The organism is Burkholderia pseudomultivorans (assembly GCF_001718415.1).
Classification (GTDB): Bacteria; Pseudomonadota; Gammaproteobacteria; order Burkholderiales; family Burkholderiaceae; genus Burkholderia; species Burkholderia pseudomultivorans_A.
In genome coordinates this window covers 1,553,227-1,608,916 of record NZ_CP013378.1, presented here as the reverse complement: position 1 = coordinate 1,608,916, position 55,690 = coordinate 1,553,227, and the positions used below count along the sequence as shown (strand labels likewise).

At 66.9% G+C, this 55,690-nt stretch carries 55 protein-coding genes, 1 tRNA gene, 2 pseudogenes and 1 riboswitch (2 of these 59 running past the window's edge); of the genes and pseudogenes, 11 read left to right on the top strand and 47 right to left on the bottom strand.

Going from position 1 to position 55,690, the window contains the following annotated elements:
• On the top strand, positions 1-663 hold the 3' portion of the coding sequence (locus WS57_RS19820; RefSeq protein ID WP_009691907.1) for a transporter substrate-binding domain-containing protein. The gene continues 138 nt to the left of window position 1, outside the view; only the last 663 of its 801 coding nucleotides appear in the window; the start codon falls outside the window, past its left edge; its stop codon occupies positions 661-663.
• A gap of 99 nt (positions 664-762) precedes the next feature.
• Here the strand turns inward: WS57_RS19820 and WS57_RS19815 are convergent, their stop codons facing one another.
• Positions 763-966 (bottom strand): hypothetical protein, encoded by a 204-nt coding sequence (locus WS57_RS19815; RefSeq protein WP_009691906.1) that lies wholly within the window; start codon positions 964-966, stop codon positions 763-765.
• Positions 967-1,290: 324 nt separating this feature from the next.
• Positions 1,291-2,667: an oligosaccharide repeat unit polymerase gene (locus WS57_RS19810; RefSeq protein WP_069245457.1), complete on the bottom strand. Its 1,377-nt coding sequence runs from the start codon at positions 2,665-2,667 to the stop codon at positions 1,291-1,293.
• A gap of 414 nt (positions 2,668-3,081) precedes the next feature.
• On the opposite strand from WS57_RS19810, the gene WS57_RS19805 reads away from it, so the two are divergent.
• A complete protein-coding gene (locus WS57_RS19805) occupies positions 3,082-4,338 on the top strand; it encodes an oligosaccharide flippase family protein (RefSeq protein ID WP_059515381.1) in 1,257 nt (418 codons plus the stop codon).
• 50 nt (positions 4,339-4,388) lie between these two features.
• Positions 4,389-5,459, top strand: coding sequence for a glycosyltransferase family 2 protein (locus tag WS57_RS19800; RefSeq protein ID WP_069244746.1), 1,071 nt, complete (start codon positions 4,389-4,391; stop codon positions 5,457-5,459).
• A 52-nt stretch (positions 5,460-5,511) separates the two neighbouring features.
• On the opposite strand, the gene WS57_RS19795 is transcribed toward WS57_RS19800, so the two are convergent.
• A complete protein-coding gene (locus WS57_RS19795; protein WP_059515316.1) occupies positions 5,512-6,591 on the bottom strand; it encodes a glycosyltransferase family 4 protein in 1,080 nt (359 codons plus the stop codon).
• Between the two features lie 27 nt (positions 6,592-6,618).
• The gene (locus tag WS57_RS19790) at positions 6,619-7,767 is read right to left on the bottom strand and encodes a glycosyltransferase (protein ID WP_040126523.1); all 1,149 of its coding nucleotides are present in this window, start codon (positions 7,765-7,767) and stop codon (positions 6,619-6,621) included.
• 942 nt (positions 7,768-8,709) lie between these two features.
• On the opposite strand from WS57_RS19790, the pseudogene WS57_RS37660 reads away from it, so the two are divergent.
• A pseudogene (locus tag WS57_RS37660) lies at positions 8,710-8,868 on the top strand (STM2901 family protein); the annotation flags it as partial.
• A 3-nt stretch (positions 8,869-8,871) separates the two neighbouring features.
• Positions 8,872-9,243, top strand: a pseudogene (locus WS57_RS19785) (DUF1493 family protein).
• Positions 9,244-9,329: 86 nt separating this feature from the next.
• Here the strand turns inward: WS57_RS19785 and WS57_RS38080 are convergent.
• The 9 genes from WS57_RS38080 to WS57_RS19740 form a co-directional block, all read right to left on the bottom strand.
• Positions 9,330-10,199, bottom strand: coding sequence for a DUF6708 domain-containing protein (locus WS57_RS38080; RefSeq protein WP_069244745.1), 870 nt, complete (start codon positions 10,197-10,199; stop codon positions 9,330-9,332).
• Positions 10,200-10,226: 27 nt separating this feature from the next.
• Complete coding sequence (locus tag WS57_RS19775; protein WP_155741157.1) at positions 10,227-10,874, bottom strand: hypothetical protein; 648 nt, start codon at positions 10,872-10,874, stop codon at positions 10,227-10,229.
• Between the two features lie 389 nt (positions 10,875-11,263).
• Positions 11,264-11,339: transfer RNA gene (locus WS57_RS19770), tRNA-Thr, on the bottom strand.
• Positions 11,340-11,358: 19 nt separating this feature from the next.
• Entirely contained in the window at positions 11,359-11,877 is a 519-nt protein-coding gene (locus WS57_RS19765) for a ClpXP protease specificity-enhancing factor (protein ID WP_009691895.1), read from the bottom strand.
• A 71-nt stretch (positions 11,878-11,948) separates the two neighbouring features.
• A complete protein-coding gene (locus WS57_RS19760) occupies positions 11,949-12,560 on the bottom strand; it encodes a glutathione S-transferase N-terminal domain-containing protein (RefSeq protein ID WP_006400565.1) in 612 nt (203 codons plus the stop codon).
• Positions 12,561-12,653: 93 nt separating this feature from the next.
• Positions 12,654-13,412, bottom strand: coding sequence for a cytochrome c1 (locus tag WS57_RS19755; protein ID WP_009691894.1), 759 nt, complete (start codon positions 13,410-13,412; stop codon positions 12,654-12,656).
• Positions 13,413-13,433: 21 nt separating this feature from the next.
• Positions 13,434-14,816 carry a cytochrome b gene (locus WS57_RS19750; RefSeq protein WP_144397721.1) on the bottom strand — a complete coding sequence of 461 codons (1,383 nt, stop codon included), beginning with the start codon at positions 14,814-14,816 and terminating at the stop codon, positions 13,434-13,436.
• Positions 14,813-15,433, bottom strand: a complete 621-nt coding sequence (gene petA / locus WS57_RS19745; protein WP_009691892.1) for a ubiquinol-cytochrome c reductase iron-sulfur subunit — start codon at positions 15,431-15,433, stop codon at positions 14,813-14,815. Before petA ends, WS57_RS19750 begins: the two co-directional genes overlap by 4 nt.
• A 218-nt stretch (positions 15,434-15,651) precedes the next feature.
• Positions 15,652-16,398 (bottom strand): Nif3-like dinuclear metal center hexameric protein, encoded by a 747-nt coding sequence (locus tag WS57_RS19740; RefSeq protein WP_040126520.1) that lies wholly within the window; start codon positions 16,396-16,398, stop codon positions 15,652-15,654.
• A 21-nt stretch (positions 16,399-16,419) separates the two neighbouring features.
• Between WS57_RS19740 and WS57_RS19735 the strand changes: the two genes are divergently transcribed.
• Complete coding sequence (locus WS57_RS19735) at positions 16,420-17,625, top strand: Do family serine endopeptidase (RefSeq protein WP_009691890.1); 1,206 nt, start codon at positions 16,420-16,422, stop codon at positions 17,623-17,625.
• Positions 17,626-17,784: 159 nt separating this feature from the next.
• On the opposite strand, the gene tatC is transcribed toward WS57_RS19735, so the two are convergent.
• From tatC to WS57_RS19590, 29 genes are all read right to left on the bottom strand, one after another.
• Positions 17,785-18,570: a twin-arginine translocase subunit TatC gene (gene tatC, locus WS57_RS19730; protein ID WP_009691889.1), complete on the bottom strand. Its 786-nt coding sequence runs from the start codon at positions 18,568-18,570 to the stop codon at positions 17,785-17,787.
• A 41-nt stretch (positions 18,571-18,611) separates the two neighbouring features.
• Positions 18,612-19,151, bottom strand: coding sequence for a Sec-independent protein translocase protein TatB (gene tatB / locus WS57_RS19725; protein WP_009691888.1), 540 nt, complete (start codon positions 19,149-19,151; stop codon positions 18,612-18,614).
• Between the two features lie 26 nt (positions 19,152-19,177).
• Positions 19,178-19,408: a Sec-independent protein translocase subunit TatA gene (gene tatA, locus WS57_RS19720; protein ID WP_009691887.1), complete on the bottom strand. Its 231-nt coding sequence runs from the start codon at positions 19,406-19,408 to the stop codon at positions 19,178-19,180.
• Positions 19,409-19,500: 92 nt separating this feature from the next.
• Positions 19,501-19,866, bottom strand: a complete 366-nt coding sequence (locus WS57_RS19715; protein WP_009691886.1) for a histidine triad nucleotide-binding protein — start codon at positions 19,864-19,866, stop codon at positions 19,501-19,503.
• A gap of 28 nt (positions 19,867-19,894) precedes the next feature.
• Complete coding sequence (locus WS57_RS19710) at positions 19,895-20,329, bottom strand: DUF4870 family protein (RefSeq protein ID WP_009691885.1); 435 nt, start codon at positions 20,327-20,329, stop codon at positions 19,895-19,897.
• Positions 20,330-20,397: 68 nt separating this feature from the next.
• Positions 20,398-20,763, bottom strand: coding sequence for a phosphoribosyl-ATP diphosphatase (locus tag WS57_RS19705; protein WP_009691884.1), 366 nt, complete (start codon positions 20,761-20,763; stop codon positions 20,398-20,400).
• Positions 20,760-21,176, bottom strand: coding sequence for a phosphoribosyl-AMP cyclohydrolase (hisI, locus tag WS57_RS19700; RefSeq protein ID WP_009691883.1), 417 nt, complete (start codon positions 21,174-21,176; stop codon positions 20,760-20,762). The genes WS57_RS19705 and hisI overlap by 4 nt, the downstream gene beginning before the upstream one ends.
• Positions 21,176-21,949 (bottom strand): imidazole glycerol phosphate synthase subunit HisF, encoded by a 774-nt coding sequence (gene hisF / locus WS57_RS19695; RefSeq protein WP_009691882.1) that lies wholly within the window; start codon positions 21,947-21,949, stop codon positions 21,176-21,178. Before hisF ends, hisI begins: the two co-directional genes overlap by 1 nt.
• A gap of 129 nt (positions 21,950-22,078) precedes the next feature.
• Positions 22,079-22,834: a 1-(5-phosphoribosyl)-5-[(5-phosphoribosylamino)methylideneamino]imidazole-4-carboxamide isomerase gene (gene hisA, locus WS57_RS19690; RefSeq protein ID WP_069244744.1), complete on the bottom strand. Its 756-nt coding sequence runs from the start codon at positions 22,832-22,834 to the stop codon at positions 22,079-22,081.
• A gap of 163 nt (positions 22,835-22,997) precedes the next feature.
• On the bottom strand, positions 22,998-23,639 hold the full coding sequence (hisH, locus tag WS57_RS19685; RefSeq protein WP_059482970.1) for an imidazole glycerol phosphate synthase subunit HisH: 642 nt from the start codon (positions 23,637-23,639) through the stop codon (positions 22,998-23,000).
• Positions 23,636-24,256: a MarC family protein gene (locus WS57_RS19680; protein ID WP_059515343.1), complete on the bottom strand. Its 621-nt coding sequence runs from the start codon at positions 24,254-24,256 to the stop codon at positions 23,636-23,638. Before WS57_RS19680 ends, hisH begins: the two co-directional genes overlap by 4 nt.
• A gap of 62 nt (positions 24,257-24,318) precedes the next feature.
• Positions 24,319-24,906 (bottom strand): imidazoleglycerol-phosphate dehydratase HisB, encoded by a 588-nt coding sequence (gene hisB, locus WS57_RS19675; RefSeq protein ID WP_006400582.1) that lies wholly within the window; start codon positions 24,904-24,906, stop codon positions 24,319-24,321.
• A gap of 67 nt (positions 24,907-24,973) precedes the next feature.
• The gene (gene hisC / locus WS57_RS19670; RefSeq protein ID WP_040126515.1) at positions 24,974-26,047 is read right to left on the bottom strand and encodes a histidinol-phosphate transaminase; all 1,074 of its coding nucleotides are present in this window, start codon (positions 26,045-26,047) and stop codon (positions 24,974-24,976) included.
• A 117-nt stretch (positions 26,048-26,164) separates the two neighbouring features.
• The gene (gene hisD / locus WS57_RS19665) at positions 26,165-27,481 is read right to left on the bottom strand and encodes a histidinol dehydrogenase (protein ID WP_009691875.1); all 1,317 of its coding nucleotides are present in this window, start codon (positions 27,479-27,481) and stop codon (positions 26,165-26,167) included.
• Positions 27,482-27,504: 23 nt separating this feature from the next.
• Positions 27,505-28,158 carry an ATP phosphoribosyltransferase gene (gene hisG, locus WS57_RS19660; protein WP_009691874.1) on the bottom strand — a complete coding sequence of 218 codons (654 nt, stop codon included), beginning with the start codon at positions 28,156-28,158 and terminating at the stop codon, positions 27,505-27,507.
• Positions 28,155-29,504 (bottom strand): UDP-N-acetylglucosamine 1-carboxyvinyltransferase, encoded by a 1,350-nt coding sequence (murA, locus tag WS57_RS19655; RefSeq protein ID WP_069244743.1) that lies wholly within the window; start codon positions 29,502-29,504, stop codon positions 28,155-28,157. Before murA ends, hisG begins: the two co-directional genes overlap by 4 nt.
• 13 nt (positions 29,505-29,517) lie before the next feature.
• Positions 29,518-29,757: a BolA family protein gene (locus WS57_RS19650; protein WP_009691872.1), complete on the bottom strand. Its 240-nt coding sequence runs from the start codon at positions 29,755-29,757 to the stop codon at positions 29,518-29,520.
• A gap of 51 nt (positions 29,758-29,808) precedes the next feature.
• Positions 29,809-30,582: an ABC transporter permease gene (locus tag WS57_RS19645; protein ID WP_040128692.1), complete on the bottom strand. Its 774-nt coding sequence runs from the start codon at positions 30,580-30,582 to the stop codon at positions 29,809-29,811.
• Positions 30,583-30,629: 47 nt separating this feature from the next.
• Positions 30,630-31,556, bottom strand: coding sequence for an ABC transporter ATP-binding protein (locus WS57_RS19640; RefSeq protein ID WP_040126512.1), 927 nt, complete (start codon positions 31,554-31,556; stop codon positions 30,630-30,632).
• A 194-nt stretch (positions 31,557-31,750) separates the two neighbouring features.
• Positions 31,751-32,026 carry an STAS domain-containing protein gene (locus WS57_RS19635; RefSeq protein ID WP_009691868.1) on the bottom strand — a complete coding sequence of 92 codons (276 nt, stop codon included), beginning with the start codon at positions 32,024-32,026 and terminating at the stop codon, positions 31,751-31,753.
• A complete protein-coding gene (locus WS57_RS19630) occupies positions 32,023-32,652 on the bottom strand; it encodes an MlaC/ttg2D family ABC transporter substrate-binding protein (RefSeq protein WP_009691867.1) in 630 nt (209 codons plus the stop codon). Before WS57_RS19630 ends, WS57_RS19635 begins: the two co-directional genes overlap by 4 nt.
• Positions 32,653-32,763: 111 nt before the next feature.
• Positions 32,764-33,738 (bottom strand): VacJ family lipoprotein, encoded by a 975-nt coding sequence (locus WS57_RS19625; protein ID WP_059482977.1) that lies wholly within the window; start codon positions 33,736-33,738, stop codon positions 32,764-32,766.
• A gap of 30 nt (positions 33,739-33,768) precedes the next feature.
• Positions 33,769-34,338 (bottom strand): outer membrane lipid asymmetry maintenance protein MlaD, encoded by a 570-nt coding sequence (mlaD, locus tag WS57_RS19620; protein ID WP_069244742.1) that lies wholly within the window; start codon positions 34,336-34,338, stop codon positions 33,769-33,771.
• A 24-nt stretch (positions 34,339-34,362) separates the two neighbouring features.
• Positions 34,363-35,130 carry a lipid asymmetry maintenance ABC transporter permease subunit MlaE gene (gene mlaE, locus WS57_RS19615; protein ID WP_009694901.1) on the bottom strand — a complete coding sequence of 256 codons (768 nt, stop codon included), beginning with the start codon at positions 35,128-35,130 and terminating at the stop codon, positions 34,363-34,365.
• Positions 35,127-35,948, bottom strand: coding sequence for an ABC transporter ATP-binding protein (locus WS57_RS19610; RefSeq protein ID WP_009694900.1), 822 nt, complete (start codon positions 35,946-35,948; stop codon positions 35,127-35,129). The genes mlaE and WS57_RS19610 overlap by 4 nt, the downstream gene beginning before the upstream one ends.
• Positions 35,949-36,032: 84 nt before the next feature.
• A complete protein-coding gene (gene thiE / locus WS57_RS19605) occupies positions 36,033-37,157 on the bottom strand; it encodes a thiamine phosphate synthase (RefSeq protein WP_069244741.1) in 1,125 nt (374 codons plus the stop codon).
• Positions 37,154-37,969 (bottom strand): thiazole synthase, encoded by an 816-nt coding sequence (locus WS57_RS19600; RefSeq protein ID WP_009690254.1) that lies wholly within the window; start codon positions 37,967-37,969, stop codon positions 37,154-37,156. Before WS57_RS19600 ends, thiE begins: the two co-directional genes overlap by 4 nt.
• 38 nt (positions 37,970-38,007) lie before the next feature.
• Positions 38,008-38,205 carry a sulfur carrier protein ThiS gene (gene thiS, locus WS57_RS19595; protein ID WP_027783340.1) on the bottom strand — a complete coding sequence of 66 codons (198 nt, stop codon included), beginning with the start codon at positions 38,203-38,205 and terminating at the stop codon, positions 38,008-38,010.
• Positions 38,206-38,237: 32 nt separating this feature from the next.
• Positions 38,238-39,374, bottom strand: coding sequence for an FAD-dependent oxidoreductase (locus tag WS57_RS19590; RefSeq protein ID WP_059515386.1), 1,137 nt, complete (start codon positions 39,372-39,374; stop codon positions 38,238-38,240).
• Between the two features lie 247 nt (positions 39,375-39,621).
• Positions 39,622-39,735: riboswitch (TPP riboswitch) on the bottom strand.
• Positions 39,736-40,004: 269 nt separating this feature from the next.
• Here WS57_RS19590 and WS57_RS19585 point away from each other — a divergent pair.
• From WS57_RS19585 to WS57_RS19570, 4 genes are all read left to right on the top strand, one after another.
• Positions 40,005-41,774 carry an ABC transporter ATP-binding protein/permease gene (locus WS57_RS19585; RefSeq protein ID WP_009695125.1) on the top strand — a complete coding sequence of 590 codons (1,770 nt, stop codon included), beginning with the start codon at positions 40,005-40,007 and terminating at the stop codon, positions 41,772-41,774.
• Positions 41,771-42,538, top strand: coding sequence for an SDR family NAD(P)-dependent oxidoreductase (locus WS57_RS19580; RefSeq protein ID WP_069244740.1), 768 nt, complete (start codon positions 41,771-41,773; stop codon positions 42,536-42,538). The genes WS57_RS19585 and WS57_RS19580 overlap by 4 nt, the downstream gene beginning before the upstream one ends.
• A 102-nt stretch (positions 42,539-42,640) precedes the next feature.
• Entirely contained in the window at positions 42,641-43,903 is a 1,263-nt protein-coding gene (locus tag WS57_RS19575) for an MFS transporter (RefSeq protein WP_009692683.1), read from the top strand.
• Between the two features lie 25 nt (positions 43,904-43,928).
• Complete coding sequence (locus WS57_RS19570; protein ID WP_069244739.1) at positions 43,929-45,221, top strand: D-amino acid dehydrogenase; 1,293 nt, start codon at positions 43,929-43,931, stop codon at positions 45,219-45,221.
• Here WS57_RS19570 and thpR read toward each other — a convergent pair.
• From thpR to WS57_RS19545, 5 genes are all read right to left on the bottom strand, one after another.
• Positions 45,218-45,799 carry an RNA 2',3'-cyclic phosphodiesterase gene (gene thpR, locus WS57_RS19565; protein WP_069244738.1) on the bottom strand — a complete coding sequence of 194 codons (582 nt, stop codon included), beginning with the start codon at positions 45,797-45,799 and terminating at the stop codon, positions 45,218-45,220. The two genes, WS57_RS19570 and thpR, sit on opposite strands and share 4 nt — an antisense overlap.
• Positions 45,796-47,283 carry an alanine/glycine:cation symporter family protein gene (locus WS57_RS19560; RefSeq protein ID WP_009687680.1) on the bottom strand — a complete coding sequence of 496 codons (1,488 nt, stop codon included), beginning with the start codon at positions 47,281-47,283 and terminating at the stop codon, positions 45,796-45,798. Before WS57_RS19560 ends, thpR begins: the two co-directional genes overlap by 4 nt.
• Positions 47,284-47,597: 314 nt before the next feature.
• Positions 47,598-49,064 (bottom strand): glutamate synthase subunit beta, encoded by a 1,467-nt coding sequence (locus tag WS57_RS19555; RefSeq protein ID WP_009687681.1) that lies wholly within the window; start codon positions 49,062-49,064, stop codon positions 47,598-47,600.
• An 85-nt stretch (positions 49,065-49,149) separates the two neighbouring features.
• A complete protein-coding gene (locus tag WS57_RS19550) occupies positions 49,150-53,853 on the bottom strand; it encodes a glutamate synthase-related protein (RefSeq protein ID WP_009687682.1) in 4,704 nt (1,567 codons plus the stop codon).
• A 290-nt stretch (positions 53,854-54,143) separates the two neighbouring features.
• Positions 54,144-54,857: a transposase gene (locus tag WS57_RS19545; protein ID WP_009687683.1), complete on the bottom strand. Its 714-nt coding sequence runs from the start codon at positions 54,855-54,857 to the stop codon at positions 54,144-54,146.
• 193 nt (positions 54,858-55,050) lie between these two features.
• Here WS57_RS19545 and WS57_RS19540 point away from each other — a divergent pair, with 193 nt between their 5' ends.
• Positions 55,051-55,690, top strand: the 5' portion of a protein-coding gene (locus WS57_RS19540; RefSeq protein ID WP_040126501.1) for an OmpW/AlkL family protein. Its footprint extends 92 nt past the window's final position; 640 of the gene's 732 nt are visible here — the first part of the coding sequence; the start codon lies at positions 55,051-55,053; the stop codon falls past the right edge of the window.

The following is a 55,690-nucleotide window of genomic DNA, read 5'->3' as shown; positions in this document are numbered from 1 at the left end:
TATCCGCCGTTCAACTCGCGCGGCACGTCGGGGCAGCTCGAGGGCTTCGACGTCGACGTCGCCAACGCGGTCGCCGGCAAGCTCGGCGTGAAGACGCAGTTCGTGCCGACCGAATGGAGCGGCATCATCGCCGGCCTGCAGGCCGGCAAGTTCGACGTGATCGTCAACCAGGTCACGATCACGCCGCAGCGCAAGGAAGCGCTCGACTTCAGCCAGCCCTACACGTATTCGGCCGCGCAGCTGATCCAGCGCAAGGACGATACGCGCGACTTCAAGTCGCTCGAAGACTTCAAGGGCAAGAAGCTCGGCGTGACGCTCGGCACCAACTATGACCAGATGGCGCGCGCCGTGCCGGGCATCGAGGTGCAGACCTATCCGGGCGCGCCGGAGAAGCTGCGCGATCTCGCCGCCGGCCGGATCGAGGCGACGCTCGACGACCGCCTGATGCTGCCGTACATGATCAAGACCTCGAACCTTCCGCTGCGCCCCGGCGCCGTGCTGAACGGCGGCAAGCAGGAAATGGCGATCCCGTTCCGCAAGGGCAATCCGAAGTTCGAGAAGGCGATCAACGACGCGCTGACTTCGCTGCGCAACGACGGCACGCTGAAGAAGATCTCGATGCACTGGTTCGGCAGCGACGTAACGGTACCGGTCGCGCAGTAATCGCGCTGCACTTCGACGCGTCGCGTCCTTCGCTTGCGCAAAGGGCGTGACGCCCGTCGCTAAACGTCGTGCGGTTCCGGACGGCGTGCGCCTTTCCGGTCAGGCCGCCTCGTCGAACCGCGCGAGCAGCATCTGGCCGGTCGGCGTCAGCGCAGGACGCGCGGCCACCGCGTTCGTGCGGCTCTGCGTGTCGTCGACCAGCTGCTTCTCGACGAGCACCGCGAATGCCGGATTCGACGGATCGACGCTGTCCGGCGCACGCGCGACGCGGAGCAGCATCGAGAATTCATGCGGACTCAACATGGACTTTGTCTCCTGATCGCTCGATCCGAGGCGATCAGCGTCGCGCTCGTTCGGCGAATGTCATTGCGCACACCCGACGGGCATGAAACGTCGCGGGCTGCCCGCGACGCAGGCACGGCGTCGCAGGCGCGCGGCACCGCCCCGAACCGGGGCGATCGCATACCCGCGCGGCGCGCAACGGGCGTGCCGCCGCGACGGGAAGTGCAACGTTAGGGGCGCTTCGTGACGTAGCCGTGACAGCAAAACGGGGGCGCAACGACATCGCGCGCATCGTGCGCGAACGGCCGTGCGACGTCGGCGTGCGCATTGCGCAGCAGCCGACAATCAACCGATATCGGCCGCGCCTCCCGCCGCTTGCGCGGCCACTCCACGCCGTTCCCGTCCGGCCGCCGGCAACACGCGCGCCGGCCGCTTCGCGAACCAGCGGAATATCAGGATCGGCAGCACGATCGGCAGGAAGTTGCGCCCGCTGAACAGGTTCGGCGTGCGCATGACCTCCATCAGCGACACATAGAGGACGGCGTGCGCGCAGCACCAGAACCCGTTGCCGCTGCGCCATCCCGCGTAGCTGCGGCCGAGCGCCCAGCCCAGCACGACCGCATCGAGCAGCCCGAACCAGCCCCATTCGTAGAAGTGGACGAAGATGCCCGACGGGTTGTTGAATTCCGGATCGGCATAGCTGTTCAGGAACACGGTGATGCTGTCGGTCGAGTCGAGCCACGGCTGGAATATCGCGCCAATCACCGGAAAGCGCACCAGCCAGTCGAACGTGAACATCGGATGACCGCTCCCCCAGCCGAGCACGCTCACGATCCCCGCGCCGTTGTTCAGCGCCGTCGAGTAGTACAGGCCGAGCCGCTCGAGCGCGAAATCGAACACGTTGTCGTAGATGTTGACGTAATAGGCTTCCCACGAGCGGTTGTACTCGTTGGCGATGAACAGCGCGAACAGCAGCGGAATAGCCGCGTACGGCCCGAATCTCAGCACCGCGGAATATCGGCCGCCGAGCCGGAACCGCACGACCATCAGCGCGAACGGCAGCATCATCTCGATCAGCGCCAGCCGCTCGGCGAAGATGAAGCTGCGCAGCAGTGTCAGCACGCCGAGCACGACCATGTACACCTTGTAGCGGTTCAGGCCCTTCACCGGCGTGCGGAACACGTAGAAATAGAGCGCGACGAACGGCGCCGTTGCCTGCGTGAACGAACTCAGGCCGGCGATCCGCCCGACCTGCTCGAGCATGACGTAGGTGGTCGCGTCGCCGTGCAGGAACGCGAGCAGCAATGCCGGGTGCGTGATGATGCCGCTCATCATCACGAGATAGCCGAACAGCGCGAGCGCGAACAGGAAATCGAGCACGCGCGGCGGCAGCTCGATCGGCGCCGCCGCCGGCCCCGGCCGCGACTCCGCCTCGGTCGTCGCGAACCATGCCGTCGCCATCACGACCAGCAGGAACAACGCACCGGCGAACGCGTAATAGCCGTCGAAATAGAGCCGTGCAATCGATTTCTGGTCGCCCAGCAGGCTGAGCGACAGCAATCCGTACAACGGCAGGATGAAGATCAGCACGAGGCGTGCGGGATCCTCCCACCAGTAGCCCGCATAGCCGCCCGCCGCGCGTCGCGCGCGCAAGGTCCCGCGCACCGCCGTCCCGGCCTGTCGCAGTCGGGTGCGCGCACCCGCCGCCGCTCGTTCGTTCATGATGTCCGTTCCGTCGCTTGCCGCGCACGGCCCGCGCGCGTGCCGCGGAGCCGGCCCGCACGGCCGCCCGTGCGCCGATACCGGATTGAACACCGCACCGTGTCGCGCGTCTGTGAGCGAGCGCACCGAACGGCAATCTTCATACGCTGGCGGGACCGCACCCCGAAAAACGGGCCCGTGAATTCCCGTGCGCCGCGCAACGAATCGCCGAACGGTTGGCTCGCGAACAAAGCCGCCACGCACGCGCCGTATCATGGCCGCCATAGACGTGACTGCATTCGGCGTCGCCGGGCGAAACCGGCAACGGCGGTGCCGGTCATGAATCGAGGCAGCCCGGTCCGCGTCGACCGGCCGCGCACCCGCCCGACGCCGGCAATCGTCGTCGGGCGAGACTTCACGGCGCCGATCGAGCGAATGTCAAACCTCAAGAAGAATTTCCTGCTGCTGCTGACGCTGCAGATCTCGATGTATGCCGCGCCATTGCTGATCGCGCCGCTGCTCACGCGCGCGCTCGGGCCGGCAGGCTACGGTCAGCTCGCATTCTCGCTCGCGGTCATCGCGTACTTCTTCAACTGCACGAGCTACAGCTTCGACCTGACCGCCACGCCGCGCATCGCGCATGCACGCGACGATCGCGCCGAGCGGTCGCGCATCTTCTGGGCCACGCTGTTCGCGCAGATCGGCATCGCCGCCGTCAGCTTCGTCGTGCTGGTCGTACTGACCTTCGTGGTCGGACGCTTCGCCGAGAATCGCGCGCTGCTGTTGATCGGCTTCGGAATGGTCGTGGGCGCGGCGTTCACGCCGGGCTGGTATTTCCAGGGCGTGGAGAAGCTGCGCGCACTCGCCCTGATCCTGACTTGCGGCCGCGTGCTGACCATTCCGGCAATGTTCCTGTTCGTGCACGGTCCCGCCGATCTCGATACCGCGATGCTCATCAACGCCGCCGTGCCGCTCGGATCGTCGATCGCGCTCGCCGTCTACCTGCGTGTCAATCGCGAAATCGAGTTCGTTCGCGTGCGTATCGCCGACATCGCCGAATCGCTGCGGGGCGGCTGGCAGGTGTTTCTCGCGTCGACGTCGGTCGCGTTCTATGCGTCGACCAACACGGTGCTGCTCGGCTTCGTGTCGGGCAACGTCGCGGCAGGCTACTTCGCGGCCGGCGACAAGCTGATTCGCGCGGCGCTCAGCCTGCTCGGGCCGCTCAAGACCGCCGCCTACCCGCGCATCAACTACCTGATGCGGCACGCGCGCGACGACGCGTTCTCGCTGCTGCGCAAGCTGTTCATCGTGCAGGTCGCGATGGTGCTGTCGATTTCGCTCGTGATCTTCTTCGGCGCGCCGCTGGCCGTGCGTGTTCTGTATGGACCGTCGTACGAGCCGACCGTCAACGTGCTTCGCTGGATGGCGTTCATCCCGTTCATGGCCGGCATGACCGACCTGTTCGGCGTGCAGACGCTGCTGCCGCTCGGCATGAAGACCGCGTTCACGCGAATCCTGATGTCGTCCGGGATCCTCAACATCGTGCTGGTGCCGGTGCTGGCGAAGCACTTTGCCGAACAAGGCGCGGCCGTCGCCGTGCTGCTCGCGGAGACGGCGATCGCCGCCGCGCTCGCGACCGTCGTCTATCGCGCGCGCATTCCGCTGATCGGCAGCGCGGCCGCGCGACGCTAGCGCGCCACCCCGACCGAACGCGTCGAACCCTGCCATTCCGGGAGCCGTCCATGGCAAGCCTGACCATTGCAATCTGCAACTACAACCATGCCGCGTACCTGCGCAGCGCGATCGATTCCGCGCTCGCGCAGCAGGCGGACGGCATTCGCGTACTGGTCGTCGACGACGGTTCCACCGACGATTCGCGCGACATCATCCGCTCGTACGGCGACCGCATCTTCGCGGTCTTCCAGGAGAATCGCGGCCAGGTCGCGGCCTACAACCGCGCGCTCGAACATGTCGCCACGCCGTACGTGATCCTGCTCGACGCGGACGACCTGCTCTACGCCGACGCGGCCACGCGCGTGCTGGCCGCCTTCGCGTCAGGCGATTTCGTGAAGGTGCATTTCCGGCTCGACGTGATCACGCAGGCCGGCGCGCTCACGGGCGTCACCGTTCCGCAATCGGTAATCGACGCGGACTGCGGGCGCCTGCTGCGGGAGGGCTGGCTCTACCCGTCGCCGCCCGCCTCGGGCAACGCCTATCGGACCGATGCGCTCAAGCGCATCTTTCCGGTGCCCGTCACGGCCGACAACCTGCATGGCGCCGACTTCTACGCAATCTACGGCATAGCGCTGCTCGGCGCCGTCCATATGATCGACGCGGCGCTCGGCGGCTACCGGATCCACCATCCGTCCGGCACGCACGCAGCCGGCAACGCGGCCGACCTGGCTTTCGGCAATGCGGAAGATGCGGCCACCGGCGCATTGAAGGCCGGACGCCGCTGGACGACGCTGCGCGCGCTCGCCGGTGCACGGCTGCACGAATCGCTGCCGATCGCGCCGCTCGACTTCGCGATCGAGAAGGCGCTGTTTGCGAGCACGCTGTATCGCGCACCGCTCGCGCGGCGCTGGCACTGGTTCTGCCACGAGTCGGGACGCTACTGGCATACGGTGCTGCGCAATCCGTTCTGGCGGCCGTTCAAGAAACTGGCCGTCGCCGGGCTGTCGCTCGCATGCCTGCTGCCGTCGTCGACGCTCAGCGACCGTGCGATTCGCTATCTCGCCAACCCGTTGTCTCGCGCGCGCAAGCACGGCGACGATACGCGGCCCGCGGGCGCACAGGATCGGCAGGCGGTCTGATGAGATCCGTCGGCCGCGACGCGCCGCGGTTCGCGGCGCGCCGCAGGTTCGACTACAGCTCGTTGAAGATTTTCGTCATCGCCTCGGCGCTTTTGCTCCAGCGGTATTGCTCCGCCTGCACATATCCGCGCCGCGTCAGGTCCTCCCTGAGCGCGTCGGATCCCAGCAGGGTCCGCAACTTGTCGGCGATATCGTTCGACGAATACGGGTCGCAGTAAAGCGCCGCATCGGCGCACACTTCCGGCAACGCGGCGGCGCGCCCGACGATGGTCGGGCAACCGTAGCGCATCGCCTCGAGAGGCGGTATCCCGAAGCCTTCGTAGATCGACGGATACAGGAAGCAGGTCGCGTTCTGATACAACGCCTTCAGCTTTTCATCGCTGATGTAGCCTGCATATTTGATGTTCGGCTCGGCCGCCGACATGTCGTGCTGTTTTCCGAACACGGTCGCATTGCGCATGCCGACGATCACCAGATCGATCGACGGATCGTCGATTTTCCGGAACGCATCGATCAGGCGAGCGAAGTTCTTCGTCGGATTCATGCTGCTGACCGCGAGCACGAATCGATGCGGCGTCAACGCGAGTTCCTTCAGCACGCTCGCGTCCGGTTCGAGCGCATCGAGATGATCCGATCCCAGCGGCACGACGCCGATCCGTTCGCGTGCAACGCCGCAGTGGAGCGCGAGACGATCGCGCGAGAAGTAGGAATTGGTCAGCACGCAGACGGACGTTCTCGCGAGAATCCAGAACATGATGCGATACCACACGCGAAAGCGCCGGGAAAAGTGCGCAGGCGTGTCGAATACCGCCGCGTCGTGCATATAGACGATCTGGTTGCCGAGAAAGATCGATGCCGAATTGCTGAGGTTCACGATGCGATTGCGGCGTGCAAAGAACGGCAGCACCAGTTGTTCCCAGATCACGCCTTTGAAGAACCCGACCACGACCGTCTTCGCGCCGTTCACTGCCACGCCGGGCTGCGGCGGAACGTACACCGTCACGGGGTCGTGGGGCTGCAAGCGCACCAGCGCGGCGATCAATTCGCGCGCGACGCGTTGTACGCCGGTGGTTTTCTGGCAGGTGAACCGGCCGTTATAGACGAGTTTTTTCGTTCTGTTCAAAGTGCTCATATCGACGATCGGATATCGGAATCGGAACTAGCGCATCGCTTGATATGGAGCGGCGCGCTTGAAGCCCGGCGCGTCGGTGGCCGGTCGATCGGTGCGCAGTCCGTAAAGCGACAGCCACTGCCGGAAGATCGTGCTCATCGAGAATCGGTAACTCGCCAATTGCCGGGCTGCCGCGCCCATCTGTTCGCGAAGCTGGCGGTCGTCCCGCAGCATGGCCAGATAGGCGGCCATCTCTTCGTCGCTCGACGCGATATAGCCGGTCACGCCGTGAATGATCACGTCGCGGTTGCCGACGACGTCCGTCACCACGGCGGGAATGCCCGCAACCTGGGCCTCGATCAGCGCCACCGGCATGCCTTCCCAGCGCGACGTCTGCACGTAGATGTCCAGCCCGGACGTCAACTCCAGTGCGCGCGCGCGCGTCACCCAGCCGCTGCACACGACGGCGTGGCTCGCCCGACGATCGGGAACCTCGTCGGCGTTGCCGCCGATCCACAGGAACCTGACGTCCGGGCCGTGCAGTTCATCGGCAAGACGCACGAATGCTTCGTGGTTTTTCTGGAACGACGCCCGCCCGCTCATCCCGATCGTGATTCCTGCGTCGCCGTGCATCCGGCGTGCCGGGATTTCAACCACGTCGACGCCGTTTTCCACCAGAACCGCCGATTTCGCGCGAACCTTTTCCTTGATCTCGCCGAGTTCGCTCCGCGAGCAGGCAACCACCGTTCCACCCATGCGGGCCGCGATGCGCTCGAAACTGAGGTACGCGAACTGCTTGGCGCGCGACACATCGCGACGCAGAAACGAAAGCCCGTGGGGCGAATAGAGCACCTTCGCATTCGGCGCGGCGATCCTCGCCGCGATCCGCCCGAGCACGCCGGCCTTCGACGAATGAAGGTGAATCACCGTCGGCTTGCAGTCGCGCAGATGTCCGACCAGTGCGCGTACGCTGCTCCAGTCCTTTCTTGCATTGACCTCGCGAACCATGTCGACGTAGACGAGCTTCACGTCGGGATGAAAGAACGTGGCGAAATCGCTCGGCGTTTCCGGTCGAATCGCATGCAGCACCGTCACGTCGATGCCGGTCGCCGCGGCCTGGTTGGAAAGCGTGGCAAGCATCGAAAACACGCCTCCGCCAAACGCTTCGGCAATGTGAACGAGTCTTTCAGTGGACATCTTGGAACCTATTCATTCAACCGTGTTTTCAATCGCCCGCTTTCGGACCGGACAGCCGACTCATCACGATGTTTTCATGGCGGTTAAGATTCCTAAGTTATTTGGCGAACTGAACGGAAGCGCTGTTCAGGCGTCGTCGCGCTGTTCCGGCTGGTGCAGTGTCGGGTAGATGCTTTCCCGTGCATGACGTCGTCACCCCACGCGAAAGCGGCGCGTCGATACGTGCTTGCGCGAAGCAATGCGGCGCAACGGACGCGCTTCGGTTTCAGTGCATCGCTTCACACACCCGCGCCGAACGCGACTCAAAGTCGTGTGGCGGCAGGTTCCTGTCGAGAACGCGGGATCCCGTTTGTCTGGAGCATTGTGCGTCGGGCGCACGACGCACTGGGTGCGATGGCTTACATTAGGCGTGACGCGAGCGGGATTTCGCACGCGGGGCCCAAGTTGGTCCAGTTGGTATAAGGACGCACGGCCGACGGCGCGCTATCGCCAGGCGTGGAGTTGAATGTGCGTGTATTGGAAGGCGCGCGAAACGGAAATCAATGCAGCGCCTTCGCCGTCTCCGACAGCGCGCGCTCGACCGTGTAGTTTTGCGTCTCGGCATATTGCGCGTCGGTGACCGGCGCGAAGTAACAGGTCCATTCCGCTTTGCCGCCGGCGAACAGACGATAGGTCTTCGTCTTTACCGCGCCGGGGCGGTTATAGCCGTGCGCGGCGTCCTTGTGCGCGGCGAGCGCCGGTGCCCGGCTCTACTGCGAGCGTCGCGCCGCCGACTGCCGCAATGATCTGTGCCGGTGTTGAGAGCCGGGAAGCAGCGCTGGCCGCCATCTCCTGCCCCTGTAAGTGACGATCCAAGCCGATACTGTAGTATCTCCTTCGCCGGGACTTTGGCACACGCTGAGAGAGCAGCGCCCCCCCGCCAAAAGGAGAAAAGTGCATGACGGTATTCGGATCGCCTTCACGCGCCGACTGGGGGCATGGATCGGGCGGACCATTCCGGTCGTGGGTGAGGTGTTTCTGGCCAGCGACGCGTTCATGATCATGCGTAATACCGTGGTGACGTATAACCACCTCGTCAAGCCCGAAGACCGGCTGCTCTGAGCTATGAAAGACGATATCTGGGAACGGCTGGAAGCCTTCACGCGCGCGGAACTTGGCCGGCCGCTGTTCGGCGGGAAATTGGACCTGCAGCCAGCGTCGCGGCTGGAGCAAGACCTCGGCGTTACGGGCCTCGATGCGGTCGAATTCATCGATAAGTGAGCCGAGGCGTTCAACGTCGATGCCAAGGACTTCCCGTACCGGCGATATTTCGGCCCGGAGGGCCAGGAACTGCTGTCGTCTTTGGTCGGGCTGTTCTCGAAGCGGCACCGTCGGCCGGCGCGAGTACCGTTGACCTTGGGAATGCTCGCGGAGGCGACGCGGCGGGGGAAGTGGGAAACGGAGGCGATTGAAGCGTCGTCAGGCAGCGTCAATTAAACCGCGAAATTCGGTTAACGGCGCTGTGTAAAAAGTGCGGCTAAACGGTACCAAAGCGGAACCGGGAAACCGCTCTCTTCAGCGCATCAAACGCCGGTAACCTGCTCCCCCGTGGGCGTCTCGCCGCCGGCTGCAGCAATGATCGCCGCAGGGAAGGCGGGCAGTTTGCCGGTACCGGTCCGACGTAATCCTTCTCCATGCGGAATCGGCGGCCCGTCCTCCTCCATGTAGCGCCGGATATGCTCATACAGCCGCCAAAGCATTGCGTCCTCCCACCACCCGGTGTAGCCGATATTGACGATCTCCGCGCACGAGCGCGGATTATCGACGTCGCCCCATAACAGCGACAGGAAATACGATTCGCGGGCCGCAGCGCCCGTCAGTTGCGTCCATTTGTAGGAGCGAACCTTCACGTCGTCCCACGCGCGTGTGCGCACAGCGCCTGCTCCCCCTTTCTCCCAGAATCGCCAGAACGAGGGCGTTACATAAGGAATGAAGCTCACGCTGCGATCCTTCCGATTGAAAAGGACGGGGAGATCTCGGGGAGAAAAAAGTGCCGCCCGAAGGCAGAACACTGCAAACAAAAGGAACAGCACGGTGGCAGCGGATATGAACAAGCCGAGGACAGGGACTTCCTGCAAAGTCAGCGCTGCGACGAAGCCCACACCCAACGTGCAAAATAGTCCAACCAGCGTGCCGAGTATCAGAAACACCGCTTTCCCGCCGGCACCCATCGGCGTACCAATCTCGATCGCATTCGGATAAATGTTCAAAAGGGAATCGCAGGTGCTGGCCATCTCGTGGACAGGCCGCCGCTTGTCGTCGCTTGCCACGCGCCACGGCGGCGTGACGCCCTGCCGTGTTCTCGCCAGTTTGCCGGGGAACCGGTTGAAATACGGATCCGCCTGGTTCCACTCCGGCAACAGGACCCGGTAGTCGTTCTTGTGGTTTTTCATGTCGATGTCCCTCTTCCGGTTCGGCGCTCAAGACGTGCCATCGGCGTTCACCGTATGAGCCTCCGCGAGCGCCTGCAAGCGTTGCCCGAGATCTCGTGCCGCATCGGCCGAAGCGCTCGACACGACGAAGCACAGGTTCTTGTAGATCCATACGAATCCCCGCCCTGGCCTGCCGGCGACGCTCTGGACCGATACGCTTCCGAGACCAGCAGGGCCCGTCTCGAATGGAACCCGAGCTGTCGACGACGAGGTTGTCTCGTGGAAGAAATAGTCCGCGGCGGCGAAGCGGTCGCGGCCCTGAGCAATCGTGATCGACACGCGCGCGCCATCGAAATCGCCGTTGAAAACATATTCGCGGATCGTTTTGAGCGGTCCGGTTTCGTTGACGTACTGTTCCGCGTGCTCGATCTTCAACGACTGCAGGCCGGGGACTTGCGCCGTCGCGAGCGTGCTCCAGTCGAACGCGACAATCATTCGGCCGTCGTCAGCCGCAAATTTCCGGTCGAAATCGATGCGTGTCTTGTATTCGTCGATACGCGCGGTCGGATTGAACGCACGCTGAATCGCCGCGGCTCTTTCGTTCGAATTGGGCGGGTTTCCGTCCGGCTGCGTCTGCGCGTGACTCATGCCGGCAGCAACGGAAAACAGCAATACCCCGATGACACGCTCTTTCATTTCACCGCTCCCGCACCGACAGTCACTCGTTGCAGCATCAGGCGCGATCGCAGGGGTTCTCGAAAACCTCCCGCTTCACACCGTCGTATCTCGCAAGCCTGCGAGACCCCAGCTCCATAAAACACCGTCTTTCGCGTCGATAGTTCGAACGCTGTCGAGCGAAGGCTCCTCGTTCACCGTCAGCCTTTTCGCAGGCAATTTATTCGATCCGTCTACCGATACCGACGGGAAGGGAAGCAATCCACCTGCTCGAAGCCCGAAGCGGATCGGAGCGAGGCCCATCGCCGCGCCGGCACATGACGCCGAGCGCTTCGGGCGTAAAAAAACCCGTGAACCGTTGAAGCTATCACGGGTTTCCGATTCCCGAGGATTGCCCTCGGAAAGAGATATGGTGCCGGCTGCAGGACTCGAACCCGCCACCTGATGATTACAAATCAACTGCTCTACCAGATGAGCTAAGCCGGCGTAAGCGTGAGATTCTACCTCATTTCACGATCTTGAGGCGAGGTCTGCTGCCGCCTTTCGAACCATCGCCGTCGGTTTTCGGCGGCTCGTCGGCGCCTTCCGAAGGCTCCTCGTTCGCGCCGCTGTCGGCGACCGGCGTCAAGCCCGCCGCCGGCGCGCCCGGCTCGTCGCCCGGCGTTTCGTCCGCGTCGTCGAACGCGCCCGAATCCTCGCCCTCGCCCGCCACCGCATCGACCTGGAACGCCATCCCCTGCCCGTTCTCGCGCGCATAGATCGCGAGCACGTTGGCCACGGGAATCTCGATCTTGTGCGCCTTGCCGGAAAACCGCGCGGTGAACTCGATCCACTCGTTGCCCATCTGCAGCTGGCTCGTCGCCTCGAAGCTGATGTTGAGCACGATCTCGCCGTCACGCACGAACTGACGCGGCACACGCGTCGAGTTGTCGACCCTCACCGCGATATGCGGCGTGTAACCGTTATCGGTGCACCACTCGTACAGCGCACGCAGCAAATAAGGCTTCGTTGAAATCTCTTGCATCACAATCCTCGAACCCGGAGCGGGCGCGCGGCCAGCCGCATCGCCCGCTCCGTCATGCCTTCATTGCATCATCAACGACGCATGACCTTTTCGGACGGCGTCAGTGCTTCGATATACGCCGGACGGCTGAAGATCCGCTCGGCATACTTCATCAGCGGCGCGGCGTTCTTCGACAGCTCGATCCCGTAGTGATCCAGACGCCACAGCAGCGGCGCGATCGCGACGTCGAGCATCGAGAACTCTTCGCCGAGCATGTACTTGTTCTTCACGAAGATCGGCGCGAGCTGCGTCAGGCGATCGCGGATCGCGAGGCGCGCCTTCTCGTGGTTCTTCTCCGCTGCCTTGCCCTTCTCGTTCTCGAGCGTGCTGACGTGGACGAACAGCTCCTTCTCGAAGTTGAGCAGGAACAGGCGCGCACGTGCACGCTGCACCGGGTCGGCCGGCATCAGCTGCGGATGCGGGAAGCGCTCGTCGATGTACTCGTTGATGATGTTCGATTCGTACAGGATCAGGTCGCGCTCGACCAGAATCGGCACCTGACCGTACGGGTTCATCACCGAAATGTCTTCCGGCTTGTTGAACAGGTCGACGTCACGGATTTCGAAGTCCATGCCCTTCTCGAACAGCACCAGCCGGCAACGCTGGGAGAACGGGCAAGTTGTGCCGGAATACAGAACCATCATGTTTGCGTTTCCTCAAAAAAGCCGAGGGCCGGCGCGCGGCGAAACCCTTTCGCAGGCTCCACGTTGCGCCGGCCCCACGCCGGTCAGGCGTGATTACTTGATATCTTTCCAGTACGCGGCATTCAGCCGCCAGGCCAGGAAAGTCAGGACGCCGAGAAAGATCAGCACCCATACGCCGAGGCGTTTGCGGGTCTGCTGGGCCGGCTCGGACATCCATGTCATGTACGCCACCAGGTCGGCAACGGCAGCATCATAATCCACCGCGGACAGCGTCCCCGGCGTGACCTGCTGGAAGCCGACGAGCGTACGGACCTTCTCGCCCGTCTCCTCGTCCGTCTTTTCTTCGAATTTGGCGGTGCGCTGCCCCTGCAGCTGCCACAGTACATGGGGCATGCCGACGTTCTCGAACACCGCGTTGTTCCAGCCGGTCGGCCGCGTATCGTCGCGATAGAAGCTGCGCAGATACGTATACAGCCAGTCGCGGCCGCGCGCCCGCTCTTCGACCGACAGGTCGGGCGGCGACGTGCCAAGCCAGTTCTTCGCGTCTTCGGGCCGCATCGCGACGGACATCGTGTTGCCGACCTTGTCGGTCGTGAACAGGAGATTCTTTTCGATCTCCTTCTGGGATATGCCCAGATCCGTCAGACGGTTGTAGCGCATCAGGTTCGCGCTGTGGCAGTTCAGGCAATAGTTTACAAACAATTGCGCGCCGTGCTGAAGCGAAACGAGATTTTCCGTGTTATCGGGCGCCCGGTCGAGCGGAAAATTGCCCTCCGCCGACGCCACCGGCGCAGCCAGCAGCGCACACGCGGTCGCCCCGATCAGCGCGAGCATCGAAAGCAGTTTCTTCATGTCGTTCTCTCCTCGCTCACGTTAATGGGGCTTGAAGCGCACCCGTTCCGGCGGCTGCTTGAACGTGCCAAGCGGCGTCCAGACCGGCATGCCGAGGAAAAACGCGAAGTAGATCAGCGCGCAGCCCTGCGCGATCAGCGTCGCGGCCGGCGATGGCGGCCGCGTGCCGAGGAACGCGAGGGTCAGGAACGCAGCGACGAAGATGCCGAGGAACACCTTGTGGAACAGCGGCCGATAGCGGATCGACTTCACCGGGCTGCGGTCGAGCCAGGGCAGGAAGAACAGCGTGATCACCGCCGAGCCCATCACCACGACGCCCCAGAACTTCGATTCCGTCAGGTACATGAACACGACGATCGCGGCGGCCAGCACCGGCAGTCCGATCTTCCACTTGCCGCGCGCACGGATCAGCGCAAGCACGCCGAGCAGCGCGATCACGATCATCAGCACGATCTTGAACGGGTCGGTGGTCGCGCGCAGCATCGCGTAGAACGCGGTGAAGTACCACACCGGCGCGATCTCGGGCGGCGTCTGCAGCGGGTTCGCCGGCACGAAGTTGTTCGCCTCCAGGAAGTAGCCGCCCATCTCCGGCGCGAAGAACACGATCACCGCGAACACGATCAGGAACACGCAGACGCCGAGGAAGTCGTGCACCGAGTAGTACGGATGGAACGGGATGCCGTCGAGCGGCACGCCGTTGGCGTCCTTCTTCGCCTTGATCTCGATGCCGTCCGGGTTGTTCGACCCCACCTCGTGCAGTGCGACGAGGTGCGCGATCACGAGGCCGACCAGCACGAGCGGAATCGCGATCACGTGGAAGGCGAAGAAGCGGTTCAGCGTGACGTCGGACACCACGTAGTCGCCGCGAATCCACAGCGACAGGTCCGGGCCGACGAACGGGATCGCCGAGAACAGGTTGACGATCACCTGCGCACCCCAGAACGACATCTGGCCCCACGGCAGCAGGTAGCCGAAGAACGCCTCGGCCATCAGGCACAGGAAGATCGCGCAGCCGAAGATCCACACGAGCTCGCGCGGCTTGCGGTACGAGCCGTACAGCAGCCCGCGGAACATGTGCAGATACACGACGACGAAGAACATCGACGCGCCCGTCGAGTGCATGTAGCGGATCAGCCAGCCCCACGGCACTTCGCGCATGATGTACTCGACCGACGCGAACGCGAGCGTCGAGTCGGGCTTGTAGTTCATCGTCAGGAAGATGCCGGTGACGATCTGGTTGACGAGCACCAGCAGCGCGAGCGAGCCGAAGAAGTACCAGAAGTTGAAGTTCTTCGGCGCGTAGTACTCGGAAACGTGCTTCTTCCAGGTAGTCGTGAGCGGGAAGCGCTGGTCGATCCAGCCGGTGAGACCTGTCGTGGAGACTTCCTTGTTGTCGGCCATCACGCTTCTCCTTTCTCGTCCTTGCCGATCACGAGGGTCGTCGCCGACGTGAACATGTAGGGCGGGATGTCGAGATTCTGGGGCGCCGGCTTGTTCTTGAACACGCGGCCGGCAAGGTCGTAGGTCGAACCGTGGCACGGGCACAGGAAACCGCCCGGCCAGTCGTCCGGCAGGTTCGGCTGCGGACCCGGCGTGAAGCGCTGGCTTGGCGTGCAGCCGAGGTGCGTGCACACGGCCATCACGACGAGGATGTTCTTGCGATCTGCGCGCGAACGATATTCGTTCGCGCAATACGCGGGCAGCGGCATCGAATACGGGGACTTCGTGGTCGGGTCGGCCACTTCCTTGTCGGCCTTGACCACATCGGCCAGCATGTCGTCGGTGCGGTTCAGGATCCACACCGGCTTGCCGCGCCACGGCACGGTGACCATCTCGCCGGGCTTCAGGCCGCTGATGTCGACCTCCACCGGCGCACCGGCCGCTTTGGCTTTCGCGGACGGCGCGAGCGACGCCGCGAAAGGTATGACGGTGGCGACGCCTCCTACGCCACCTGCTACGGATGTCGCAATCAGCCAGGTACGGCGGCCGCTGTCGACGCGTTTCTCTTCCTTGTCTCGCATCACACGCCCCACTTCTGAGTTGGATTTTCCGTCACGACTTTCCATTCCGCCGCTAGTTTGCGCGAATGGAGTCGCCATTTACAAGGCCCGACGCCAAAAATCCCTTCGAAGTGATTGATAGTTAAGGGTTTTCCCCCACTATAGGAGCGGTTAAATCATTCGCTTTTTAAGCATCTGCTTCATTGCGAAGTTTCGATGCGCTGCCGCAAATCCCGCCTTCACACGGGGTTGTGAATGTCGATAAAAAGGTGTTCGAGATCGAATTGCTCGGACAAATGGGCGCCGAGCGCCTGGATTCCGTACCGCTCGGTCGCATGGTGCCCCGCCGCAACGAACGCGACGCCGCTCTCGGCAGCCGTATGCGTCACGTATTCGGACACCTCGCCGGTCAGGAACACGTCCGCGCCCGCATCGATCGCCGCGTCGAAATAGCTCTGCGCAGCGCCCGTGCACCACGCGATGCGGCGCAGCTGCAGATCGGGATCGCCGAGCACGAGCGGCGTGCGGCCGAGCGTGCGCTCGACCTTCGCGACGAAGTGTTCGAGCGTGACCGGCATCGGCAGCGTCGCCATCCAGCCGAGGTCGCCTTCGCCGAAACGCTGCTCGCCGATCAGGCCGAGCTTCTCGCCGAGCTGCGCGTTGTTGCCGAATTCGGGATGCGCGTCGAGCGGCAGATGGAATGCGAACAGGTTCAGGTCGTTCGCGAGCAGCAGCTTCAGGCGCTGGTACTTGCGGCCGGTGATCTGCGGCGCTTCGTTGCGCCAGAAATAGCCGTGATGGACCAGCACCGCATCCGCGCCCCATTCGAGCGCGGCTTCGAGAAACGCGGCCGAGGCCGTCACGCCGGTCGCGATCCGGTCGATCTTGCGACGCCCTTCGACCTGCAGGCCGTTCGGGCAATAGTCCTTGAAGCGCGCGGTTTCAAGGGTATTGTTCAAGTACAATTCAAGTTCGATCCGATCCATATAAACCTCTAGTCCATTCAGATGCTTAGACGCTTCTGGCTGTTCTTCGCGCAGGCAGTCACGGTGCTGCTCGCGCTGATGTTCATTGTCGTCACGCTCAAGCCGCAGTGGCTGCAACGGCAGGGACAGCTCGGCAAGCAGCTCGCGACGCCGATCGTTGCGCTGCGCGAAGTCGCGCCCGGCATCGGCGGCGCGCCGGCGACCACGTCGTACGCCGACGCCGCGCAGAAGGCGATGCCGGCCGTCGTCAACGTGTTCTCCAGCAAGGACGGCTCGCTGCCGCCCGACCCGCGCGCGAAGGATCCGCTGTTCCGCTACTTCTTCGGCGACCGCAACACCCGCAAGCAGCAGGACGAGCCCGCGGCCAACCTCGGCTCGGGCGTTATCGTGAGCCCGGAAGGTTACATTCTAACGAACCAGCACGTCGTGGACGGCGCCGACCAGATCGAAGTCGCGCTCGCCGACGGCCGCACGGCCACCGCGAAGGTGATCGGCAGCGATCCGGAAACCGATCTGGCCGTGCTGAAGATCAACATGACGAACCTGCCGACGATCACGCTCGGCCGCTCCGACCAGTCGCGCGTCGGCGACGTCGTGCTCGCGATCGGCAACCCGTTCGGCGTCGGCCAGACGGTCACGATGGGGATCATCAGCGCGCTCGGCCGCAACCACCTCGGCATCAACACGTTCGAGAACTTCATCCAGACCGACGCGCCGATCAACCCCGGCAACTCGGGCGGCGCGCTCGTCGACGTGAACGGCAACCTGCTCGGCATCAACACGGCGATCTACTCGCGCTCGGGCGGCTCGCTCGGCATCGGCTTCGCGATTCCCGTATCGACCGCCCGCACGGTGCTCGAAAGCATCATCACGTCGGGCTCGGTCACGCGCGGCTGGATCGGCGTCGAGCCGCAGGACGTCACGCCGGAAATCGCCGAGTCGTTCGGGCTTCAGCAGAAGTCGGGGGCGATCGTCGCGGGCGTGCTGCAGGGCGGCCCGGCCGACAAGGCCGGCATCAAGCCGGGCGACATCCTGGTCACGGTCAACGGCGAGGAGATCACCGACACGACCAAGCTGCTGAACACCGTCGCGCAGATCAAGCCGGGCACGCCGACCAAGGTGCACGTGGTGCGCAAGGGCAAGGAATTCGACGTGAACGTCGTGATCGGCAAGCGCCCGCCGCCGCCGAAGCAGGCGCTCGACGACCAGGACAGCGACAGCGAGTGACGCCGGCCCCGGCCGGCGCAGAAAGCACAAAGCAAAAAGGGCAGCCGGTCGCTGCCCTTTCTGCTTTGTGGCGATGGATTCGAGACGCGTGCGGCTGTCGGAAACCGGCGGCGTGCCGCCGCCCGCCCCGGCTGTCAGCGGCCTCGCCGGCCGCCCGCCTCACCCTGCGGCGCCGTCCTTCTGCGCGTCGGCCTCTTCGGTCGGCTTCGGCACGAAGAAGCGCGCGGCCACGATTCCGGCCTCGTACAGCACGACGAGCGGCAGCGCGAGCATCAGTTGCGAGAACACGTCCGGCGGCGTGACGACCGCCGCGACCACGAACGCGCCGACGATCACGTACGGGCGGATCTCCTTCAGCTTCTTCACCGTCAGCACGCCCATCCGCACCAGCAGCACGACGACGATCGGCACCTCGAAGGTGACGCCGAACGCGATGAACATCCCGAGCACGAAGCTCAGGTAATTGTCGATGTCGGTCGACATCTCCGCGCCGAGCGGTGCGTTGTAGTGCGCCATCACGCGGAAGATCGTCGGGAACACGAGGAAGTACGCGAACGCCATCCCGCACAGGAACAGCACGTAGCTGCTGCCGACGAGCGGCGCGACGAGCCGCTTCTCGTGCTGGTACAAGCCGGGCGCGACGAACGCCCAGATCTGGTACAGCACGACCGGCAGCGCGATCACGAGCGCGACGAGCATCGTGACCTTCATCGGCACGAAGAACGAGCCCGTGACGTCGGTCACGATCATCTTGCCGCCCTTCGGCAGGTTCTCCATCAGCGGCCGCGCGAGCAGCCGGAAGATGTCGGGCGCCCAGTAGACGAGCCCGAGGAACACGACGATCACGGACAGCCCCGCGCGGATGATGCGGTCGCGAAGCTCGACGAGATGGGAAATGAAGGTTTCTTCCGGACCTTCGCCCGGATTCTGCTGGGGGTCGCTCACACCGGCCCTCGGTAGGATTGACGAGCGCGCATGCGCACGACTCAGAAGAAGCGCGTCGGCCGGCGCAGACTGGCCGGCTGATGGCGCGCGACGCGCGCCGCACCCGACTGCACGTGCGTGCGGCGAGTGGTGGCGCGCTTGTACCAGACCGGCGTCGCCGCCTGCTTGACGCGCCAGTTGCGACGCTTCGGCGTCAGCGCGATGCTGCTGCCGCGCCACGCCGGCGCAGCGGGCGAACCGGAATCGGACGTGCCGGCCGCGCCCGACGTGCCGGCCGCATCATGCAGACCGCCGACCGTCGACTGCCACGCGTCGTTCAGGTCCTTCTCATGCTCGCGCAGGTTGTCGTGAATCGTCGTCTCGACATTGCGCGCGGCCGCCTCGAAATCGGTCTTCATCGTGCGCAGCGCATCGAGTTCGATTTCGCGCGAGACCTCGGCCTTCACGTCGTTGATATACCGCTGCGCGCGGCCGAACAGCGCGCCTGCCGTGCGCGCGACGCGCGGCAGGCGCTCGGGGCCGAGCACCACGAGCGCGACGACGCCGATCAGCGCCATCTTCGAAAGACCGAGATCCAGCATCGGGGAAGCCTGTCAGCGCGCGGGCGTTACGCCTTGTTCGAATCGGAACGCGTCGTTTCCTTCGCGTTGACGTCGACCGTGCCCGAACGCGGCAGCTGCTGCGCGTCCGCCGGCGCATCGCCGTCCTTCATGCCGTCCTTGAAACCCTTCACGGCACTGCCCAGATCGTTGCCGATGTTGCGCAGCTTCTTCGTGCCGAAAACCAGCGCGACGATCAGCAGCACGATCAGCCAGTGCCAAATGCTCAATCCACCCATGATGAAACCTCTCCTCAACCACGCCGCTGGCGGCGCAAATCGCCGGCGATGCGCCGGCTTCGACTATCGATGCGGGACAACGCCCCGCGCCATCAACCCATCCGCTGCCACGGGCGCGGACCGGCCAGGATATGCGCGTGCAGGTGGTACACCTCCTGCCCGCCGCCCGGGCCCGTATTGATCACCGTGCGGAAACCCGTTTCGCCGCCCGTATACGCGACGCCGAGCTGGTCGGCCAGGCGCGCGACGAGCACCATCATCCGGCCGAGCATCGGCGCGTCGTCCGCGCTCGCCGCCGACAGCGTCGGCAGGTGCCGGCGCGGAATCACGAGCACGTGCGTGTCGGCCGCCGGGCGGATGTCGCGGAACGCGACGAATTCGTCGTCCTCGTGCACTTTCGTGCTCGGGATCTCGCCTGCCGCGATCTTGCAGAACAGGCAATTCGGATCGTGACTCATGTTGCTCCTGCCGGTGCCCGCGCCGTGGTCAGAACCATGCCCGCGGATCGAGCGCCTTGTTGTCGTACAGATACAGCCAGCCCTTGATGATACGGTACAGCGTCCAGAGGCTGGTGACAAACATCACCATGCCGCCGAGGACCACCGGCAGCAGGATCGTCGGGCTCACGACGATCCCGATCACCGTCAGGATCAGCGCCACCCCGATCGCGTAAGCGATCAGCGTGCGCCAGAACGTGCGGATCTGCCACTCGAAATGCGCGGCGTACGGCGTGCCGGCCGCGTCGTCGCGCTTCACGTAGTTGACGATCACCGCGATCACGCTCGTGATGCCGCCCGAAAACCAGTGCAGCGCATAAAGGGCGTACAGCACGTGAGTCAGCGTGCGCAATCCGCTCAGGCGTCCGGCATCCGTGTCGCCCGGTACCGACGGCGGCGGATACCCGCCCGGTGTATCGGTCATGATGCTACCCCCGTCAGATGACAATTCTTACAGCCTCACGCACTGTGGCCGCGATGCGACGGTGCCGCTCAGCCGCCGTTTTCCTCGCGCTCGCGGCGCTTGCGCATCGCCTTCTCCTCGATGCCCGACAGCCCTTCGCGCCGCTCGAGTTCGGCGATCACGTCGGCCGGGCTCAGGTCGAAGTGCGACAGCATCACGAGGCAGTGGAACCACAGGTCGGCCACCTCGCCCACCAGCGCGGACGGCGCGCCGCCCTGGCGCACGTCCTTCGCGGCCAGCACGACTTCGGTCGCCTCTTCGCCGATCTTCTTCAGCACCGCGTCGTCGCCCTTGTGGAACAGGCGCGACACGTACGATTGCTCGGGATCGCCGCCCTTGCGGCTATCGATCACGGCCGCGAGGCGCAGCAGCGTGTCTTCGGTCGATTGCGTCATTTGTAGATGTGTTCGGGGTCTTTCAGCACCGGCTCGACCGCGACCCAGTCGCCGTTCTCCACGGTGCCTTCGAATTTCTGGAAGAAGCACGAATGCCGGCCGGTGTGGCATGCGATGCCCGACACCTGCTCGACCTTCAGCAGCACGACATCCTCGTCGCAGTCGAGCCGCACCTCGTGCACGTGCTGCACGTGGCCGGACTCCTCGCCCTTGAACCACAGGCGCTTGCGCGAGCGCGAATAATAGACCGCGCGCTGCGTCTCGATCGTCTTCGCCAGCGCCTCGCGGTTCATCCACGCGAACATCAGCACGTCGTTCGTCGCCGCTTCCTGCGCGATCACCGGCACGAGGCCGTTGTCGTCCCAGCGGACCTTGTCGAGCCACGCGGGCACGGATTGCGTTTCGCTCTTCATCACAGCCTCACCGGGATGCCCTGGTCGGCCATGAAGCGCTTCGCCTCGCCGACCGTGTGTTCGCCATAGTGGAAAATGCTCGCCGCGAGCACGGCATCCGCGCGGCCGTCCTTGATGCCGTCGGCCAGATGCTGCAGCGAGCCGACGCCGCCCGATGCGATCACCGGCACCGGCACCGCGTCCGACACGCCGCGCGTGAGCGCGAGGTCGAAGCCCGACTTCGTGCCGTCGCGGTCCATGCTGGTCAGCAGGATCTCGCCGGCGCCGAGCTCGGCCATGCGGCGCGCCCATTCGATCGCGTCGAGGCCCGTGTTCTTGCGGCCGCCGTGCGTGAACACTTCCCAGCGCGGCGTCTCGCCGTCGGCCGACACGCGCTTCGCGTCGATCGCGACGACGATGCACTGCGAGCCGTACTTGTCGGCCGCATCGCGCACGAGCTGCGGGTTGGCGACCGCCGACGAATTCATGCTGACCTTGTCCGCGCCCGCGTTCAGCAGGCGCCGCACGTCCTCGACGGCGCGCACGCCGCCGCCGACCGTCAGCGGGATGAACACCTGCGATGCCACCGCCTCGATGATCGGCAGGATCAGGTCGCGCTGGTCGGAGGTGGCGGTGATGTCGAGGAACGTCAGTTCGTCGGCGCCCTGCTCGTCGTAGCGGCGGGCGATCTCGACGGGGTCGCCCGCGTCGCGCAGCTCGACGAAGTTGACGCCCTTGACGACACGCCCGGCAGTCACGTCCAGGCAGGGGATGATGCGTTTAGCTAGAGCCATGATGTTGCGCCAAATGCCGCGACGGGGACGGCCGGTTGCGGCCGGTCGGGCGGCCGGTTGCGGACGTCTCGCACGAGACGCCCGTTCGGAGCCGCCCGCGGGCGGCCCCGGCGAAAGGGACGAGCGCGATCAGGCGTCGTCGAGTTCGCCGTTCAGTTCGTCCGCGCGCCTTTGCGCGGCCGCGAAGTCGAGGTCGCCCGAGTAGATCGCGCGGCCGCAGATCACGCCTTCGACGCCGTGCTCTTCCACTTCGCAAAGCTGCTCGATGTCCGTCAGGTTCGACAGGCCGCCGCTTGCGATCACCGGGATGCCGACCGCCTGCGCGAGCTTCACCGTCGCCTCGATGTTGACGCCCTGCAGCATCCCGTCGCGGCCGATGTCGGTGTAGACGATCGATTCGACGCCGTAGTCCTCGAACTTCTTCGCGAGGTCGATCACTTCATGGCCGGTCAGCTTGCTCCAGCCGTCGGTCGCGACCTTGCCGTCCTTCGCGTCGAGGCCGACGATGATGCTGCCGGAAAACGCGGTGCACGCGTCCTGCAGGAAGCCCGGGTTCTTCACGGCCGCCGTGCCGATGATCACGTACGACAAGCCCGCGTCGAGATACTTCTCGATCGTCTCGAGGCTGCGGATGCCGCCGCCGAGCTGCACGGGAATTTCGTCGCCGACTTCGTCGAGAATCGACTCGATCGCCTCCAGGTTCTTCGGCTTGCCGGCGAACGCGCCGTTCAGGTCGACGAGATGGAGCCGCCGGGCGCCGAGATCGACCCACTTGCGGGCCATCGCCGCCGGGTCCTCGGAGAAAATCGTGGCCTGGTCCATATCGCCCTGTTTGAGGCGCACACACTGACCGTCTTTGAGATCGATGGCCGGAATCAGCAACATAGCAATCGGGTGTCGTCGTGAAAAAGGAAAAGAATCGGGCGCGCACCGGCCCTGCCGGTGCCGCGCCGTCTCGCTAGTTTAGTACAACTCTTACAGCGGTTCGGCGTGCGAGCCCCGCCCGACAGGCGTTTCCGGCCTGCCGGCTGTGGCACGCGCACCACGTTCACGGTTTCCAGTGTACGAAGTTGCGATACAGACGCAACCCGACCTCCGCGCTTTTCTCCGGGTGGAATTGGGTCGCGAAGAGATTGTCCCGCGCGACCGCGGACGTAAACGGCGCACCGTACGCCGTCTCGCCGACCGTATGCGCCGGGTTGTCCGGGCGCACGTAGAAGCTGTGCACGAAGTAGAAATACGCGTCGTCGGGCACGCCGTCCCACAGCGCGTGCGGCTGCGTCTGGCGCACGCGGTTCCAGCCCATCTGCGGCACCTTGAAGCGCGAACCGTCGTCCTGCAGCTGGCCGTCGAGCTCGAAGCGCAGGACCTTGCCCGGCAGCAGGCCGAGGCCGCGCGTATCGCCTTCCGCGCTCCAGTCGAACAGCATCTGCTCGCCGACGCACACGCCGAGCAGCGGCTTCGTGCGCGACGCCTCGATCACCGCGTCCTGCAGGCCCGACTCGCCGAGGCAGCGCATGCAGTCCGGCATCGCGCCCTGGCCGGGCAGCACGACGCGATCGGCCGCGCGAATCGCGGCCGGCGTGTCGACGATCGCCACGTCGGCGGCCGGCTCGGCCTTCCTGAGCGCCTGCGCGACCGAGCGCAGGTTGCCCATCCCATAATCCACAATCGCAATCGAAGTTTTCATCTCAGTGCAGGCAGTAGCGCCCTCAGTCCGTTGACGATGAATTCCACCGCCAGCGCCGACAGCATCAGACCCATCAGCCGCGTGGCGATGTTGATGCCGGTGCGGCCGATCCAGTTCGCGATCGGCTCGGCGAGCCGCATCGCGACGAAACACAGCAGGGCCAGGAGCGCGCCGATCGCGACGAGTCCGGCCCGGTCATACCAATGATGCGAGTTCGCCGCATAGATGATCACCGTGCTGATCGAGCCGGGGCCCGTGAGCAGCGGGATCGCAAGCGGCACCACCGCGATGTTGTCCTTCAGTTCGGCCTCGTGGCGCTCCTCGGGCGTCGATCGCGTGTTGCCGATCTGCGCGTTCAGCATGTTGATCGCCATCAGCAACATGATGATGCCGCCGCCGACTTCAAGCGAGCCGACCGAAATGCCGAAGAAATGGATGATCTGCTGCCCGAGCAGCGTCGTCACCGCGATCACGCAGAACACCGACACCGACGCGATCCGGATCGTGCGCCGCCGCTCGCCGTCCGTCTGCTGCGCCGTCAGGCTCAGGAAGAACGGCACCGCGCCGACCGGGTTGATCAGCGCGAGCAGCGAAATGAACGATTTCAGCAGATCCATCGCAAGCCGGCGCGCGCGCCGAAGCCGTGAGGTTGTCCGTGGCGTTCCGTCCGGTCAGAAGTTCAGAGGCTGCCCTTGGTCGACGGAATCTGCCCCGCCGCGCGTTCGTCCAGTTCCACCGCCGCCCGCAGCGCCCGGCCGAAGGCCTTGAACACCGTCTCGAGCTGATGGTGCGCGTTGATGCCGCGCAGGTTGTCGATATGCAGCGTGACGCCCGCGTGATTCACGAAGCCGCGGAAGAATTCGATCGACAGGTCGACGTCGAACGTGCCGATCCGCGCGCGCGTGAACGGCACGTGGAATTCGAGGCCCGGCCGGCCCGAGAAGTCGATCACGACGCGCGACAGCGCCTCGTCGAGCGGCACGTACGCATGGCCGTAGCGGCGGATGCCCTTCTTGTCGCCGATCGCCTTCGCGACGGCCTGCCCGAGCGTGATGCCGACGTCCTCGACCGTGTGGTGGTCGTCGATATGGGTGTCGCCATGCGCTTCGACCTCGAGATCGACCAGACCGTGTCGCGCGATCTGGTCGAGCATATGGTCGAGAAACGGTACGCCGGTGGCCAGCTTCTGCCGGCCGGTGCCGTCGAGATCGAGCTTCACACGGATCTGCGTTTCGCTGGTATTGCGAACGACTTCCGCCACACGCATGGCAATTCCTTGACTGAGTCTGATGTAAATGGGGATTGATCGTTTCGACGCTGCGGCGCCAGCAGGCTCAACCGGGCAGCGCGAGTTTCAAAGCGGCGAGCAGGCGCGCGTTTTCGTCGGGAGAACCGACGGTCAGCCGCACGCATTCGGCCAGCAATGGGTGCATTTTACTCACGTTTTTGACCAGCACCCGCTCGGTGAGCAGCGCGTCGAACACGGCGGCCGCATCCGGCACGCGCACCAGCAGGAAATTGCCGGCGCTCGGGAACACCGTCGCGCCCGGCAGCGCGGCCACCGCCTGCGCGAGCTGCGTGCGCTGCGCGCGCAGTTCGGCCGCCTGCGCGTCGAGCACGCCGAGGTGGTCGAGCAGGAAATCGGCGGTCGCCTGCGTCAGCACGTTGATGTTGTACGGCGGGCGCACCTTGTCGAATTCGGTCAGCCACGCGGGCAGCCCGACCAGGTAGCCGAGGCGGATGCCGGCCAGGCCCAGCTTCGACACCGTGCGCATCACGACGAGGTTGTCGAACTCGGCGGCGCGCGGCAGCCACGAACGCTCGGCGAACGGCTGGTACGCCTCGTCGATCACGATCAGGCTGTGCCGCGCGGCGGCGACGATGCGCTCGACGTCGGCATCGTCGTACAGCGTGCCGGTCGGGTTGTTCGGATACGCGAGATAGACGAGCGCCGGCCGGTGCTCGGCGATCGCCGCGAGCATCGCGTCGACGTCGAGCGTCAGGTCCGCCTTCAGCGGCACGCCGACGAACTCGAGCTGCGCGAACTTCGCCGACAGCTCGTACATCACGAAGCCCGGCACGGGCGCGAGCACCTTCGCGCCTGGCTTCGCGCACGCGACCGACATCATGCTGATGATTTCGTCGGAGCCGTTGCCGAGCAGCACGTCGCATGCGGCCGGCACGCCCATCGCATGGCGCAGCTTGTCGAGCAGCGCGGCCGGGCGCGGCGCCGGGTAGCGGTTCAGCGCGACCTGCGCGAGGCGCTCGCCGAGCGCCGCGGCAAGCGGTTCGGGCAGCGGATACGGGTTCTCCATCGCGTCGAGTTTCACGAACCCGCTCGCGTCGGGCACCGGATAGCTCGTCATCGCGAGCACGTCGCGGCGAATGATGTCTTGTGGCGTCGTCATGGTCTGCAAGCCGGCGTGCGTCGCGCCGGCGTCAAATGGTCGGCAACGCGGCGGCTGCCGCGCTGCGTGTCTCCTGCGTCGCGCCGGAACGGTCGGTTCCGGCGTTCCGGCGGTCCGTCAGCCCTTCATCCGGAACTCGGCGCTCTTCGCGTGCGCCTGCAGCCCTTCGCCGTACGCCAGTTCCGCCGCGATCTCGCCGAGCGTGTGCGCGCCTTCGGCGCTGACCTCGATCACGCTCGAACGCTTGATGAAGTCGTACACGCCGAGCGGCGACGAGAAGCGCGCGGTGCGCGAGGTCGGCAGCACGTGGTTCGGGCCTGCGCAGTAGTCGCCGAGGCTTTCGCTCGTGTAGCGGCCGAGGAAGATCGCGCCGGCGTGGCGGATCTGCTGGCCCCACTGCTGCGGCTCCAGCGCCGAAATCTCGAGGTGCTCGGGCGCGATGTCGTTCGCGATCCGGCACGCCTCGGCCATGTCGCGCACCTTGATCAGCGCGCCGCGGCCTTCGAGCGAGGCGCGGATCACGTCCTGGCGCGGCATCGACGGCAGCATCTCGTCGATCGCCTTCTCGACGCGCTCGATGAACGACGCATCCGGGCACAGCAGGATCGACTGCGCGAGCTCGTCGTGCTCGGCCTGCGAGAACAGGTCCATCGCGACCCAGCTCGGATCGGTCGTGCCGTCGCACAGCACGAGAATCTCCGACGGCCCGGCGATCATGTCGATGCCGACCGTGCCGAACACGCGCCGCTTCGCCGACGCGACGTACGCGTTGCCCGGCCCGCAGATCTTGTCGACCGGCGGCACCGTCTCGGTGCCGTACGCGAGCGCGCCGACCGCCTGCGCGCCGCCGATCGTGAACACGCGATCGACGCCGCCGAGCAGCGCCGCGGCGAGCACGAGGTCGTTCTTCACGCCGTCCGGGGTCGGGACCACCATCACGATCTCGCCGACGCCCGCGACGCGCGCGGGAATCGCGTTCATCAGCACCGACGACGGATACGCGGCCTTGCCGCCCGGCACGTACAGGCCGACGCGGTCGAGCGGCGTGATCTTCTGGCCGAGCACCGTGCCGTCGCTTTCCGTGTACTGCCAGCTATGCGTGCCGCACTCGATCTTCTGCTTCTCGTGATATGCGCGCACGCGCGCGGCGGCCGCCTCCAGCGCGGCGCGCGACTTCGGCTCGAGGCTGTCGAGCGCCGTCTGCAGCGCATCCTGCGACAGCTCGAGCGCGGCGACGCTGCCCGCGTTCAGCCGGTCGAAACGGTTCGTGTATTCGAGCACCGCGGCGTCGCCGCGCGTCTTCACATCGGCGAGGATCTGCGCGACCGAGCGCTCGATCGCCTCGTCTTCGCTCGCCTCGAACGCGAGCAGCGCACGCAGCGCGGCGTCGAAGCCTTCGCTCGTCGAATCGAGTTTGCGGATGGTGATGGACATGAGAGTTCCGTTACGGTGTGCGCTCAGTTGCCATTTTGCGACGCGCGTTCGAACGCGTCGAGGATCGGCTTGAGCGCCGCGCGCTTCAACTTCAGCGCAGCCTGGTTCACGACGAGGCGCGACGAGATCGGCATGATCTCCTCGACCTCGACCAGATTGTTCGCCTTCAGCGTGCCGCCCGAGCTGACGAGGTCGACGATCGCGTCGGCCAGGCCGACCAGCGGCGCCAGCTCCATCGAGCCGTACAGCTTGATCAGGTCGACGTGCACGCCCTTCGCGGCAAAGTGTTCGCGCGCCGTTTCGACGTACTTGGTCGCGACGCGCAGCCGCGCGCCCTGGCGCACCGCGCTCGCGTAGTCGAAGCCGGCCGGCACCGCGACCGACATCCGGCAGCGCGCAATGTTCAGATCGATCGGCTGGTACAGGCCCGAGCCGCCGTGCTCGACCAGCACGTCCTTGCCGGCCACGCCGAAGTCGGCCGCGCCGTATTCGACATAGGTCGGCACGTCGCTCGCGCGCACGATGATCACGCGCAGGTTCGGGTCGGTCGTCGGCAGGATCAGCTTGCGCGACGTTTCCGGATCCTCGGCCACCTGCACGCCGGCCGCCGCCAGCAGCGGCAGGGTTTCCTCGAAGATGCGGCCCTTCGACAGGGCGAGGGTCAGCGGCGCGGTCATGCTTGGCTCCCGGAAAGGCGGCGCACGCTCGCGCCGACGGCGGTCAGTTTGGCTTCCATGCGGTCGTAGCCGCGGTCGAGATGATAGATGCGGTCGACGAGCGTCTCGCCTTCGGCGCGCAGCCCGGCGATCACGAGGCTCGCCGAGGCGCGCAGGTCGGTCGCCATCACGTTCGCGCCGGACAGATTGTCGACGCCGGTCACGAGCGCCGTGTTCCCGTCGACGGTAATGTTCGCGCCGAGCCGGTTCAGTTCCTGCACGTGCATGAAGCGGTTCTCGAAGATGGTCTCGACGACCTGCGCGGTGCCCGTCGCGACCGCATTGAGCGCCATGAACTGCGCCTGCATGTCGGTCGGGAATGCCGGGTACTCGGACGTGCGGATCGTCACCGCCGACGGCCGGCGGTCCATCTTCACGCGCAGCCAGCTGTCGCCTTCCTCGATCGATACGCCGGCCTCGCGCAGCTTGTCGATCACCGCGTCGAGGATGTGCGGGCGCACGCCCGTCAGCGTCACGTCGCCGCCCGCCGCCGCGACCGCGCACAGGAACGTGCCGGCCTCGATGCGGTCGGGAATCACCGCGTGGCGCGCGCCATGCAGCCGGTCGACGCCCTGGATCACGAGGCGGTCGGTGCCGATGCCGTCGATTTTCGCGCCCATCGCGACCAGCAAGTGTGCGAGATCGCTCACTTCCGGCTCGCGCGCCGCGTTTTCGATGATCGTCTCGCCGTCGGCGAGCGTCGCGGCCATCAGCAGGTTTTCGGTGCCCGTCACCGTGATCATGTCGGTGACGATGCGCGCGCCCTTCAGGCGCTTCGCGCGCGCCTCGATGAAGCCGTGCTCGATGCTGATCTCGGCGCCCATCGCCTGCAGGCCCTTGATGTGCTGGTCGACGGGCCGCGCGCCGATCGCGCAGCCGCCCGGCAGCGACACCTTCGCCTCGCCGAAGCGCGCGAGCAGCGGGCCGAGCACGAGGATCGACGCGCGCATCGTCTTCACGAGCTCGTACGGCGCGACGAGGTTGTCGACGCGCGACGCGTCGAGCCGCACTCGACAGCCGTCGGTGTCGCTCTTCACGCCCATCTGGTTCAGCACCTTCAGCGTGGTGCGCACGTCCTTCAGGTTCGGCACGTTGTCGAGCTCGACCGGCTCGGCGCTCAGCAGCCCCGCGCACAGGATCGGCAGCGCCGCGTTCTTCGCGCCCGACACGACGATCTCGCCGGACAACCGGTGGCCGCCTTCGATCACGAGCTTGTCCATCCCCTGTCCCTGCGATTCCCCGTTGGCGGCCGGGTGGGCCGTGGCGACGCTCTGGACGGCGTCGCGCTCGTTGACGGTGACTTGCACTCAGTTTTTCCGGTTATGCGTTCTGCCATTCGGCGGGCGTCAGCGTCTTCATGCTGAGCGCGTGGATTTCCTGCTTCATGCGGTCGCCGAGCGCCGCATAGACGAGCTGATGGCGCTGGATCGGCCGCTTGCCTTCGAAGGCCGGCGACACGATGGTCGCGAAGAAATGCTGGCCGTCACCTTCGACTTCCAGATGAGTGCAGGCGAGCCCGCCCGAGATGTACTGCTTGACCTGTTCCGGAGTCGGCAACATGAAATGCTCCTGTCGGCGCGCGCCGCCCGCGGCGGCCGCTGCCATTCGATATCAATGACGCAGTTTGTAGCCGGTCGCGAGCAGCCGCATCGCGAACATCGCGAGCAGCACGAAGAAACCGGCAACGATCGCGAGGCTCGCGAACGGGTTGATGTCGGACGCGCCGAAGAACCCGAAACGGAAGCCGTCGATCATGTAGAAAAACGGATTGAGACGCGAGATCTCGCGCCACACGGGCGGCAGCGAGTGCGTCGAATAGAACACGCCGGACAGGAACGTCAGCGGCATGATCAGGAAGTTCTGGAACGCCGCGAGCTGGTCGAACTTCTCGGCCCAGATCCCGGCGATCAGGCCGAGCGTGCCGAGGATCGCCGAGCCGAGCAGCGCGAACGCGACGATGAACAGCGGCGCCGCGAAATGCATCGGGATGAACCAGATCGTCACGACGAACACGCCCGCGCCGACCGTCAGCCCGCGCACCACCGACGCGAGCACGTACGCGCCGAAGATGTCGCGGTACGACAGCGGCGGCAGCAGCACGAACACGAGGTTGCCGGTGATCTTCGACTGGATCAGCGACGACGAGCTGTTCGCGAACGCATTCTGCAGCACGCTCATCATCACGAGGCCCGGCACCAGGAAGCTCACGTACTCGACGCCCGGATAGACCTCGACGCGGCCCGACAGCGCGTGGCCGAAGATCGTCAGGTACAGCAGCGCGGTGACGACGGGCGCGAGCACCGTCTGGAACGACACCTTCCAGAAGCGCAGCAGCTCCTTGTAGAACAGCGTGCGAAAACCGCTGCCCGGCGCTTGCCGGGCCATGCCGAGCGCGCCGCCCGGCAGCGGGCGCAGCGAATCGGGTGTTTGTTTCATGCGAGTCCCTCGATGACCTCGGCCCCGTTCATCACCTGGACGAACACATCCTCGAGATCCGCCTTGCGGACCTCGATCTCGTCGAACGCGCAGCCGGCCGCGCGGCACTGCGCGAGGATGCGCTCGACGTCGTCGTAGCTCGACAGCCGCAGCAGGTGCTCGCCCGGCGCGCGCGCGGCCGGATCGGTCTCGAGCCCGCGCAGTTCCGCGGGCAGCGCGCCCGCGCCGAGGCGCAGGTACAGCTGCAGCCCCGCAAAGCGGCGCAGCAGCGCGTCGGTGCGGTCGAGCGCGACCACTTCGCCGCGCCGCAGCATCGCGATGCGATCGCACAGCGACTCGGCTTCCTCGAGGTAATGGGTGGTCAGCACGATCGTGTGGCCTTCGCGGTTCAGCCGCGAGATGAATTTCCACAGCGTCTGGCGCAGCTCGACGTCGACGCCGGCGGTCGGCTCGTCGAGCACGATCACCGGCGGCCGGTGCACGAGCGCCTGCGCGACCAGCACGCGGCGCTTCATCCCGCCCGACAGCGCGCGCATGTTCGCGTCGGCCTTCTCGGTCAGGTCGAGATTGGCCATTACTTCGTCGATCCAGTCGTCGTTGCGGCGCAGCCCGAAATAGCCGGACTGGATCCGCAGCGTCTCGCGGACGGTGAAGAACGGGTCGAACACGAGTTCCTGCGGCACCACGCCGAGCGCGAGCCGCGCGCCGCGGAAGTCCTTGACGACATCATGGCCGCGCACCGAGATGCTGCCTTCGTCGGCCCGGGCGAGCCCGGCGAGGATACTGATGAGCGTGGTCTTGCCGGCGCCGTTGGGGCCGAGCAGACCGAAAAACTCGCCCTCCTCGACCGACAGGCTGACGCCCTTGAGCGCCTGAAGCGCCTTGTAGCGCTTCTTGACGTGACGGATTTCTATGGCTGACATGACTGTGCGCGGCGCAACGGCCGCGACGCCTATTCTGTGCTTGCTGCGAAAAGAAAAATGGGGGCCCGACGCCGATTGGCTGCCCCGCAAAACGCTTGATTATAGGGCAAACCGGCTGGGGAGGCCGACGCGGCAGGCGCGCGGCGTGGAGCATGCGCGCGCCGGCCGGCGCGGCAGGCTCCGGTCGGACAGCGTCAATGTCGCCCGGTGCCTTCGATGAGCGCGTCGACGCCGTAGGCGCGCGCGAGGCTGGCGAGCTTCGGCGGGAGATTGAGGATGTCGAGGGACGCGCCGCGGGCTTTCGCGGCGCGCTGCCATGCGAGCAGCACGGCGAGCGCGGACGAGTCGAACTGCGTCAGCGCCGCGCAGTCGACGGCGGTCGCGCCGGCGCCGATGCGCGCAAGACCGGCCGCGAGCGCGGTCTTCGCGCTCGCGACGGTCAGCGAGGAACCGGCTTCGAAGCCGCTCACGACGCTTGCTTGCCGGCGGCAAGTTGCTGGTTGCGTTCGGTCAGGAACTGGATCAGCCCGTCCACGCCGCTCTGCTGGATCTTCTCGTTGAACTGCTGCTGGTAGGTCTGGATCAGCCACGCGCCGAGCACGTTCAGGTCATACACCTTCCAGCCGTTCGCCGTCTTGTAGAGGCGATAGTCGATCTGGACCGGCTGGCCGTTGTTCATCGCGACCGTCTTGACCACGACGTCGGTATCGGCCGGATCCGCGCGGAACGGCGGGTACTGGATCTGCTGGTCCGGCTTCAGCTGCGCGAGCGCGCCCGAGTAGGTGCGGATCAGCAGCAGCTTGAACTGCTCCTGCACCTGCTGCTGCTGCGCGGGCGTCGCCGTGCGCCAGTTGCGGCCCATCGCGAGCTGCGTGGTGCGGCGGAAGTCGGTGTACGGCAGGATGTCCTTGTTGACGATCGAGATGATGCGGTTCGTGTCGCCCTGCTTGATCGTCTGCTGCTTCACTTCATCGAGGACCTGCTGCGTCGCCGTCTTGATCAGCGCCTGCGGGTTCGACTGGTCGACTTGCGCGTGGGCCGCGCTGCCGAACGAGAACAGCGCCGCGAAAACGGGGATCAGGAACAGTTTTTTCATCATAGTGGCCTGCATGAATGAGTCGATGCGAAGGTTGGAGACGGTAGCTTACGCGCAAGTTCGCGCGCGCTACCGACTGAATCGTTTCCGGCTGTAACGAATGTAATTCCGTCAGTGCAGCCGGATGCTCGGGAAGCGCAGCCCGCCCGGCGACGGCGGCGCGACCTGCATCGGCGGCACGTTGGTTTCGCTCGCCGGGTTCGGCGCAACGGCCGCGCCCGATGCCGGCACCGCGGCTTCCGTGCCCGACGCGGGCGCGGGCGCGGTGGCGCCGCCGACCGCGGCCGCTCCCGCCGCCCCCGCCGCGCCGGCTGCCCCGCCCGCCGCCGGCGCCGCGCCGTCGTCCGGCAGCTCGTACTTCGGCAGCGCATCGTTGCTCGACGTCGTGGCGGCCTCGCCGCGCGCGTTGTTGATCAGCATCTGGCGGCGCTGCAGGTACGCGTTGCGCACGAACGAATACTTGTCGAGCGCGGCCGCGTCCAGCACGTCGCCCGCGCCGAGCAGGTTCGCGCGTGTATTGACGAGGTTCACGCCGAACAGGCCCCAGCTGAGGCCGTCCGGCTTCACGTAGGTGAGCGGATTGCCGACGTAGTCGACGCCGAGGCCGGCCGTGTCGCGCAGCGTGCTCGGCCCGAGCAGCGGCAGCACGAGGTACGGGCCCGACGGCACGCCGTAGCGGCCCATCGTGATCCCGAAGTCGGCCGTGTGCTTCGGCAGCTTCGCGACCGTCGCGACGTCGAACAGGCCGCCGACGCCGAACACCGTGTTGATCACGACGCGCATGATGTCGCCGACGCCGTCCGCGATCCGCAGCTGCACGAGGTTGTTCGCCGCGATGTAGACGTCGCCGATGTTCGAGAAGAAGTTCGTCACGCTGTCGCGCACCGGCTGCGGCACCACGTACTGGTAGCCCTTCGCGACCGGCTTCAGCGCATAGGTGTCGACCGTGTCGTTGAACTTGTACATCGTCCGGTTGAAGCCTTCGAGCGGATCGCCCTTGGTCGGCGTCTGCACGGTCGCGCAACCGCTCAGCGCGGCGACTGCCGCCAGCGCGAGCGCGGCATGCCTGATGCGGATCGTCTGCATGTTGGTACCCTCTTGTGATCTCTCGTGTGGTTATTGGGCGGCCGCGCCGGACACCGCGGAGGCCGGCACCGGCACGGGTGCCGGCGCGGCGGGTGCGGCAGGCGCCGGCGCCGCACCGGACGCCGGCTTCGCGCCGCCCGCGTCGGCCGCCTTGCTGTACAGGAACTGTCCGATCAGGTTCTCGAGCACGATCGCCGACTGCGTCATCGTGATCGTGTCGCCCGCCTTCAGCATCTCGGTGTCGCCGCCCGGCTCGAGGCCGATGTATTGCTCGCCGAGCAGGCCCGAGGTCAGGATCTTCGCCGACGAATCCTTCGGGAACTGGTACTGGCCGTCGAGATCGATCGTCACGAGCGCCTGGTAGGTGTTCGTGTCGAAGCCGATCGACTTCACGCGGCCGATCACGACGCCGGCGCTCTTCACGGCCGCGCGCGGCTTCAGCCCGCCGATATTGTCGAATTTCATCCGCACCGCGTAGGTCGGCTGAAACGACAGCGAGCTCATGTTGCCGACCTTCAGCGCCAGGAACAGCACCGCAAGGAATCCCACCACCACGAACAGGCCGACCCAGAAGTCGAGAGCAGTCTTTTTCATCGTCATCCCAAAATTTGGCTTGGCTGAGGCTTAGCTGAACATCAGCGCGGTCAGCAGGAAATCGAGGCCGAGTACGGCAAGCGAAGCGAACACGACCGTCTTGGTCGTCGCGCGCGACACGCCCTCGGGCGTGGGCTTCGCCTCGTACCCCTGAAACAGTGCAATGAAGGTCACGGCGAAGCCGAACACGATGCTCTTCAGAACGCCGTTGCCGACGTCGGCCCAGACCTCGACGCCGCCCTGCATCTGCGACCAGAACGCGCCCGGATCGACGCCGATCAGCACCACGCCGACGAAGTAGCCGCCCAGCACGCCGACCGCGTTGAAGATCGCCGCGAGCAGCGGCATCGCGATGATGCCCGCCCACATGCGCGGCGCGATCACGTTCTTGATCGGGTCGACGGCCATCATCTCGAGCGCGGTGAGCTGCTCGCCGGCCTTCATCAGGCCGATCTCGGCCGTCAGCGACGTGCCCGCGCGCCCCGCGAACAGCAGCGCGGTGACCACCGGCCCGAGCTCGCGCACGAGCGACAGCGCGACCAGCAGCCCGAGCGCCTGCTCGGAGCCGTAGCGGTTCAGCGTGTAGTAGCCCTGCAGGCCGAGCACGAAGCCGACGAACAGGCCCGACACGGCGATGATCACGAACGAATAGTTGCCGAGGAAGTGGATCTGCTTCGTGACGAGCCGCGGCCGGCGCAGCAGCGGGAAGAATTCCAGCACCAGGCGCACGAACAGCCGCGTGCCGTAGCCCGCGCGCTCGAGGCCGCCAATGACGTAACGTCCGATCGCGCTGATCATGCGCGCCCTCCGCCGAGCCCGAAATCCGCCGCGAGCGGCGGGCTCGTGTAATGAAATTTGAACGGGCCGTCCGGCGCGCCGTCGATGAACTGGCGCACGCTCGGATCGGTCGACGCGCGCAGCTCGTCGGGCGTGCCCTGCGCGAGCACGCCGCCGTTGGCCAGGAAGTACACGTAGTCGGCGATCGCGAACGATTCCGGCACGTCGTGCGTGACGAGGATCGACGTCGCGCCGAGCGCCTCGTTCAGCGTGCGGATCAGGTTCGCGGTGATGCCGAGCGAAATCGGGTCGAGGCCGGCGAACGGCTCGTCGTACATGATGAGCTGCGGATCGAGCGCGATCGCGCGCGCCAGCGCGATGCGGCGCGCCATCCCGCCCGACACCTCGGACGGCATCAGGTCGCGCGCGCCGCGCAGGCCGACCGCGTTCAGCTTCATCAGCACGAGGTCGCGGATCAGGTCTTCGGGCAGGTCGGTGTGCTCGCGCAGCGCGAACGCGACGTTCTCGAACACCGACATGTCGGTGAACAGCGCGCCGAACTGGAACAGCATGCCCATCTTGCGGCGCAGCGCATACAGGCCGTCGCGCGTCTGCGCGCCGACATCGGCGCCGTCGAACAGCACCTGGCCGCGGCGCGCGCGCACGAGGCCGCCGATCAGGCGCAGCACGGTCGTCTTGCCGCAACCCGAGCCGCCCATGACCGCGACGACCTGCCCGCGCCCGAAGCGCATGTTCAGGTTCGACAGGACGAGGCGGTCGCCGTAGCCGAAGTCGACGTCGCGAAGTTCCAGCAGTGTCTCGGTAGGAGAGGGGCTCACGGAGCTGACAGTCCTTTTACGCAGAACGCCGAATTATAGGGCCTGCCTCGGAATGATGTCGTGACGCCGTTCCCGACCCTGCGGTCAACGATTGTCAAATTCTCCGGCAAAACACTGCTGCAATGCAACAAGCGCCGCCCGGTAATCGGCCGCGCCGGTCACCGCGCTGACCACCGCGACGCTGCCGACGCCGGTTGCCAGCACCGCCGGCAGCGCCTCGAGCCCCACCCCGCCGATCGCGACCAGCGGGGCCCGCGCGCTCGCGAAGCGCGCGTAGCGGGCGATCCGCGCGAGCCCCTGCGGCGGTGCGGCAACCGCCTTGGTCGCGGTCGCGAATACAGGCCCGAGCGCGAGATAGCTCGGCCGTTCGTGCAAGGCGCGCAACATCTCGTAATAGCCGTGACTCGACAGTCCGAGCCGCAGGCCCGCGCGTGCAATCGCCGCGAGATCGGCCGTCTCGAGGTCTTCCTGGCCCAGATGTACGCCGTACGCACCCTCATCTGCGGCGATCTGCCAGTGATCGTTGATGAACACGCGCGCATCGGGGTAGCGGCAGCCCGCTGCGACCGCGCGCGCGATTTCCCGGCGCAGCAGCTCCGGCGGCGCGCCCTTCACGCGCAATTGCACGGTCCGTGCGCCGCAGTCGAGCACGCGCTCGACCCAGTCGGCGTCCGGCACCACCGGATAGAGGCCGAGCCGCGCCGGGCACGGCGCAAAGGCCGGCTCCGGCGCGGCCGGCAGCCCGGCGATGCGCGGAAACCGCGCGGCGTCGACCGGCCAGGGATCGCCGTCGAGCGTTTCGTCGCCGTCGCGCCATGCGAGCGCGAGCACCAGTGCGTCGAGCGGCGCGAAGCCGCAATCGATGAACGCCGCGAGCGCCGCGATCCAGTCGTCCGCGAGCGGATGCGCGGCGTCGAGCGCGTAACGCGCGCCCGCGGCATGCAGCACCGCGCTCCGCTCGTCGAATTCGATCGCGACCGCGTCCGGCGACGCGGGCCGCGACACGGCCGACGCGCGCGCCTGCCCGGCGCGGTCGCCGCTCGACACGATCAGCACGTCGCCGTCGGCAGGCTGCTCGGGGGCGGCCAGGCACAGCCGCCACGGCGCCGCGCCGCGCGGCCAGTCGCCGAGCCGCGCGCGAATCCGCCCGGCCGCTTCGGCCAGTTCGTCGGCCGGCGGCCAGAATGCATCGGCGAAGCGCGCGCTCATGCGCCGCCTCCATCCTGGTGCCAGAACGGCATCCCGACCACCGGCGTGCTCGCATGCGCGGTTTCGCGCGCGTCCATCGGCCCCGCCAGATAGGCTGCGCGGCCGGCCTCGACGCCCTGCGCGAACGCGCGCGCCATGATCTCGGGGTGCGTCGCCTGCGACACGGCCGTATTCAGCAGCACGCCGTCGAAGCCCCACTCCATCACCTGGCACGCGTGCGACGGCACGCCGAGGCCCGCGTCGACGATCAGCGGCACGTCGGGCAGCCGTTCGCGCAGTACGCGCAGCCCGTACGGATTCACGACGCCCTTGCCGGTGCCGATCGGCGCGCCCCACGGCATCAGCGCCTCGCAGCCGGCGTCGAGCAGGCGGCGGCCGATCACGAGATCCTCGGTACAGTACGGCAGCACCTTGAAACCGTCCTTGATCAGCTGCGCGGCCGCGTCGATCAGCCCGACCGGATCCGGCTGCAGCGTGTAGTCGTCGCCGATCAGCTCGAGCTTGATCCAGTCGGTCTCGAATACCTCGCGCGCCATGTGCGCGGTCGTCACCGCCTCGGCGACGGTCTGGCAGCCGGCCGTGTTCGGCAGCAGCGGCACCGCATGGCGCTTGAGCAGGTCGAAGAAGCCGGCTTCGGCCGTGCCGCCCGTCATCTGGCGGCGCAGCGCGACCGTGACCATGCCCGGCCGCGACGCGGCGATCGAGTCGGACAGCGACTGCAGCGACGGATAGCGCGACGTGCCGAGCAGCACGCGGCTCGCGAAGGTTTCGCCGTACAGCGTCAGCGCGTCGGCGGAAGTGAGGGACGTCATGTCGATTTCCTGGAAGAGCGGGGACGGACCGGCGGCGCTCAGCCGCCCGCGACGGGGTGCACCACGTCGAGCTTGTCGCCCGCCGCGAGCGCGCGCGCCGCATGCTGCGTGCGCGCGACGAAGTTGCCGTTCAGCGCGACCGCGTACGGCGGACGCGCGCCGTACGCGGCGAGCGCGTCGGCGACCGTCGCGCCGTCGGGCAGCGTCAGGGTCTGTTGGTTGATCTGGATGTCCATGAGGCTTGGTCGGATTCGGTCGGCGGCGCGCGTCAGGCCGGCTGGCGCGCGTCGTCGCGGTGATGAAGGAGCGTCGGCCAGCGTGCGGCGTCGCGCCACGCGGCGAACCCGTCGGCCCGGTCGAGCGCGCCGCCGAGCGCGGCTTCGGCGAGCGCGACGGCCGCGTGCGCGACTTCGGGCGCGATCATGAAGCCGTGCCGGTACAGGCCGTTGACGGCCAGCGTCGACGCGCCGTCCCAGATCACCGCCGGGCGGTGATCGGGCAGCGTCGGCCGGCACTGCGCGTTCAGTTCGAGGATGCGCGCCTCGCCGAACGCAGGGTGCACCGAGAACGCGGCGCTCAGCAGTTCCAGCGCGGAGCGCACGCTGACGGGCGACATGTCCTCGCCCTCCACTTCGGTCGCGCCGATCACGTACAGGTCGTCCTGCTTCGGCGCGATATAGAGCGGATAGCGCGGATGCAGCAGCCGCACCGGACGCGTGAGCCCGATGCCGGGCGCATGCACGCGCGCGACTTCGCCGCGGATGCCGCGCAGCCCGGGCAGCGCGGCCTTGGCGCCGAGCCCGCGGCAATCGATCGTGAAATGCGCGTCGGGCCGGTGGCCGTCGTCGATCGTCGCGTGCCAGTGCGTCTCGACGCCGCGCTCGGCGAGGCCGGCCGCGAGCGCGCGCAGCGCCTGGCGATTGTCGAGCTGGCCTTCGCGCGGCAGCAGCAGCCCGCGCGCGAAACGGCCCGCGAGCGCGGGCTCGGCCGAATCGACCTGCGCGCCGGCAAGCGCGACGAAGCCGCCGTCGAACAGCCCGGCCGGCGCGTTCGCGCGCACGCGCCGCTCGAACAGCGGCGCTTCCGCGCGGTCCGCGTGGTGCCAGACGACGAGCGTGCCGCGATGCTGGAAGAACACCGGCTCGGGCAGTTCGGCGAGCCACTGCGGCCAGCGCGCGAGCGACGCGGCGCCGAGCTCGGTGATCAGCAGTTCCGCGCTGGCCGCCTCGGCGAGCGGCGCGAGCATCGCGGCGGCGATCCACGCCGCCGACTGCTCGCCGTCCGGGCCGCCGCGCTCGTAGAGCGCGACGCGATGCCCGTCGCCCGCGAGCCGCCAGGCGATCAGCCGGCCGACGAGGCCGCCGCCGAGCACGGCGAAATCCGGCCGGGAAGCGTGGACGTTCATCGCGCCCCCTCGCCGCATGCCGCGCGGACGCGCAAAGCCCATGCCGGCAGCGAGGCGGCCGGCCGCGCGAACGCGCGCGACGGCGCCCTGCCGGAAACCGGGCAGCGGACTGAAAAAACTGAAGATTGATCGGTCATCGATTCCTTCCGTAACGCGCGACGCGCGTACCCAAAAGGACGAAACCGGCAGCCAGGGCCGGCCGGGCGGGACTCGGGCGCTGACGATGCGGGATAACGGCCAGCGCGGCCCGGCGGGATCAGAAACTTCCCTCGCCGGTATTACCCGGATCGGGTGCGAAGGGTCTTTCTCAGCCTCGCCGCGCCATGTGTGGACCGCGCTCGAAGCACCCCTGTTTCGTCGTCGGCCATTAGACCATAAAAGCGGAAAGCGCCGCAAACTGTCCCCGTGCGGCAAATTCGCCGTCGGGCTGCGCCGCTCTGGCACAATGCCCGCAGGCCGGCCGCGCGAGCGGCCGGTTGCCGCGTCACCGCCGGCTCTTAAGTGCCTTTTAAGACGCGCGGGCCACCATCCGGACGCCCGCCGTCGGTCGAGCACCTCGTCCGGCATGCCGTACCGAGGCGCGCGCCCGGCTTCGCCCGGCCCGCGCGCCGGCTACTCATCAGGAAGCACATGACCCAATCGATCGATCCCGTCCGCTCCGCCTCCGACGCGCCGCAGGACGAGCGCCCGGTATCCGCATGGAGCCTCATCAAGCCCTACTGGGTGTCGTCCGAATGGAAAGTCGCGTGGGGGCTGCTCGTCACGATCATCGCGATGAACCTCTGCGTCGTGTGGATCAACGTCCAGCTGAACAAGTGGAACGCGCAGTTCTACAACGCGCTGCAGGCGAAGAACGTCCACGACTTCCCGAATCTGCTGATGCAGTTCTCCGCGCTCGCGTTCGGCTTCATCATCCTCGCCGTGTACGGCCGCTACCTGCGGCAGATGCTCGGCTTCCGCTGGCGCCAGTGGCTCACCGAGCGCTTTCTCGGCCAGTGGCTCGGCGACCGCGCGTTCTACCGGATCGAGCGCGACCGCCTCGCCGACAACCCCGACCAGCGGATCACCGACGACCTCCAGTCGTTCGCGACCACGACGCTGTCGCTGTCGCTCGACCTGCTGTCGACGGTCGTCACGCTCGTGTCGTTCATCACGATCCTGTGGTCGCTCGCCGGGGCGCTGACCTTCGCGGTCGGCGCGACGCCGATCACGATCCCCGGCTACATGGTGTGGGCGGCCGCGCTGTACGCGGTGGTCGGCTCGCTGATCATCCAGAAGGTCGGCCATCCGCTCGTGTCGATCAACTACCAGCAGCAGCGCGTCGAGGCCGACTTCCGCTTCGGGCTGATCCGCGTGCGCGAGAACGCCGAGCAGATCGCGTTCTACGACGGCGAGAAGACCGAGACCGGCAACGCGCACAGCCTGTTCATGCGCATCCGCGACAACTGGTGGCGCGTGATGAAGTACACCAAGCGCCTCACCTTCGTGCTGAGCTTCTACGGGCAGATCGCGATCATCTTCCCGCTGGTCGTCGCCGCGCCGCGCTATTTCGCGGGCGCGTTCTCGTTCGGCGTGCTGATGCAGATCTCGTCCGCGTTCGGCACCGTCAGCGATTCGTTCTCGTGGTTCATCAACAGTTACGCGACGCTCGTCGAATGGCGCGCGACCGTCAACCGTCTACGCGAATTCAAGCGCGTGATGGGCGCATCGCACCTGAAGGAAACCGTCTCGCCGGCCACCGAGCACGGCGGCATCAACCTGCACTACGTCGACGCGGCGAAGCTGTCGACCTCGTCGCTCAGGCTCGCGCTGCCGAACGGCAAGGCGCTCGCGAACATCGGCAACCTCGCGATCGAGCCCGGCTCGCGCTGGCTCGTGGTCGGCCGGTCGGGCTCCGGCAAGAGCACCTTCATGCGCGCGCTCGCGGGCCTGTGGCCGTTCGGCGACGGCGCGATCGACGCGCCGGTCGGCGCGCGGATGATGTTCGTGCCGCAGACGAGCTACCTGCCGATCGGCACGCTGAAGGCCGCGCTCACTTATCCGGCGACGCCCGACGCGTTCAGCGACGACGCGTGCCGCGACGCGCTGCGCGCGTGCCGCCTCGACGAGTATGCGGATCGTCTCGAAGAAAGCGCGCACTGGACGCGCGTGATGTCGCCGGGCGAGCAGCAGCGTCTCGCCGGCGCGCGCGTGCTGCTGCACAAGCCCGACTTCCTGTTCCTCGACGAGGCGACCAGCGCGCTCGACCCGGACAACGAGGCGCGGCTCTACCACCTGTTCGCCGAACGGCTGCCGCGCGCCGCGATCGTCAGCATCGCGCACCGCGAATCGCTGGCCGCGTTCCACGCCGACACGATCAACGTCGAGCGCATCAACGACAGCGACAAGGTCGCCGCATGAGCGCACGCGCCGCGCGCATCGTGCTGATCACCGGCGCAGGCTCGGGGATCGGCGCGGCGCTCGCGCGGCGGCTCGCGGAGCCCGGCGTCGCGCTGGCGCTGCATGCGCGCGGCGCGGACGACGCGTCGCGCACGCGGCTCGCCGGCATCGCCGACGCCTGCACGGCGGCCGGCGCCGAATCCATCGTGCTCGGCGGCGACCTCGCCGAGCCGGGCGTCGCGACGGCGCTCGTCGATGCGGCCGCGACGCGCTTCGGCGGGCTCGACCAGCTGGTCGCGAACGCCGGCTTCGCGGCCCGGCAGGCATTGTCCGAACTCGGCGCCGACGCGCTCGCCTCCGCCTTCGCCGCGATGCCCGGCGCCTTCGCCGCGCTCGCGGGCCGCGCACGGCCGCTGCTCGAAGCGTCGGCCGCGCCGCGCATCGTTGCGGTCAGTTCGTTCGTCGCGCACCGCTACCGCGCCGACGCGCCGTTCGCGGCGACCGCCGCCGCGAAGGCCGCGCTCGAATCGCTGGTGCGCACCGCCGCGGCCGAGTTCGCCGCGCATGGCATCACCGTCAATGCGGTCGCGCCCGGCTTCACGCGCAAGGACCACGGCCCGAGCGCCGGCAACGCCGCGGCCTGGACGCAGGCCGAACGGGCGACGCCGCTCGGCCGCATCGCCGAACCCGACGACGTCGCCGCGCTGATCGCGTTCCTGCTGTCGGACGCGGCGCGGCAGATCACCGGCCAGGTCGTCCACATCGACGGCGGCCTGACGCTCTAGCGCGCGCACCCGGCTGCGCCGGCCTTTTTGGCGCGCCCGATCCAGCCCGTAGAATGTTCGTCACGCGGCAGCACGAGACGAAACGAGACGGAGACGGCACGCATGCAGGAAATCCAGTGGTTTCAAGAACTGTCGTCGCGCGAGCGCAGGACGCTGTACGCCGGCTTCGGCGGCTATGCGGTCGACGCGTTCGACTTCATGATCTACTCGTTCCTGATCCCGACGCTGATTGCGACCTGGGGAATGACGAAGGGCGAGGCCGGGATGATCGCGACGAGTTCGCTGATCTCGTCGGCGCTCGGCGGCTGGGCCGCGGGGATCCTCGCCGACCGCTACGGCCGCGTGCGCGTGCTGCAGTGGACGATCGCGACGTTCGCGCTGTTCACCTGCCTGTCGGGCTTCACGCATTCGTTCTGGCAGCTGCTCGCGACGCGCACGCTGCAAGGATTCGGCTTCGGCGGCGAATGGTCGGTCGTGACGATCATGATGGCCGAGACGATCCGCTCGCCCGAGCATCGCGCGAAGGCGGTCGGCACCGTGCAGAGCAGCTGGTCGTTCGGCTGGGCCGCGGCCGCGATCCTCTACTGGGCCTTCTTCGCGCTGCTGCCGGAACAGGTGGCGTGGCGCGCGTGCTTCTGGATCGGCATCGCGCCCGCGCTGTGGATCCTGTACATCCGCCGCAACGTCAGCGATCCCGACATCTACACGGCCACGCGCCGCGCACGCGACGCCGGCCATGTGTCGGGCCACTTCCTCGAGATCTTCTCGCCGCCGCACCTGCGCGCGACGCTGTTCGGCAGCGCGCTCTGCACGGGCATGCTCGGCGGCTACTACGCGATCACGACCTGGCTGCCCACCTATCTGAAAACCGTCCGCCACCTGTCGGTGTTCAACACGAGCGGCTACCTCGTCGTGCTGATCGTCGGCTCGTTCGTCGGCTACGTGGTCGGCGCGATCCTGTCGGACCGGCTCGGCCGCCGCGCCTCGTTCATCCTGTTCGCGATCGGCTCGTTCTCGCTCGGCATGGCCTACACGATGCTGCCGATCACCGACACCGCGATGCTGATGCTCGGCTTCCCGCTCGGCATCGTCGTGCAGGGCATCTTCGCGGGCGTCGGCGCATACCTGTCCGAGCTGTACCCCGGTGCGATCCGCGGCTCGGGCCAGGGCTTCTGCTACAACCTCGGCCGCGGGCTCGGCTCGTTCTTCCCGATCCTCGTCGGCACGCTGTCGCAGTCGATGTCGCTCGTGAAGGCGATCGGCTTCGTCGCGGGCGGCGGCTACCTGCTCGTGATCGTCGCCGCGCTCGTGCTGCCGGAAACGCGCGGCAAGTCGCTCGCCGACGATCCGGCCGTCGCGCCTTGAGCGCCCTCCTCGTTCCGGAACACGCATGCACGTGATCGTACTCGGCGCCGGCGTGATCGGCGTCGCCACCGCCTGGCACCTGCGCGAAGCGGGCTGCGACGTGACCATCGTCGAACGCGAAGCCGACGTCGCGCAGGCGACGAGCCTCGGCAACGCGGGCGTGATCGCGCCCGGCTACGTGACGCCGTGGGCCGCGCCCGGGATGCCCGGCAAGATCCTCAAGTACCTGTTCAAGTCGGCGTCGCCGCTGATCTTCCGGCCGACGCTCGATCGCGCGCAGTGGCGCTGGATTGCGCGCTGGCTGCGCGAATGCGAGTTCGAGCGGTTTCGCGTCAACAAGCAGCGGATGCAGCGCATCGCGTATTACAGCCGCGCGTGCCTGCACGCGTTTCGCGAGCGGCATCCGTTCGACTACGGCGCGAGCCGCGGCTATCTGCAGCTGCTGCGCGGCGCCTTCGACGTCGAGATGGCGCAGCCCGCGCTGAAGGTGCTGCGCGATGCCGGAATCGCGTTTCGCGAGCTCGACGCGGCCGGCTGCACGGCGATCGAGCCGGGGCTGCGCTGGGCACGGCAGGCGCCCGTCGGCGGCATCTACCTGCCCGACGACGAGGCCGGCGACTGCGCACGCTTCACGCGCGAACTGCGCGCGCTGTGCGAGGCGAACGGCGTGACGTTCCGCCTGCGTACGGAACTCCGCGCGCTCGACGTCGCGGGCGGCAGGGTGCGCGGCGTGCGGATCGCGGCGCGCGACCTGCGCGACGACGGCCATCGCACGCGCGACGACGCGCCGCTCGCCGCCGATGCGGTCGTGGTCGCGCTCGGCGTCGACAGCGCGCGGCTGCTGCGGCCGTACGGCATCGACGTGCCGCTGTATCCGGTGAAGGGCTACTCGGCGACGCTCGCGGTCGTCGACGACGAAAAGGCGCCGCGCGCCGCGCTGATGGACGAATCGCTGAAGACGGCGATCACGCGCTTCGGCCCGACGCTGCGCGTGGCCGGCACGGCGGAACTGGGCAGCCGGCACGCGGCGCTGCGGCAACAGGCGCTCGACACGCTGATGAAGGTGCTCGACGACTGGTTCCCGCAGGCGGCCGATCGTGGCTCGGCGCGCTTCTGGGTCGGCCGCCGGCCGATGACGCCGGACGGGCCGCCGCTGCTCGGCGCGAGCGGGATCGACGGACTCTGGCTCAACGTCGGCCACGGCTCGACCGGCTGGGCGATGTCGATGGGATCGGGGAAGGTGCTGGCGGATCTCGTCACGGGACGCACGCCGGAAATCGACCTGTCGGGACTGACGCTCGCGCGCTACGGCCGCTAGCCTGCCGTGCCGACAGCGCCGGCCGCGCCGTCGGCGCGGGCAATCGGCGCCGACACGATCGGCCGGTGCGACACGCCGTCGTGCGACAGCCGGCTTTCGAACAGCGTCAGCGCGTCGAAGCGCAGCGCGACCGGCCGGCCGGTCGCGCCGCCGTGTGCGGGCTGCCCGTGCGCGTCGCGCGGCAGCCGTGCGAGCGTCACGTGCGGACGAAACGGCCGGCGGTCGGCCGCGATGCCGAGCGCCTCCAGCGTCGCCGCCAACCCGGCCTGCAGCGCCGCGCACGCCGGCTCCGGCGCGAGTTCCGCGACGATCAGCCGGGCGCGCGGCAGGCTCGGCCACCAGGCGATCCGCTCGACCGGCAGCAGCGGCAGCGCATGTGCGGCCGCCAGCCCCGGCAGCCGCGCGGCCAGCGCGTCGCAGCGCGTGCGCTCGATCGCGCCGATGAACGCGAGCGTCACGTGCAGCTGCGCGGGCAGCGTGCGGCGCGCGCCGCGCGTGACCGGCAACGCGTGCAGCGCCTCGCGCGACGCCGCATCGGGCATCAGCGCGACGAACACGCGCAGCCGCTCGCCGTTCACGATTCGCGCACCGCCACGCGCGGCGCGCTCACCGCATCGGCCGCCGGACGCTGCGGCAGCGGGCCGTGCTCGCCCCATACGTCGGCCGGCAGCACGCGCGCGAGTTCGGGAATCGTGTTGCGCGTAAACACCGGATCGGCGACGCCGTCCGCACGCTGGCGACGATAGTCGCGCCACGCGGCATGCGCGTACTTGCCGAGCGCGACGATCGCGATCAGGTTGATGATCGCCATCAGCCCCATGCTCGTATCGGCCATCGCCCAGACGAGCGGCAGCTGCCCGACGCTGCCGAACATCACCATGCCGAGCACCGCGACGCGGAACAGCGGCAGCACGCCGCGCCGCTTCGTGATGAAGTCGACGTTGCCTTCCGCATACGCGTAGTTGCCGATCACCGACGAGAACGCGAGGAAGAAGATCGCGACGGCCATGTAGATGCCGCCCCAGTCGCCGACGTGGCTCGAGATCGCGCGCTGCGTGAGCGCCGCGCCTTCCATGCCGGTGCCGAGTTCGTACTGGCCCGACAGCAGGATCACGAACGCGGTCGCGCTGCAGATCACGATCGTGTCGACGAACACGCCGAGCATCTGGATCAGCCCCTGCGTGACCGGATGCCGCGTGCTCGCGGTCGCGGCCGCGTTCGGCGCGCTGCCCATGCCGGCCTCGTTCGAGAACAGCCCGCGCTTCACGCCGATCGCGATCGCCTGGCTGACCGCATAGCCGGTCACGCCGCCCGCCGCCTGGCCGACGCCGAACGCGCTCTTCACGATCAGCGCGATCACGTCCGGCACCAGCGCGATATGCGTCGCGACCGCGTAGACGGCGAGCGCGAGATAGCCGATCGCCATCACCGGCACGATCACCTGCGCGACCGACGCGATGCGGCGAATCCCGCCGAAGATGATCGGCGCGGTCAGCAGCACGAGGCCGACGCCGACCGTCTCGCGGCGCCAGCCGAACGACGTGTTGAACGCGTCGGCGATCGCGTTGGCCTGCACCGCGTTGAACACGAAGCCGAACGCGAGGATCAGCGACAGCGAGAACAGCACGCCGAAGCCGCGCGAGCGCAGGCCGGTCTGGATGTAGTACGCGGGGCCGCCGCGATAGCTGCCGTCCCGGTGCGACACCTTGAAGATCTGCGCGAGCGTCGCCTCGACGAACGCGGACGACATCCCGACCAGCGCCGTCATCCACATCCAGAAGATTGCGCCCGGCCCGCCGACCGTCAGCGCGACCGCGACGCCCGCGATATTGCCGGTGCCGACGCGGCTCGCCAGCCCCGTCGCGAACGCCTGGAACGACGAGATGCTGCCCGGCTCGCCCTTGCTGCCGACCAGCTTCATGCTGAGCAGCAGCGCCTTCAGCTGGATCATCCGGAACCGCAGCGTGAACCACGCGCCCACGCCGAGCAGCAGCGCGATCAGCACGTAGTTCCACAACACGCCGTTGACGGCGTCGATCAGCCCATGCACGAGTGCTTCCATCCAGTGTCCTTACAAAATAGGGTCAGTAACATGCGGCGGCCGCAAGCGGCCCGAGGGGCGACATGATATGACAGTTTGCAATGATCATTACAAAACGAAAGGATTCGGGATCGCGAAAAATAGCCGTCGAATGTGATCAGGTTAGGCGACGCTTCGCGAAAATGCGGCGGGGCATGGCGCCGGCAGCGGCGCGGCGTGCTGGCCGAAGCGGAAGAAACGTGGACAAGAAACCGCATGCACGCACGCGTGCGCGGCCGAAAAAAAACCGGGCGCCCTCTCGGACGCCCGGCTTCGTCGAAACCCGCTTGCGATGCTCAGCGCGGCAGTTCCGAATGCCCCATCAGGTACGCATCGACCGAGCGCGCGCACTGGCGGCCTTCGCGGATCGCCCACACGACGAGCGACTGGCCGCGGCGCATGTCGCCGGCCGCGAATACCTTGTCGACCGACGTGTAGTACGCGCGATCGCCTTCGGTCGCCGCGCGTGCGTTGCCGCGCGCATCCTTCGCGACGCCGAACGCCTCGAGCACCGGCGCGGCCGGCTGCGTGAAGCCCATCGCGAGCAGCACGAGGTCGGCCTTCATCTCGAACTCCGAGCCCGGCACTTCCTGCATCTTGCCGTCCTTCCACTCGACGCGCACCGCGATCAGCTTGTCGACCTTGCCGTTCTTGCCTTCGAAGCGCTTGGTCGCGACCGCCCAGTCGCGCTCGCAGCCTTCCTCGTGCGACGACGACGTGCGCAGCTTGATCGGCCAGTACGGCCACACGAGCGGCTTGTTCTCCTCTTCGGGCGGCTGCGGCAGCAGTTCGAACTGCGTGACGGCCTTCGCGCCGTGACGGTTCGAGGTGCCGACGCAGTCCGAACCCGTATCGCCGCCGCCGATCACGACGACGTGCTTGCCCTTCGCGAGCAGTTGATCGGCGAGCTTGTCGCCCGCGTTCACGCGGTTCTGCTGCGGCAGGAAGTCCATCGCGAAATGGATGCCGGCGAGCTCGCGGCCCGGCACCGGCAGGTCACGCGGGGTTTCCGAACCGCCGGCGATCACGACCGCGTCGAATTCCTCCTTCAGCGTGTCCGGCGAAATGGTTTCCTTTGCGAGGCTGCCGATCGACTCGGGCAGCGGATCCTTGCCGATGAACACGCTGGTGCGGAACGTCACGCCTTCCGCTTCCATCTGGCGCATGCGGCGGTCGATCAGCCACTTCTCGAGCTTGAAGTCGGGAATCCCGTAGCGCAGCAGGCCGCCGACGCGATCGTTCTTCTCGAACACCGTCACGTCGTGACCGGCGCGCGCGAGCTGTTGCGCGGCGGCGAGGCCCGCGGGGCCCGAGCCGACGACGGCGACCTTCTTGCCCGTCTTGTGCTCGGCCGGCTGCGGCTTCACCCAGCCTTCCGCCCAGGCCTTGTCGATGATCGCGTGCTCGATCGACTTGATGCCGACCGGATCGTTGTTGATGCCGAGCGTGCAGGCGGCCTCGCACGGCGCCGGGCAGATGCGGCCCGTGAACTCGGGGAAGTTGTTGGTCGAGTGCAGGACTTCGATCGCCTGCTGCCAGTCCTGGCGGTAAACGAGATCGTTGAAGTCCGGGATGATGTTGTTGACCGGGCAGCCGTTGTTGCAGAACGGGATGCCGCAGTCCATGCAGCGCGCGCCCTGGATCTTCGCGTCCGCGTCGGTCAGCGCCGCGACGAATTCCTTGTAGTGCTTCACGCGCGTGAGCGGTGCTTCGTACGCCTCGTGGCGGCGTTCGAACTCCAGAAAACCGGTTGCCTTGCCCATAAGGTGCTCTTCTGTTCGGTGTATCGGGTGGGGGAGCCGCGCGCGGCGTTCATGCGCGCGCGGCCTTCGCTATGTCGTTCGTCGCTCAGGCGGCCAGCGCTTCCTTCGCCGCCTTCTTCGCACCGATCTCGCCCAGCGCGCGCTTGTATTCGTGCGGGAACACCTTCACGAACTGGCGGCGCGCGGCGTCCCAGTTTTCCAGCAGCGACTTCGCGCGCGGCGAACCCGTGAACTGGAAATGACGCTCGACGAGCCCCTTGAGCAACGCTTCGTCCGTCGTGCCCGCATGCCAGAGCGCGCGATCGACCGTGCGCTCCTGCTCGGCCTGCTGCAGCACCGGATCGAGCGCGACCATCGCCTTGTTGCACTTCGCCGCGAACGTGCCTTCCGGATCGTAGATGTACGCGACGCCGCCCGACATGCCGGCCGCGAAGTTGCGGCCCGTCTCGCCGAGCACGACGACCGTGCCGCCCGTCATGTACTCGCAGCCGTGATCGCCGGTGCCTTCGACGACCGCCGTCGCGCCCGAGTTGCGCACGCAGAAGCGCTCGCCCGCGACGCCGCGGAAGAAGGCTTCACCTTCGAGCGCGCCGTACATCACCGTGTTGCCGCAGATGATGTTTTCCTCGGACTTGCCGCGGAAGTCGTTGGTCGGACGAATGATGATGCGGCCGCCCGACAGGCCCTTGCCGACGTAGTCGTTGCCGTCGCCGACGAGGTCGAGCGTCACGCCCTTCGCGAGGAACGCGCCGAAGCTCTGGCCGGCCGTGCCCTTCAGCTGGATGTGCACCGCGTCGTCGGCGAGGCCGTCGTGGCCGTGCTTCTTCGCGATCACGCCCGACAGCATCGCGCCGACCGTCCGGTTCACGTTGCGCACCGGCTGGATGAACGACACATGCTCGCCGTTCTCGATCGCGGCCTTCGCCTTCTCGATCAGCACGTGGTCGAGCGCGCGCTCGAGGCCGTGATCCTGCACGTCGACGTGACGGGTGCCCACGCCCTCGCAGCCTTCCGGCTGGTAGAACACGCGCGAGAAGTCCAGGCCCTTCGCCTTCCAGTGCTCGATGCCCTTGCGCGTATCGAGCAGGTCCGCACGGCCGATCAGGTCGTCGAACTTCGCGATGCCGAGCTGCGCCATGATCTCGCGCACTTCCTCGGCGACGAAGAAGAAGTAGTTCACGACGTGTTCGGGCTGGCCCTTGAACTTCGCACGCAGCACCGGATCCTGCGTCGCGACGCCGACCGGGCACGTGTTCAGGTGGCACTTGCGCATCATGATGCAGCCTTCGACGACGAGCGGCGCCGTCGCGAAGCCGAATTCGTCCGCGCCGAGCAGCGCGCCGATCACGACGTCGCGGCCCGTCTTCATCTGGCCGTCGGCCTGCACGCGGATGCGGTCGCGCAGGCGGTTCAGCACCAGCGTCTGCTGCGTTTCGGCCAGGCCGAGTTCCCACGGCGTGCCCGCGTGCTTGACCGACGACAGCGGCGATGCGCCGGTGCCGCCGTCATGGCCGGCGATCACGACGTGATCGGCCTTCGCCTTCGCGACGCCCGCGGCGACCGTGCCGACGCCGACTTCCGACACCAGCTTCACCGAGATGCTCGCGGCCGGGTTCACGTTCTTCAGGTCGTGGATCAGCTGCGCCAGATCCTCGATCGAGTAGATGTCGTGGTGCGGCGGCGGCGAGATCAGGCCGACGCCCGGCACCGAGTAGCGCAGCTTGCCGATGTATTCGGACACCTTGTGGCCCGGCAGCTGGCCGCCTTCGCCCGGCTTCGCGCCCTGCGCCATCTTGATCTGGATCTGGTCGGCCGACGCGAGGTATTCCGCCGTGACGCCGAAGCGGCCCGACGCGACCTGCTTGATCTTCGAGCGCAGCGAATCGCCTTCCTTCAGCGGAATGTCGCTGACGACCTCGTCGCCGATCACCGACTTCAGCGTCTCGCCGGCCTTGATCGGAATGCCGCGCAGCTCGTTGCGATAACGGTTCTCGTCCTCGCCGCCTTCGCCGGTGTTCGACTTGCCGCCGATCCGGTTCATCGCGATCGCGAGCGTCGCGTGCGCCTCGGTGCTGATCGAGCCGAGCGACATCGCGCCGGTCGCGAAGCGCTTGACGATTTCCTTCGCCGGCTCGACGTTTTCGATCGGGATCGCCTTGGTCGGCTCGACCTTGAACTCGAACAGGCCGCGGAACGTCATGTGACGCCGGGTCTGGTCGTTGATCAGATGCGCGTATTCCTTGTACGTCTGGTACGAGTTGCTGCGCGTCGCGTGCTGCAGCTTCGCGATCGAATCCGGCGTCCACATGTGGTCTTCGCCGCGCACGCGGTACGCGTACTCGCCGCCCGCGTCGAGCATGTCGCGCAGGACCGGGTTGTCGCCGAACGCGTCGCGGTGCAGGCGGATCGCTTCTTCCGCGACTTCGAACAGGCCGATGCCGCCGACCTTCGACGCGGTGCCCTTGAAGTACTTCTCGACGAGATCGGTCGACAGGCCGAGCGCTTCGAAGATCTGCGCGCCGGTGTACGACATGTACGTCGAGATGCCCATCTTCGACATCACCTTCTGCAGGCCCTTGCCGACCGCCTTCGTGAAGTTGTAGATCGCCTTTTCCGGCGACAGGTCGCCCGACAGCCCTTCGGCCATCTTCGCGAGCGTTTCCATCGCGAGGTACGGGTGCACGGCTTCCGCGCCGTAGCCCGCGAGCAGCGCGAAGTGGTGCGTTTCACGCGCGGAGCCGGTCTCGACGACGAGGCCCGTGCTGGTGCGCAGCCCTTGCTGGACGAGGTGCGTGTGGATCGCCGAGGTGGCGAGCAGCGCCGGAATCGCGACATGCTCGGCGTCGGTCTTGCGGTCCGACACGATCAGGATGTTGTAGCCCGACTTCACCGCGTCGACGGCTTCCGCGCACAGCGACGCGAGGCGCGCCTCGATGCCTTCCTTGCCCCAGGCGACCGGGTAGCAGATGTTCAGTTCGTACGCGCTGAACTTGCCGCCCGTGTACTGGTCGATCGCGCGGATCTTCGCGATGTCCTTGAAGTCGAGCACCGGCTGCGACACTTCGAGACGCATCGGCGGGTTGATGTTGTTCGTGTCGAGCAGGTTCGGCTTCGGGCCGATGAACGACACGAGCGACATCACCATGTTCTCGCGGATCGGGTCGATCGGCGGGTTCGTGACCTGCGCGAACAGCTGCTTGAAGTAGTGATAGAGCGTCTTGTTCTTGTTCGACATCACGGCGAGCGGCGAGTCGTTGCCCATCGAGCCGACCGCTTCCTCGCCCTGCTGCGCCATCGGCGCCATCAGGAACTTCAGGTCTTCCTGCGTGTAGCCAAACGCCTGCTGGCGGTCGAGCAGCGACGCACCCTGCGCGCGGCCGGCCGCGACTTCCTCGGCCTTCGGCTCGATTTCGTCGAGCTTGATGCGCACCGCGTCGATCCAGCTCTTGTACGGCTTCGCGTTCGCGAGGTTGTCCTTGAGCTCCTTGTCGTCGATGATGCGGCCGTGTTCCATGTCGATCAGGAACATCTTGCCCGGCTGCAGACGCCACTTCTTGACGATCTTCGATTCCGGGATCGGCAGCGTGCCGGCTTCCGACGCCATGATCACGAGGTCGTCGTCGGTGACGATGTAGCGCGCCGGACGCAGGCCGTTGCGGTCGAGCGTCGCGCCGATCTGGCGGCCGTCGGTAAACGCGATCGCGGCCGGGCCGTCCCACGGCTCCATCATCGCGGCGTGGTATTCGTAGAACGCGCGGCGGTTCTCGTCCATCAGCGTGTGCTGTTCCCACGCTTCCGGGATCATCATCATCACCGCGTGCACGAGCGGATAGCCGGCCATCACCAGCAGTTCGAGACAGTTGTCGAACGATGCGGTGTCCGACTGGCCCGGATAGATCAGCGGCCAGAGCTTCGGCAGGTCGTCGCCGAGCACGTGCGAGGCGATCGCGCCGGTACGCGCGTTCAGCCAGTTCACGTTGCCCTTCACGGTGTTGATCTCGCCGTTGTGCGCGATCATCCGGTACGGGTGGGCAAGCTCCCACGCGGGGAACGTGTTGGTCGAGAAGCGCTGGTGCACGAGCGCGAGCGCCGACACGACGCGCGCGTCCTGCAGGTCGCGGTAGTACACGCCGACCTGGCCGGCCAGCAGCAGCCCCTTGTAGACGACCGTGCGCGCCGACATCGACGGCACGAAGTATTCCTTGCCGTGCTTGAGCTTGAGCGCCTGGATGCGGTGGCTCGCGGTCTTGCGGATCACGTACAGCTTCCGCTCGAGCGCGTCGGTCACCATGATGTCCTTGCCGCGGCCGATGAAGATCTGGCGGATCAGCGGCTCGCTCGCCTTGACCGTCGGCGAGATCGGCATCGCATGGTCGACCGGCACGTCGCGCCAGCCGAGCACGACCTGGCCCTCCGCGCGCACCGTGCGCTCGAGCTCCTGCTCGCACGCGAGACGCGACGCATTTTCCTTCGGCAGGAAGATCATCCCCACGCCGTATTCGCCGGCCGGCGGCAGCGTCACGCCCTGCTTCGACATTTCCTCGCGATAGAACGCGTCCGGGATCTGGATCAGGATGCCCGCGCCGTCGCCCATCAGCGGATCGGCGCCGACCGCGCCGCGGTGGTCGAGGTTCTCGAGGATCTTCAGGCCCTGCTGGATGATCTCGTGGCTCTTCTTGCCCTTGATGTGGGCGACGAAACCGACGCCGCAGGCGTCGTGTTCGTTCTGCGGGTCGTACAGACCTTGCGCGGCGGGGACCGCGGCGAGCGGCTGCTGGTGGTCGTTCATGGGGACACCGTCGTAAAGGGGCCTCGAGGGCCGTTGAACCGTTTTTTTGTTGCCGCCGATCCCGCTCCCGGCGGGAGACGGCGCGGCCGACAGTGGTTAGGCAAAGCTGCGCCCGGGCCACCGGAATTCGGAATATACGCGACGAATCAAAGGAATAGCAACAAAAACCGCATGATCGAACCCCAATTAAAACGATGCGTCGTTCTGGTGCCGTTTTATTGGGGCCGTATCATTTTGGTGCAAAAAGAAGCGGCGCCCGCAGCGCCGCCTCCTGGACCGCCTGTCCGGCGTTACTGCTGGACCGGCGGCGTGTTCTCCCGCACCTTTCTGGGGCGTCCGCGCGGCAGCGGCGATACGCGCCGGTTCGCGGTGCGCGCCGCCCACTCGCGATAGTTTTCGCCGCCGAGCACCCAGCCCTTCAGCGTCGCCTGCTGCAGCTGGTCGGCCTGCCGCTCGTCCAGCGGCTGCTCGCACAGCTCCTTGTACGCGCGCTGGCGTTCGAACGGCGTATTGCCGAGCGCCCAGTAGAGCGGATGGTCGGTGATCAGGCTGTCGACGGTGAGACCGATGTGGTGCCGATAGCTCGACCAGCGATACGCGTCGGGCGTCGCGACGAGTTGCGCGCGCACCGGGCTCAGCTCGACCACGCGGCTCGCGAGCAGGAAATAGCGCTCGCCCTCGATCACCGTCGCGCGATAACGGCCTTCCCACAGGGTGCCGCGCCGCGAATAGCGGCGGTTGAAATGCGCGACGTAACGGCGACCGACCGCCTGCATCGCCTTCGGCAGGCTCGCCTCGTCGCTCGGCGTCACGAGCAGCTGCACCTGACGCGGCAGCAGCACGTAAGCGTGCACCGAAAGATGGTGATCGCGCGCGGCGGCCTTCAGGCAGTCGATGAAGAGTTCGTAGTCCTGGTCGTCAACGAACGCGGGTTGCTGATCCAGGCCGCGCAGTATCACGTGCTGCGGCTGGTCGGGAACGTAGAGTCGTGCTAACCGTGCCATGCTGAATGTCCGTTTGAACGCGTTAGGAAATACCCGGGGGTCCGAAAGTGCGCACCTGCGTAGAATGCCCGTCCTGGCAGGGCGCGGAAGCGTACGGTCGTACTAATCCTAGGGTGAAAACTCTAACTTCCGAGCTTGTTTGGTTTTAAACGCAGTCGTCATAATGAGCACGCCTTAGATCGGAGGAGACACAATGAAACGAAAACTGGCCATTACGGGGGCCGCAGCGCTCGCATTCGCATTCGCGGGCGGTACGGCACACGCACAATCCGCAGGTGATTTCTACGTCAGCACCGGCTGGCTGCATCTTGCGCCGCAGGACAGCAGCGACCCGCTGTTCGTGTACGGCGTCGGCGGCACGCCCATCAACCAGTCGGTTCCCAACACGGGTGCAGGCATCAGCGACGCCGACACGCTCGCCCTGGCGACCGGTTACTTCGTGACCGACCACATCGCCACCGAGTTCATCGCTGGCATTCCGCCGAAGTTCGACATCACCGGCAAGGGCCAGTTCTCGAATTTCGGCACGCTGGGCCGGGCCTACCAGTGGAGCCCCGCTCTCCTCCTCAAGTACTACTTCAACGACGCCAACGCGAAGTTCCGGCCGTATCTGGGCGTCGGCGCGACGTACGTGTGGTTCACCGGCGCGAAGATCACGAACAGCGCGTTCGAGAACGGCGTGCTCGGCGGCCCGACCAGCGCGACCACCAGCAACCAGTGGGCGCCCGTGTTCAACGCCGGCTTCACGTACAACTTCACGAAGCACTGGTTCGCCGGCTTTTCGTTCTCGTACATCCCGGTCAGCGTGACCGCAACCTTCACCACGGCCCGTC

What these genes read in the sequence shown, in the direction of transcription:
- WS57_RS19815 (WP_009691906.1), bottom strand. Translation starts at nt 966, where the DNA reads ATGTTGAGTCCGCATGAATTCTCGATGCTGCTCCGCGTCGCGCGTGCG.
- WS57_RS19810 (WP_069245457.1), bottom strand. Translation starts at nt 2,667, where the DNA reads ATGAACGAACGAGCGGCGGCGGGTGCGCGCACCCGACTGCGACAGGCC.
- WS57_RS19805 (WP_059515381.1), top strand. Translation starts at nt 3,082, where the DNA reads ATGTCAAACCTCAAGAAGAATTTCCTGCTGCTGCTGACGCTGCAGATC.
- WS57_RS19800 (WP_069244746.1), top strand. Translation starts at nt 4,389, where the DNA reads ATGGCAAGCCTGACCATTGCAATCTGCAACTACAACCATGCCGCGTAC.
- WS57_RS19795 (WP_059515316.1), bottom strand. Translation starts at nt 6,591, where the DNA reads ATGAGCACTTTGAACAGAACGAAAAAACTCGTCTATAACGGCCGGTTC.
- WS57_RS19790 (WP_040126523.1), bottom strand. Translation starts at nt 7,767, where the DNA reads ATGTCCACTGAAAGACTCGTTCACATTGCCGAAGCGTTTGGCGGAGGC.
- WS57_RS38080 (WP_069244745.1), bottom strand. Translation starts at nt 10,199, where the DNA reads ATGAAAAACCACAAGAACGACTACCGGGTCCTGTTGCCGGAGTGGAAC.
- WS57_RS19775 (WP_155741157.1), bottom strand. Translation starts at nt 10,874, where the DNA reads ATGAAAGAGCGTGTCATCGGGGTATTGCTGTTTTCCGTTGCTGCCGGC.
- WS57_RS19765 (WP_009691895.1), bottom strand. Translation starts at nt 11,877, where the DNA reads ATGCAAGAGATTTCAACGAAGCCTTATTTGCTGCGTGCGCTGTACGAG.
- WS57_RS19760 (WP_006400565.1), bottom strand. Translation starts at nt 12,560, where the DNA reads ATGATGGTTCTGTATTCCGGCACAACTTGCCCGTTCTCCCAGCGTTGC.
- WS57_RS19755 (WP_009691894.1), bottom strand. Translation starts at nt 13,412, where the DNA reads ATGAAGAAACTGCTTTCGATGCTCGCGCTGATCGGGGCGACCGCGTGT.
- petA (WP_009691892.1), bottom strand. Translation starts at nt 15,433, where the DNA reads ATGCGAGACAAGGAAGAGAAACGCGTCGACAGCGGCCGCCGTACCTGG.
- WS57_RS19740 (WP_040126520.1), bottom strand. Translation starts at nt 16,398, where the DNA reads ATGGATCGGATCGAACTTGAATTGTACTTGAACAATACCCTTGAAACC.
- WS57_RS19735 (WP_009691890.1), top strand. Translation starts at nt 16,420, where the DNA reads ATGCTTAGACGCTTCTGGCTGTTCTTCGCGCAGGCAGTCACGGTGCTG.
- tatB (WP_009691888.1), bottom strand. Translation starts at nt 19,151, where the DNA reads ATGCTGGATCTCGGTCTTTCGAAGATGGCGCTGATCGGCGTCGTCGCG.
- tatA (WP_009691887.1), bottom strand. Translation starts at nt 19,408, where the DNA reads ATGGGTGGATTGAGCATTTGGCACTGGCTGATCGTGCTGCTGATCGTC.
- WS57_RS19715 (WP_009691886.1), bottom strand. Translation starts at nt 19,866, where the DNA reads ATGAGTCACGATCCGAATTGCCTGTTCTGCAAGATCGCGGCAGGCGAG.
- WS57_RS19710 (WP_009691885.1), bottom strand. Translation starts at nt 20,329, where the DNA reads ATGACCGATACACCGGGCGGGTATCCGCCGCCGTCGGTACCGGGCGAC.
- WS57_RS19705 (WP_009691884.1), bottom strand. Translation starts at nt 20,763, where the DNA reads ATGACGCAATCGACCGAAGACACGCTGCTGCGCCTCGCGGCCGTGATC.
- hisI (WP_009691883.1), bottom strand. Translation starts at nt 21,176, where the DNA reads ATGAAGAGCGAAACGCAATCCGTGCCCGCGTGGCTCGACAAGGTCCGC.
- hisF (WP_009691882.1), bottom strand. Translation starts at nt 21,949, where the DNA reads ATGGCTCTAGCTAAACGCATCATCCCCTGCCTGGACGTGACTGCCGGG.
- hisA (WP_069244744.1), bottom strand. Translation starts at nt 22,834, where the DNA reads ATGTTGCTGATTCCGGCCATCGATCTCAAAGACGGTCAGTGTGTGCGC.
- hisH (WP_059482970.1), bottom strand. Translation starts at nt 23,639, where the DNA reads ATGAAAACTTCGATTGCGATTGTGGATTATGGGATGGGCAACCTGCGC.
- WS57_RS19680 (WP_059515343.1), bottom strand. Translation starts at nt 24,256, where the DNA reads ATGGATCTGCTGAAATCGTTCATTTCGCTGCTCGCGCTGATCAACCCG.
- hisB (WP_006400582.1), bottom strand. Translation starts at nt 24,906, where the DNA reads ATGCGTGTGGCGGAAGTCGTTCGCAATACCAGCGAAACGCAGATCCGT.
- hisC (WP_040126515.1), bottom strand. Translation starts at nt 26,047, where the DNA reads ATGACGACGCCACAAGACATCATTCGCCGCGACGTGCTCGCGATGACG.
- hisD (WP_009691875.1), bottom strand. Translation starts at nt 27,481, where the DNA reads ATGTCCATCACCATCCGCAAACTCGATTCGACGAGCGAAGGCTTCGAC.
- hisG (WP_009691874.1), bottom strand. Translation starts at nt 28,158, where the DNA reads ATGACCGCGCCGCTGACCCTCGCCCTGTCGAAGGGCCGCATCTTCGAG.
- WS57_RS19650 (WP_009691872.1), bottom strand. Translation starts at nt 29,757, where the DNA reads ATGTTGCCGACTCCGGAACAGGTCAAGCAGTACATCTCGGGCGGGCTC.
- WS57_RS19645 (WP_040128692.1), bottom strand. Translation starts at nt 30,582, where the DNA reads ATGGCCCGGCAAGCGCCGGGCAGCGGTTTTCGCACGCTGTTCTACAAG.
- WS57_RS19640 (WP_040126512.1), bottom strand. Translation starts at nt 31,556, where the DNA reads ATGTCAGCCATAGAAATCCGTCACGTCAAGAAGCGCTACAAGGCGCTT.
- WS57_RS19630 (WP_009691867.1), bottom strand. Translation starts at nt 32,652, where the DNA reads ATGAAAAAACTGTTCCTGATCCCCGTTTTCGCGGCGCTGTTCTCGTTC.
- WS57_RS19625 (WP_059482977.1), bottom strand. Translation starts at nt 33,738, where the DNA reads ATGCAGACGATCCGCATCAGGCATGCCGCGCTCGCGCTGGCGGCAGTC.
- mlaD (WP_069244742.1), bottom strand. Translation starts at nt 34,338, where the DNA reads ATGACGATGAAAAAGACTGCTCTCGACTTCTGGGTCGGCCTGTTCGTG.
- mlaE (WP_009694901.1), bottom strand. Translation starts at nt 35,130, where the DNA reads ATGATCAGCGCGATCGGACGTTACGTCATTGGCGGCCTCGAGCGCGCG.
- thiE (WP_069244741.1), bottom strand. Translation starts at nt 37,157, where the DNA reads ATGAGCGCGCGCTTCGCCGATGCATTCTGGCCGCCGGCCGACGAACTG.
- WS57_RS19600 (WP_009690254.1), bottom strand. Translation starts at nt 37,969, where the DNA reads ATGACGTCCCTCACTTCCGCCGACGCGCTGACGCTGTACGGCGAAACC.
- thiS (WP_027783340.1), bottom strand. Translation starts at nt 38,205, where the DNA reads ATGGACATCCAGATCAACCAACAGACCCTGACGCTGCCCGACGGCGCG.
- WS57_RS19590 (WP_059515386.1), bottom strand. Translation starts at nt 39,374, where the DNA reads ATGAACGTCCACGCTTCCCGGCCGGATTTCGCCGTGCTCGGCGGCGGC.
- WS57_RS19585 (WP_009695125.1), top strand. Translation starts at nt 40,005, where the DNA reads ATGACCCAATCGATCGATCCCGTCCGCTCCGCCTCCGACGCGCCGCAG.
- WS57_RS19580 (WP_069244740.1), top strand. Translation starts at nt 41,771, where the DNA reads ATGAGCGCACGCGCCGCGCGCATCGTGCTGATCACCGGCGCAGGCTCG.
- WS57_RS19575 (WP_009692683.1), top strand. Translation starts at nt 42,641, where the DNA reads ATGCAGGAAATCCAGTGGTTTCAAGAACTGTCGTCGCGCGAGCGCAGG.
- WS57_RS19570 (WP_069244739.1), top strand. Translation starts at nt 43,929, where the DNA reads ATGCACGTGATCGTACTCGGCGCCGGCGTGATCGGCGTCGCCACCGCC.
- WS57_RS19560 (WP_009687680.1), bottom strand. Translation starts at nt 47,283, where the DNA reads ATGGAAGCACTCGTGCATGGGCTGATCGACGCCGTCAACGGCGTGTTG.
- WS57_RS19555 (WP_009687681.1), bottom strand. Translation starts at nt 49,064, where the DNA reads ATGGGCAAGGCAACCGGTTTTCTGGAGTTCGAACGCCGCCACGAGGCG.
- WS57_RS19550 (WP_009687682.1), bottom strand. Translation starts at nt 53,853, where the DNA reads ATGAACGACCACCAGCAGCCGCTCGCCGCGGTCCCCGCCGCGCAAGGT.
- WS57_RS19545 (WP_009687683.1), bottom strand. Translation starts at nt 54,857, where the DNA reads ATGGCACGGTTAGCACGACTCTACGTTCCCGACCAGCCGCAGCACGTG.